The sequence below is a fragment of the Trabulsiella odontotermitis genome (assembly GCF_001188485.1).
Lineage (GTDB): Bacteria > Pseudomonadota > Gammaproteobacteria > Enterobacterales > Enterobacteriaceae > Trabulsiella > Trabulsiella odontotermitis_A.
In genome coordinates, this window is sequence record NZ_JNGH01000047.1 from 1 (window position 1) to 56,215 (window position 56,215).

The 56,215-nt window shown below is 55.9% G+C and carries 42 protein-coding genes and 9 pseudogenes; 35 read left to right on the forward strand and 16 right to left on the reverse strand.

The features are described 5' to 3' along the window. The 6 genes and pseudogenes from GM30_RS03340 to GM30_RS03365 form a co-directional block, all read left to right on the forward strand. Window positions 1-911, forward strand: a pseudogene (locus GM30_RS03340) (ATP-dependent helicase C-terminal domain-containing protein); the annotation flags it as partial. A 75-nt stretch (window positions 912-986) separates the two neighbouring features. Next, window positions 987-3,407: pseudogene (gene mrcB, locus GM30_RS03345) on the forward strand (bifunctional glycosyl transferase/transpeptidase). A gap of 222 nt (window positions 3,408-3,629) precedes the next feature. Further along, window positions 3,630-5,816, forward strand: coding sequence for a ferrichrome porin FhuA (gene fhuA / locus GM30_RS03350; RefSeq protein ID WP_049847489.1), 2,187 nt, complete (start codon window positions 3,630-3,632; stop codon window positions 5,814-5,816). A 48-nt stretch (window positions 5,817-5,864) separates the two neighbouring features. Next, window positions 5,865-6,575 carry an ATP-binding cassette domain-containing protein gene (locus GM30_RS03355; protein ID WP_049847490.1) on the forward strand — a complete coding sequence of 237 codons (711 nt, stop codon included), beginning with the start codon at window positions 5,865-5,867 and terminating at the stop codon, window positions 6,573-6,575. After that, on the forward strand, window positions 6,575-7,465 hold the full coding sequence (fhuD, locus tag GM30_RS03360) for a Fe(3+)-hydroxamate ABC transporter substrate-binding protein FhuD (RefSeq protein ID WP_049847491.1): 891 nt from the start codon (window positions 6,575-6,577) through the stop codon (window positions 7,463-7,465). The genes GM30_RS03355 and fhuD overlap by 1 nt, the downstream gene beginning before the upstream one ends. Beyond that, a pseudogene (locus GM30_RS03365) lies at window positions 7,462-9,037 on the forward strand (iron ABC transporter permease); the annotation flags it as partial. The gene fhuD and the pseudogene GM30_RS03365, both read left to right, overlap by 4 nt. A 102-nt stretch (window positions 9,038-9,139) precedes the next feature. On the opposite strand, the pseudogene hemL reads toward GM30_RS03365, so the two are convergent. Then, window positions 9,140-10,415 (reverse strand): annotated as a pseudogene (hemL, locus tag GM30_RS03370) (glutamate-1-semialdehyde 2,1-aminomutase). Between the two features lie 149 nt (window positions 10,416-10,564). Between hemL and clcA the strand changes: the two are divergent. Together clcA and erpA are read left to right on the forward strand one after the other, a co-directional pair. Beyond that, window positions 10,565-11,984, forward strand: a pseudogene (gene clcA, locus GM30_RS03375) (H(+)/Cl(-) exchange transporter ClcA). Window positions 11,985-12,065: 81 nt separating this feature from the next. Further along, complete coding sequence (erpA, locus tag GM30_RS03380) at window positions 12,066-12,413, forward strand: iron-sulfur cluster insertion protein ErpA (protein WP_049847492.1); 348 nt, start codon at window positions 12,066-12,068, stop codon at window positions 12,411-12,413. Window positions 12,414-12,451: 38 nt separating this feature from the next. Here the strand turns inward: erpA and GM30_RS03385 are convergent, their stop codons facing one another. From GM30_RS03385 to mtnN, 3 genes are read right to left on the reverse strand one after another with little or no spacing between them, the layout of a single operon-like run. Then, a complete protein-coding gene (locus GM30_RS03385; protein ID WP_049847493.1) occupies window positions 12,452-13,075 on the reverse strand; it encodes a TRIC cation channel family protein in 624 nt (207 codons plus the stop codon). Window positions 13,076-13,077: 2 nt separating this feature from the next. After that, window positions 13,078-13,890: a vitamin B12 ABC transporter substrate-binding protein BtuF gene (btuF, locus tag GM30_RS03390; RefSeq protein WP_049847494.1), complete on the reverse strand. Its 813-nt coding sequence runs from the start codon at window positions 13,888-13,890 to the stop codon at window positions 13,078-13,080. Beyond that, window positions 13,883-14,581, reverse strand: a complete 699-nt coding sequence (gene mtnN, locus GM30_RS03395) for a 5'-methylthioadenosine/S-adenosylhomocysteine nucleosidase (RefSeq protein WP_049847495.1) — start codon at window positions 14,579-14,581, stop codon at window positions 13,883-13,885. The genes btuF and mtnN overlap by 8 nt, the downstream gene beginning before the upstream one ends. 82 nt (window positions 14,582-14,663) lie before the next feature. Between mtnN and dgt the strand changes: the two genes are divergently transcribed. From dgt to GM30_RS03410, 3 genes and pseudogenes are all read left to right on the forward strand, one after another. Then, window positions 14,664-16,178, forward strand: a complete 1,515-nt coding sequence (gene dgt / locus GM30_RS03400; protein WP_049847496.1) for a dGTPase — start codon at window positions 14,664-14,666, stop codon at window positions 16,176-16,178. Between the two features lie 142 nt (window positions 16,179-16,320). Further along, window positions 16,321-17,763, forward strand: coding sequence for a serine endoprotease DegP (degP, locus tag GM30_RS03405; RefSeq protein ID WP_049847497.1), 1,443 nt, complete (start codon window positions 16,321-16,323; stop codon window positions 17,761-17,763). A gap of 153 nt (window positions 17,764-17,916) precedes the next feature. Then, a pseudogene (locus GM30_RS03410) lies at window positions 17,917-18,974 on the forward strand (sugar diacid recognition domain-containing protein). Window positions 18,975-19,019: 45 nt separating this feature from the next. On the opposite strand, the gene GM30_RS03415 reads toward GM30_RS03410, so the two are convergent. The 4 genes from GM30_RS03415 to map form a co-directional block, all read right to left on the reverse strand. Further along, window positions 19,020-19,409 carry a DUF3461 family protein gene (locus tag GM30_RS03415; protein ID WP_038155550.1) on the reverse strand — a complete coding sequence of 130 codons (390 nt, stop codon included), beginning with the start codon at window positions 19,407-19,409 and terminating at the stop codon, window positions 19,020-19,022. Window positions 19,410-19,516: 107 nt separating this feature from the next. Then, window positions 19,517-20,341, reverse strand: a complete 825-nt coding sequence (gene dapD, locus GM30_RS03420) for a 2,3,4,5-tetrahydropyridine-2,6-dicarboxylate N-succinyltransferase (RefSeq protein WP_038155548.1) — start codon at window positions 20,339-20,341, stop codon at window positions 19,517-19,519. Window positions 20,342-20,373: 32 nt separating this feature from the next. Beyond that, window positions 20,374-23,037: a bifunctional uridylyltransferase/uridylyl-removing protein GlnD gene (glnD, locus tag GM30_RS03425; protein WP_049847498.1), complete on the reverse strand. Its 2,664-nt coding sequence runs from the start codon at window positions 23,035-23,037 to the stop codon at window positions 20,374-20,376. A 60-nt stretch (window positions 23,038-23,097) separates the two neighbouring features. Continuing rightward, a complete protein-coding gene (gene map / locus GM30_RS03430) occupies window positions 23,098-23,892 on the reverse strand; it encodes a type I methionyl aminopeptidase (RefSeq protein ID WP_049847499.1) in 795 nt (264 codons plus the stop codon). Window positions 23,893-24,210: 318 nt separating this feature from the next. Between map and rpsB the strand changes: the two genes are divergently transcribed. The 20 genes and pseudogenes from rpsB (at window position 24,211) to tilS (ending at window position 47,309) form a co-directional block, all read left to right on the forward strand. Further along, on the forward strand, window positions 24,211-24,936 hold the full coding sequence (rpsB, locus tag GM30_RS03435; protein WP_049847500.1) for a 30S ribosomal protein S2: 726 nt from the start codon (window positions 24,211-24,213) through the stop codon (window positions 24,934-24,936). Window positions 24,937-25,064: 128 nt separating this feature from the next. Next, a complete protein-coding gene (tsf, locus tag GM30_RS03440; RefSeq protein ID WP_049847501.1) occupies window positions 25,065-25,916 on the forward strand; it encodes a translation elongation factor Ts in 852 nt (283 codons plus the stop codon). Window positions 25,917-26,061: 145 nt separating this feature from the next. Beyond that, window positions 26,062-26,787, forward strand: coding sequence for a UMP kinase (gene pyrH, locus GM30_RS03445; RefSeq protein WP_049847502.1), 726 nt, complete (start codon window positions 26,062-26,064; stop codon window positions 26,785-26,787). A gap of 155 nt (window positions 26,788-26,942) precedes the next feature. Beyond that, complete coding sequence (gene frr, locus GM30_RS03450; RefSeq protein ID WP_049847503.1) at window positions 26,943-27,500, forward strand: ribosome recycling factor; 558 nt, start codon at window positions 26,943-26,945, stop codon at window positions 27,498-27,500. 95 nt (window positions 27,501-27,595) lie between these two features. After that, window positions 27,596-28,792 (forward strand): 1-deoxy-D-xylulose-5-phosphate reductoisomerase, encoded by a 1,197-nt coding sequence (gene ispC, locus GM30_RS03455; RefSeq protein ID WP_049847504.1) that lies wholly within the window; start codon window positions 27,596-27,598, stop codon window positions 28,790-28,792. A 258-nt stretch (window positions 28,793-29,050) separates the two neighbouring features. Next, window positions 29,051-29,809, forward strand: coding sequence for a (2E,6E)-farnesyl-diphosphate-specific ditrans,polycis-undecaprenyl-diphosphate synthase (gene ispU / locus GM30_RS03460; protein ID WP_038155531.1), 759 nt, complete (start codon window positions 29,051-29,053; stop codon window positions 29,807-29,809). Between the two features lie 12 nt (window positions 29,810-29,821). Then, a pseudogene (gene cdsA, locus GM30_RS03465) lies at window positions 29,822-30,660 on the forward strand (phosphatidate cytidylyltransferase). Window positions 30,661-30,671: 11 nt separating this feature from the next. Next, on the forward strand, window positions 30,672-31,067 hold the full coding sequence (gene rseP, locus GM30_RS27530) for an RIP metalloprotease RseP (protein ID WP_274519035.1): 396 nt from the start codon (window positions 30,672-30,674) through the stop codon (window positions 31,065-31,067). After that, a complete protein-coding gene (gene rseP / locus GM30_RS03470) occupies window positions 30,967-32,022 on the forward strand; it encodes a sigma E protease regulator RseP (protein WP_274519036.1) in 1,056 nt (351 codons plus the stop codon). The genes rseP (GM30_RS27530) and rseP (GM30_RS03470) overlap by 101 nt, the downstream gene beginning before the upstream one ends. 31 nt (window positions 32,023-32,053) lie before the next feature. Further along, window positions 32,054-34,465, forward strand: a complete 2,412-nt coding sequence (gene bamA / locus GM30_RS03475; protein ID WP_049847505.1) for an outer membrane protein assembly factor BamA — start codon at window positions 32,054-32,056, stop codon at window positions 34,463-34,465. A gap of 121 nt (window positions 34,466-34,586) precedes the next feature. Beyond that, a complete protein-coding gene (skp, locus tag GM30_RS03480; protein WP_049847506.1) occupies window positions 34,587-35,081 on the forward strand; it encodes a molecular chaperone Skp in 495 nt (164 codons plus the stop codon). A gap of 3 nt (window positions 35,082-35,084) precedes the next feature. Then, complete coding sequence (gene lpxD, locus GM30_RS03485) at window positions 35,085-36,110, forward strand: UDP-3-O-(3-hydroxymyristoyl)glucosamine N-acyltransferase (protein ID WP_049847507.1); 1,026 nt, start codon at window positions 35,085-35,087, stop codon at window positions 36,108-36,110. Window positions 36,111-36,216: 106 nt separating this feature from the next. After that, window positions 36,217-36,672, forward strand: a complete 456-nt coding sequence (gene fabZ / locus GM30_RS03490) for a 3-hydroxyacyl-ACP dehydratase FabZ (RefSeq protein ID WP_007373234.1) — start codon at window positions 36,217-36,219, stop codon at window positions 36,670-36,672. Between the two features lie 3 nt (window positions 36,673-36,675). After that, window positions 36,676-37,464, forward strand: coding sequence for an acyl-ACP--UDP-N-acetylglucosamine O-acyltransferase (gene lpxA, locus GM30_RS03495; RefSeq protein WP_049847508.1), 789 nt, complete (start codon window positions 36,676-36,678; stop codon window positions 37,462-37,464). Then, entirely contained in the window at window positions 37,464-38,990 is a 1,527-nt protein-coding gene (gene lpxB, locus GM30_RS03500) for a lipid-A-disaccharide synthase (protein ID WP_072094022.1), read from the forward strand. The genes lpxA and lpxB overlap by 1 nt, the downstream gene beginning before the upstream one ends. A 32-nt stretch (window positions 38,991-39,022) precedes the next feature. After that, window positions 39,023-42,393 (forward strand): annotated as a pseudogene (gene dnaE, locus GM30_RS03505) (DNA polymerase III subunit alpha). Window positions 42,394-42,405: 12 nt separating this feature from the next. Beyond that, window positions 42,406-43,365, forward strand: coding sequence for an acetyl-CoA carboxylase carboxyl transferase subunit alpha (gene accA / locus GM30_RS03510; RefSeq protein ID WP_049847509.1), 960 nt, complete (start codon window positions 42,406-42,408; stop codon window positions 43,363-43,365). A 99-nt stretch (window positions 43,366-43,464) separates the two neighbouring features. Continuing rightward, a complete protein-coding gene (gene ldcC / locus GM30_RS03515; RefSeq protein WP_049847510.1) occupies window positions 43,465-45,603 on the forward strand; it encodes a lysine decarboxylase LdcC in 2,139 nt (712 codons plus the stop codon). A 60-nt stretch (window positions 45,604-45,663) separates the two neighbouring features. Continuing rightward, on the forward strand, window positions 45,664-46,053 hold the full coding sequence (locus tag GM30_RS03520) for a VOC family protein (protein ID WP_049847511.1): 390 nt from the start codon (window positions 45,664-45,666) through the stop codon (window positions 46,051-46,053). A gap of 64 nt (window positions 46,054-46,117) precedes the next feature. Beyond that, window positions 46,118-47,309 (forward strand): annotated as a pseudogene (tilS, locus tag GM30_RS03525) (tRNA lysidine(34) synthetase TilS). Between the two features lies 1 nt (window position 47,310). Here tilS and rof read toward each other — a convergent pair. Both rof and GM30_RS03535 read right to left on the reverse strand, forming a co-directional pair. Next, a complete protein-coding gene (gene rof / locus GM30_RS03530; protein ID WP_049847512.1) occupies window positions 47,311-47,571 on the reverse strand; it encodes a Rho-binding antiterminator in 261 nt (86 codons plus the stop codon). After that, complete coding sequence (locus GM30_RS03535) at window positions 47,558-47,758, reverse strand: YaeP family protein (RefSeq protein ID WP_049847513.1); 201 nt, start codon at window positions 47,756-47,758, stop codon at window positions 47,558-47,560. Before GM30_RS03535 ends, rof begins: the two co-directional genes overlap by 14 nt. A 197-nt stretch (window positions 47,759-47,955) precedes the next feature. Here GM30_RS03535 and GM30_RS03540 point away from each other — a divergent pair, with 197 nt between their 5' ends. The 3 genes from GM30_RS03540 to nlpE are packed head-to-tail and all read left to right on the forward strand — an operon-like array spanning window position 47,956 to window position 49,652. Then, window positions 47,956-48,501: a YaeQ family protein gene (locus tag GM30_RS03540; RefSeq protein ID WP_049847514.1), complete on the forward strand. Its 546-nt coding sequence runs from the start codon at window positions 47,956-47,958 to the stop codon at window positions 48,499-48,501. Continuing rightward, window positions 48,498-48,914, forward strand: a complete 417-nt coding sequence (arfB, locus tag GM30_RS03545; protein WP_049847515.1) for an alternative ribosome rescue aminoacyl-tRNA hydrolase ArfB — start codon at window positions 48,498-48,500, stop codon at window positions 48,912-48,914. Before GM30_RS03540 ends, arfB begins: the two co-directional genes overlap by 4 nt. Window positions 48,915-48,953: 39 nt before the next feature. After that, window positions 48,954-49,652, forward strand: a complete 699-nt coding sequence (gene nlpE / locus GM30_RS03550) for an envelope stress response activation lipoprotein NlpE (protein ID WP_049847516.1) — start codon at window positions 48,954-48,956, stop codon at window positions 49,650-49,652. A 38-nt stretch (window positions 49,653-49,690) separates the two neighbouring features. On the opposite strand, the gene proS is transcribed toward nlpE, so the two are convergent. The 6 genes from proS to metN all read right to left on the reverse strand — a co-directional run bounded on the left by proS (window position 49,691) and on the right by metN (window position 55,239). Next, window positions 49,691-51,388, reverse strand: a complete 1,698-nt coding sequence (gene proS / locus GM30_RS03555) for a proline--tRNA ligase (protein ID WP_049847517.1) — start codon at window positions 51,386-51,388, stop codon at window positions 49,691-49,693. 111 nt (window positions 51,389-51,499) lie between these two features. Continuing rightward, entirely contained in the window at window positions 51,500-52,207 is a 708-nt protein-coding gene (gene tsaA / locus GM30_RS03560) for a tRNA (N6-threonylcarbamoyladenosine(37)-N6)-methyltransferase TrmO (RefSeq protein WP_049847518.1), read from the reverse strand. Then, window positions 52,204-52,608, reverse strand: a complete 405-nt coding sequence (gene rcsF / locus GM30_RS03565; RefSeq protein ID WP_049847519.1) for an Rcs stress response system protein RcsF — start codon at window positions 52,606-52,608, stop codon at window positions 52,204-52,206. The genes tsaA and rcsF overlap by 4 nt, the downstream gene beginning before the upstream one ends. A gap of 108 nt (window positions 52,609-52,716) precedes the next feature. Next, window positions 52,717-53,532 (reverse strand): MetQ/NlpA family lipoprotein, encoded by an 816-nt coding sequence (locus GM30_RS03570; protein WP_049847520.1) that lies wholly within the window; start codon window positions 53,530-53,532, stop codon window positions 52,717-52,719. 29 nt (window positions 53,533-53,561) lie between these two features. After that, entirely contained in the window at window positions 53,562-54,215 is a 654-nt protein-coding gene (locus tag GM30_RS03575) for a methionine ABC transporter permease MetI (protein WP_049847521.1), read from the reverse strand. Next, window positions 54,208-55,239 carry a methionine ABC transporter ATP-binding protein MetN gene (metN, locus tag GM30_RS03580; RefSeq protein ID WP_049847523.1) on the reverse strand — a complete coding sequence of 344 codons (1,032 nt, stop codon included), beginning with the start codon at window positions 55,237-55,239 and terminating at the stop codon, window positions 54,208-54,210. The genes GM30_RS03575 and metN overlap by 8 nt, the downstream gene beginning before the upstream one ends. 187 nt (window positions 55,240-55,426) lie before the next feature. Here metN and gmhB point away from each other — a divergent pair, with 187 nt between their 5' ends. Next, entirely contained in the window at window positions 55,427-55,990 is a 564-nt protein-coding gene (gmhB, locus tag GM30_RS03585) for a D-glycero-beta-D-manno-heptose 1,7-bisphosphate 7-phosphatase (RefSeq protein ID WP_049847522.1), read from the forward strand. The last annotated feature ends 225 nt before the right edge of the window (window positions 55,991-56,215 follow it).

A 56,215-nucleotide genomic window follows, 5' to 3' on the forward strand; every position in this document is an offset into this window, starting at 1 on the left:
CCGCTGCTGGCGCGGGCGTTTGCCGACCGCATCGCCCGCCGACGCGGACAGGAAGGGCGCTACCAACTGGCGAACGGCATGGGCGCAATGCTGGACGCCGATGACGCGCTGGGCCGCCACGAGTGGCTGATTGCGCCGCTGCTGTTGCAGGGCAGCCACTCGCCGGACGCACGCATTCTGCAGGCGCTGCCGCTGGATATCGACACGTTAACCGCCCGCTGCCCGTGGCTGGTGGNNTTGGCGAGCTGGTGGTTAACGTTCAGCCGCTGGCAAAGCCGTCTGAAGAGGAACTGCATCAGGCGATGCTGAACGGTATTCGCGATAAAGGCCTGAATGTCCTGAACTGGACGCCGGAAGCGGAACAGCTACGCTTGCGTCTGCACTGTGCGGCAAAATGGCTGCCGGAACAGCCGTGGCCCGCGGTCGATGATGCGTCGTTACTGGCATCGCTGGAAAGCTGGCTGCTGCCGCAGATGCAGGGCGTGCACTCGCTGCGGGCGCTGAAAACGCTCAATCTTCACAACGCGTTACAAAACCTGTTGCCGTGGTCATTACGTCAACAACTGGATAGTGAGCTGCCAGCGCATTACACTGTGCCGACCGGAAGCCGGATTGCCATCCGCTATCACGACGAAAATCCCCCGGTGCTGGCGGTGCGGATGCAGGAGATGTTCGGCGAAGCGACAACGCCGACGATTGCTCAGGGGCGCGTCGCGCTGGTGCTTGAGCTGCTGTCGCCTGCTCAGCGGCCTTTGCAGATCACGCGCGATCTCAGCGCGTTCTGGCAGGGCGCATACCGTGATGTGCAGAAAGAGATGAAAGGGCGCTATCCGAAGCACGTATGGCCGGACGACCCTGCAAATGCGGCGCCAACCCGGCGAACGAAGAAATATTCATCGCCTGAAAATTGAGAGATTTCTTCTTTTACCCTCTGGTGAAAGACAAGAGAATCAGGCCATTACGCCTGAAAAATGCGGAGAGAAAGCATGGCGGGGAATGACCGCGAGCCGATAGGACGAAAGGGGAGACCCGCGCGTCCGGCAAAACAAAAGATAAGTCGTCGTCGACTCCGGGAAGAGGAGTATGACGACGAGTACGATGACTACGACGATGAGGATGAAGAGCCGATGCCGCGTAAGGGGAAAGGCAGAGGGCGTAAGCCTCGTGGTAAACGCGGCTGGTTCTGGCTGCTGGTGAAGATTGGTATCGTCCTGGCGGTGCTGATTGCCATTTACGGCGTCTATCTTGATCAAAAAATTCGTAGCCGTATCGACGGTAAAGTCTGGCAGCTGCCGGCGGCGGGGGNGAGCCCGACATGCCGGTCAGTAAAAGCGAGATGGTACGGCTGCTGACGGCCACTCAGTACCGCCAGGTCACCGCAATGACGCGCCCGGGCGAATTTACCGTGCAGGCGAACAGTATTGAGATGATCCGCCGTCCGTTTGATTTCCCGGACAGCAAAGAGGGGCAGGTGCGCGCGCGTCTGACCTTCGATGGCGATCACCTCGATACCATCACCAACATCGACAACAACCGCCAGTTCGGTTTCTTCCGTCTCGATCCGCGGCTCATCACCATGCTCTCATCGCCCAACGGCGAGCAGCGCCTGTTTGTGCCGCGCAACGGTTTCCCGGATCTGTTGGTGGATACGTTACTGGCGACCGAAGACCGCCATTTCTACGAGCATGACGGTATCAGCCTCTACTCTATCGGTCGTGCGGTGCTGGCTAACCTGACAGCGGGGCGGACGGTGCAGGGCGCCAGTACGCTGACGCAACAGCTGGTGAAAAACCTGTTCCTCTCCAGCGAGCGTTCTTACTGGCGTAAGGCGAACGAAGCCTACATGGCGCTGATCATGGACGCGCGTTACAGCAAGGATCGCATTCTTGAGCTGTACATGAACGAAGTGTATCTCGGTCAGAGCGGCGACAACGAAATCCGCGGCTTCCCGCTGGCGAGCCTTTATTACTTCGGTCGTCCGGTGGAAGAGCTGAGTCTCGATCAGCAGGCGCTGCTGGTGGGGATGGTAAAAGGCGCGTCGATCTACAACCCGTGGCGTAATCCTAAACTGGCGCTGGAGCGTCGTAACCTGGTGCTGCGTCTGCTGCAACAGCAGAACGTGATCGACCAGGAACTGTACGACATGCTGAGCGCTCGTCCGCTGGGCGTACAACCGCGCGGCGGCGTGATTTCACCGCAGCCTGCGTTTATGCAGATGGTGCGTCAGGAGCTGCAGGCGAAGCTGGGCGACAAGGTGAAAGATCTCTCCGGCGTGAAGATTTTCACCACCTTTGACCCGGTCGCGCAGGATGCGGCTGAAAAAGCGGCCACCGACGGGATCCCTGAGCTGAAGAAACAGCGCAAGCTGAGCGATCTGGAAACCGCGATGGTGGTGGTTGACCGCTTTAGCGGCGAAGTCCGGGCGATGGTCGGCGGCGCGGAACCGCAGTTTGCGGGCTACAACCGTGCCATGCAGGCGCGCCGTTCGATTGGTTCTCTGGCGAAACCTGCGACCTACCTGACTGCGCTGAGCCAGCCGAATCTCTATCGTCTGAACACCTGGATTGCCGATGCGCCGATCGCTATTCGTCTGTCGAACGGCCAGACCTGGTCGCCGCAGAACGATGATCACCGCTACAGCGGTCAGGTGATGCTGGTGGATGCGCTGACCCGTTCAATGAACGTGCCGACGGTGAATCTCGGGATGGCGCTGGGCCTGCCGGCGGTAACGGACACCTGGCAGAAACTGGGTGCGCCGAAAGATCAGCTTAACGCGGTGCCGGCCATGCTGCTGGGGGCGCTGAACCTGACGCCGGTGGAAGTGGCGCAGGCGTTCCAGACGATTGCCAGCGGCGGGAACCGCGCCAGCCTNNGTGCTGTATCAGAGCTATCCGCAGGCAGAGCGTGCGGTTCCGGCGCAGGCGGCGTACATGACGCTGTGGACCATGCAGCAGGTGGTGCAACGTGGTACGGGTCGCCAGCTGGGCGCGAAGTATCCGGGTCTGCATCTGGCAGGGAAAACCGGGACCACCAACAACAACGTTGATACCTGGTTTGCCGGTATCGACGGACGTGAAGTGGTGATCACCTGGGTGGGCCGCGACAACAACCAGCCGACGAAGCTGTACGGTGCCAGTGGTGCGATGTCGATTTACCAGCGCTATCTGGCGAATCAGTCGCCGATCCCGCTGAATCTGACGCCGCCGGAAGATATCGTCGATATGGGCGTGGATGACAACGGCTACTTTGTCTGCGGCGGTGGCGGCATGCGAACGCTGCCGGTCTGGACGACGAACCCGGACGCGCTGTGCCAGCAGAGTCAGGCGCAGCAGGAACAGCAGCCGGGCAATCCGTTTAACCAGTCGCAGCAGCAGCCTCAACAGCAGCCGCAACNTGGCGGTAACTAACGCCAGCACACACGCCCTCTCTCCACCGGGGAGGGGGCATTTCATGCTCCCCGAATTAACCTTCCGCTAACTCCCTAACAACGCTCCGGTTATTTTTTATACCCTTAAAACCCTCAGGGTCGCATTCCGCTTGCTATGCCAGCGTCGTTTCGCCTATTATGCAGCCGTCATAATAATAATTCTCGTTTACGTTATCATTCACTATTTCATCAGAGAAACGAAATGGCGCGTCCAAAAACTGCTCAGCCAAAGCCTGCCACGCTGCGTAAAATCGCAGTGGTAGTAGCCACAGCGGTTAGCGGCATGTCTGTATACGCACAGGCGGCTGAANAAACCATCACCGTTACCGCCGCACCTGCCGCCCAGGAAAGCGCCTGGGGCCCGGCCCCGACCATTGCAGCGAAACGCACCGCGACGGCAACCAAAACCGATACCCCAATTGAAAAAACGCCGCAGTCTGTTTCCGTGGTGACACGTGAAGAAATGGACATGAAACAGCCGGGAACGGTGAAAGAAGCGCTGGGCTACACGCCGGGTGTGTTCTCCACTCGCGGCAGTTCTTCTACCTATGATGTGGTTTCCATTCGTGGCTTCACTACGTCTACGACGGTGAACACCAACCAGTATCTCGATGGCATGAAACTTCAGGGCGATAACTACTCTGAAGTGTCGATGGACCCTTATTTCCTTGAGCGCGTGGAGTTGATGCGCGGCCCGGTATCGGTGCTGTACGGCAAAAGCAATCCGGGCGGTATCGTCTCGATGGTCAGCAAGCGTCCAACCACCGAACCGCTGCGTGAAATCCAGTTCAAAATGGGCACCGACAATCTGTGGCAGACGGGCTTCGACTTCAGCGATGCCATTGATGACGCAGGCGTGTGGTCTTATCGCCTGACCGGTCTTGGCCGCAGCCAGGACGCGCAGCAGGATGCGGTGAAATCTTCCCGCTACGCCATCGCGCCTTCCTTCAGCTGGCGCCCGGACGCGAAAACCGACTTTACCTTCCTGAGCAATTTCCAGAGCGATCCGGATGCAGGTTATTACGGCTGGTTGCCGCGTCAGGGCACTGTCGTGCCTTACTACGACGCTAACGGTAAAGCACATAAGCTGCCGACCGATTTCAACGAAGGCGAAAAAAATAACACGATGACTCGCCGCCAGCAGATGGTGGGTTACAGCTTCGCGCACGAGTTTAATGATACGTTTACCGTACGTCAGAACCTCCGTTACGCGCAGGTCCACACGCTGTACCGTTCTGTCTACGGCAACAGCTATGTCGCTCCGGCACAGATCGGTCGCGCATATGTGCGTTCTGATGAAGCCCTGAACAGCTTCACCGTGGATAACCAACTGCAGTCTACATTTGCCACCGGCACTGTGGATCATACGCTGCTGACCGGGGTCGATTACCTGCGCATGCGTAACGACATCGACGCTGACTACGGTTCGGCTAATCCCATTAGCATGCAGGATCCGCAATACGGTAACCCGAACGTTAACGTGAACTTCCCGTATGCAGTGGTGAACCGTCAGGAACAGACCGGCCTGTACGCACAGGATCAGGCTGAATGGAACAAATGGGTGCTGACGCTCGGCGGTCGCTATGACTTCGCGAAAACGTCGACGCTCACGCGTTCTACTAACACCACGGCGGAAGTTAACGATCAGCAGTTTACCTGGCGCGGTGGTCTGAATTACCTGTTTGATAACGGAATTTCTCCGTACATCAGCTACAGCGAATCATTTGAACCGGTCTCTGGGGCGACCAAAGAAGGCAAACCGTTCGATCCGTCACGCGGCAAGCAGTACGAAGCGGGCGTGAAATACGTCCCGAAAGATATGCCAGTGGTAGTTACGGCGGCGGTTTATCAACTGACGAAAAATCACAACCTGACGCCGGATCCTGAAAATACGCTTTTCAGCGTCCAGTCGGGTGAAATCCGTTCCCGTGGTTTTGAACTGGAAGCGAAAGCGGCACTGACGGCAAACATCGACGTCACTGCGGGCTACACGTTCACCGATGCGGAATATACACACGATACCGTTTATGGCGGCAAGCGCCCGGCGGAAATCCCGCGTAACATGGCGTCGCTGTGGGCGGATTACACCTTCCATGAAACCGCGCTGAGCGGTCTGACGGTCGGGGCAGGTGCGCGCTATATCGGCTCAACTTCCAGCTTCTACACCACGGGCGCTAACAACAACGAAGCGTTCAACGTCGCGGGCTACACGCTGGCTGATGCCACCATTAAGTACGATCTGGCGCGTTTTGGTCTGCCGGGCTCGTCGATAGGAGTGAATGTGACCAACCTGTTCGACCGCGAATACGTGTCCAGTTGCTATCGTGATTACGCATGCTACTGGGGCGCAGAGCGTCAGGTGGTTGCCACCGCAACGTTCCGTTTCTAAATCCTTTTCAGGCGCGGCGTGCCGCGCCTTTTTCACACGTTGGTCGCTATGCAGGAAAAAACTTCTCTTTCCGAAACTACCTTTTCGCTTAGCAACGTCTCTTTCCGCGTACCGGGCCGTACGCTGCTGCATCCCCTTTCTCTGACCTTCCCTGTGGGCAAAGTGACCGGGCTTATCGGTCATAACGGCTCAGGGAAATCGACACTGCTGAAAATGCTCGGTCGGCATCAACCGCCGTCGGAAGGGGAGATCCTGCTCGACGGACAGCCGCTGGAGAGCTGGAACAGCAAGTCATTCGCCCGTAAGGTCGCTTATCTGCCGCAGCAGTTGCCGCAGGCGGAAGGGATGACGGTGCGCGAACTGGTGGCGATTGGTCGTTATCCGTGGCACGGCGCGTTAGGGCGCTTTGGCGTGGCGGACAGAGAAAAAGTGGAAGAGGCGATTAGCCTGGTCGGCTTAAAGCCGCTGGCGCACCGCCTCGTGGACAGCCTCTCCGGCGGCGAACGTCAGCGGGCGGGGATCNCGCTGGTGCATCGCTTAAGCCAGCAGCGCGGCCTGACGGTGATCGCCGTGCTGCATGACATCAACATGGCGGCGCGATACTGCGATTTTCTGGTGGCACTGCGCGGCGGTGAAATGATTGCACAGGGGACGCCGGAAACGCTGATGTGCGGTGAAACGCTGGAGCAAATTTACGGTATTCCAATGGGCATCCTGCCGCACCCGGCGGGGGCAGCGCCGGTGAGTTTTGTCTATTGATGAACCGTTCACTATGCATTAGCCGCCGACGCTTGCTGACAGCCATGGCGCTGTCACCGCTGCTGTTGAAGATGAATAGCGCCCGTGCGGCATCCGTTGATCCGCACCGCATCGTGGCGCTTGAATGGCTGCCAGTTGAGCTGTTGCTGGCGCTTGGCGTCACGCCGTACGGTATCGCCGATATTCCCAACTATAAGCTGTGGGTGAACGAGCCCGCGTTACCTGATTCGGTGATTGACGTTGGATTACGCACCGAGCCCAATCTTGAACTGCTGACCGAAATGAAACCCTCGTACATGGTCTGGTCAGCAGGCTACGGCCCGTCGCCGGAGAAGCTGGCGAAAATCGCCCCCGGTCGCGGCTTTAACTTCAGCGACGGTAAAAATCCGCTGGGAATGGCGCGTAAATCACTGGTGGAAATGTCGCAGTTGCTGGGGCTGGAAACCAGGGCTCGCCAGCACCTTGATTACTTCGACCAGTTTGTCGCACAGTACAAACCGCGCTTCGCACAGCGTGGCCAGCGCCCGTTGCTGATGCTGACGCTGCTGGACGCCCGCCACGTGCTCGCCTTTGGCCCGAACTGCCTGTTCCAGCCGATCCTTGACGCGTACGGTATCGTGAACGCCTGGCAGGGCAACCCCAATTTCTGGGGAAGTGAAGTGGTGGGGATCGACCGGCTCGGCGGCTTTAAGGATGTGGACGTGCTGTGCTTTGACCACGGCAACGACCTTGAAATGCAAAAACTGATGGCGACGCCGCTGTGGCAGGCGATGCCGTTTGTCCGTCAGCAGCGCTTCCAGCGCGTTCCGGCGGTGTGGTTTTACGGCGCTACGCTGTCAGCGATGAATTTTGTCCGCGTACTGGATAACGCGCTGGGAGGGAAAGCATGAGATCGCGAATCGCACCTTTCCCGGCCACGCTGTTACTCGTTTTATTTATTGCCGCGTCGGCGCTGAGCTGGGTGAATTTCAACGTCGCGCTGCCACGGGCGCAGTGGGGCGAGGCGTTCTGGCAGCCGGACATCGACAACATCGCGCAGATGCTGTTCCACTACAGCCTGTTGCCGCGCGTAGCGGTGTCGCTACTGGTGGGCGCCGGGCTGGGCCTGGTGGGCGTGCTGTTCCAGCAGGTGCTGCGTAACCCGCTGGCGGAACCGACGACACTTGGCGTCGCGACGGGCGCGCAACTGGGGATCACCGTGACCACGCTGTGGGCATTACCGGGGGCGCTGACGGCGCAGTTCGCGGCGCTGGCCGGGGCATGTGTCGTTGGCGCGTTGGTGTTTGGCGTCTCCTGGGGCAAACGCCTGTCGCCGGTGACGCTGATTCTCGCCGGTCTGGTGGTCAGCATGTACTGCGGCGCGATGAATCAACTGCTGGCGATTTTCCATCATGATCAACTGCAAAGCGTGTTCCTGTGGGGCACCGGGACGCTGACGCAAACCGACTGGGGCGTGGTGCAACAGCTGTGGCCGCAACTGCTCGGCGGCGTGATGCTGACGTTGCTGCTGCTGCGCCCGCTGACCCTGATGGGGCTGGACGATGGTGTGGCGCGTAATCTTGGCCTCGCGCTGTCGCTGGCGCGTCTGGCGGCACTGGTGCTGGCAATTGTCATCAGCGCCTTGCTGGTGAACGCGGTGGGGATCATCGGTTTTATCGGCCTGTTTGCGCCGCTGCTGGCGAAAATGCTTGGTGCACGGCGGTTGCTGTCCCGCCTGATGCTGGCACCGCTGATTGGCGCGCTGATCCTCTGGCTCTCCGATCAAATCATTCTCTGGCTTTCCCGCGTGTGGATGGAAGTCTCAACCGGTTCTGTGACCGCGCTGATTGGCGCGCCGCTGCTGCTGTGGTTGCTGCCGCGTCTGCGCAGTATCAGCGCGCCAGCGATGGATGCCGGCGATCGCCGTCAGCGTGTGCTGGCCTGGTCTCTGACGGGGCTGGCTGTACTGCTGCTGGTGATGCTGGTCTCACTCTCTTTTGGCCGCGATTCTCAGGGCTGGCAGTGGGCGGGCAGCGAGCTACTGAATCAACTGATGGAATGGCGCGCACCGCGTATTCTGGCGGCGCTGATCGCCGGGATGATGCTGGCGGTGGCGGGCTGCATTATTCAGCGCCTGACCGGTAACCCGATGGCCAGCCCTGAAGTGCTGGGGATCTCCTCCGGCGCAGCGTTTGGCGTGGTGTTGATGCTGTTCTTTGTGCCGGGCGATGCGTTCGGCTGGCTGATGCCTGCCGGGAGTCTCGGCGCGGCGGCGACGTTACTGGTTATCCTGATCGCCGCCGGTGTTGATGATGTTACAGGCCAGCGGCGATCCACGGATGGCGCAGATCCTGACGTGGATTTCCGGTTCGACCTACAACGCGACGTATCCGCAGGTGGTTCGCACCGGGCTGATGATGGTTGTGCTGCTGGCGCTGGTGCCGTTTTGCCGTCGCTGGCTGACCATCTTACCGTTGGGCGGGGGNNCTGTCGACGTTTATCGGCGCGCCGTACTTTATCTATCTGCTGAGGAAGCAGAGCCGGTAAAAAATGCCGGGTGGCTGTGCGCTACCCGGCAGTTAACCTTACAGCTGTGCAAACACCCGGCGCGCCGCGTCGATGGTGTTATCGATATCTTCTTCGCTGTGCGCCACAGACATAAAGCCCGCTTCAAANNGGCGCCAGGTAAACGCCTTCGTCGAGCATCAGGTGGAAGAAGCGTTTAAAACGTTCCACGTCGCATTTCACCACATCCTGATAGCAGGTCACGGTGTTGGCGTCGGTAAAGAAAATGCCGAACATGCCGCCAACGTGGTTTACGACCAGCGGGATCCCCGCTTCTTTCGCCGCTTCCCGCAGGCCGTCCGCCAGTTGGGTGGTCAGCGCCGTGAGCGTGGAGTGGATGCCCGGCTGAGAGACCTCCGTCAGGCAGGCATAGCCCGCCGCCATCGCAATCGGGTTACCGGACAACGTGCCCGCCTGATACACCGGGCCGGTTGGTGCCAGCGCGTCCATTACGTCACGGCGTCCGCCAAATGCGCCGACAGGCATGCCGCCGCCGATGATTTTGCCGAGGCAGGTCAGATCCGGCACCACATCGTAATACGACTGCGCACCCGCGAGCGCCACGCGGAAACCGGTCATTACTTCGTCGATGATCAGCAGCGCGCCGAACTCGTCGCACAGCGCGCGCAGACCCGGCAGGAAATCCGGCTGCGGCGGAATACAGTTCATGTTGCCCGCGACCGGTTCTACGATGATGCAGGCGATATCCTGCGGATACTGTTCGAACGCCGCACGTACGGACGCGAGATCGTTATACGTGCAGGTCAGGGTATGTTTTGCAAAATCTGCTGGTACGCCCGGGGAATTCGGCTGGCCGAGGGTCAGCGCACCGGAACCGGCTTTTACCAGCAGGCAGTCGGCATGGCCGTGATAGCAGCCTTCAAATTTGATGATTTTATCGCGGCCGGTAAAACCCCGCGCCAGGCGGATGGCGCTCATGGTCGCCTCGGTGCCGGAGTTCACCATGCGCACCATGTCCATCGTCGGCACCAGTTCGGTGACCAGCGCGGCCATTTTCACTTCCATTTCCGTCGGTGCACCGAAGCTCAGACCGCGTTCGGCCGCTTCAATCACCACATTGCGGATCGCCGGGTGGTTGTGTCCGAGCACCATCGGCCCCCAGGAACCGACGTAATCGACATACGCTTTGCCGTCCACGTCGTACAGGTAAGCGCCATCGGCACGTTCAATAAACAGCGGAGTCCCGCCCACGCCGGTAAAGGCGCGCACCGGCGAATTCACGCCGCCGGGGATGAGTTCGCGCGCTGCGCTGTAGAGGTTTTCTGATTTGCTCATAGCCTGTTCCTGGTTCGTAGAAAGCGAAATGAGGACTATTCTAAGGTATTCCGCAAAGGTTATGAAAGTTTTGCCCAAATCAAAACAGGAAGTGATGTAGGATAAGTACAATACGTCCGCATTTTGTATGACTTATTAACGCCGAACGCATGAAACCTGAATCTCCCTCTTTTGAATCACAGCAATTGCTTCGTTTACGCCGCCGCCACGTGGTGCGTCGTCTGCTCAACCGTGACAAAACGCCGCTGGCGATTTTGCTGATGGCCGCCGTGGTTGGCTCTATCACCGGACTGGTGGGCGTCGCCTTTGAAAAAGCCGTTACGTGGGTACAGAACGGGCGACTCGGGACTCTGGCGCAGGTGGCGGATCACGGCTTTCTCGTCTGGCCGCTGGCCTTTGTTCTCTCGGCGCTACTGGCGATGGTGGGGTATTTTCTGGTGCGCCGTTTTGCGCCGGAAGCGGGTGGGTCGGGGATCCCGGAAATTGAAGGCGCGCTGGAAGAGCTGCGTCCGGTGCGCTGGTGGCGGGTACTACCGGTGAAATTTATCGGCGGGATGGGCACGCTCGGCGCAGGAATGGTGCTCGGCCGCGAAGGACCAACGGTGCAGATTGGCGGCAATATCGGCCGCATGGTGCTGGATCTGTTTCGCATGCGCAGCCCGGAAGCGCGCCATACGCTGCTGGCGACCGGGGCTGCGGCGGGGTTATCGGCGGCGTTTAACGCGCCGCTGGCGGGGATCCTGTTTATCATCGAAGAAATGCGCCCGCAGTTTCGCTATAACCTCATCTCCATTAAAGCGGTATTTACGGGCGTGATCATGTCGAGCATCGTGTTCCGTATTTTCAATGGCGAAGTGGCGATTATCGATGTGGGGCATCTGTCGAACGCGCCGGTGAACACGCTGTGGTTGTATCTGGTTTTGGGGATGATTTTTGGCGGCGTTGGCCCGCTCTTCAACGCGCTGGTGCTGCGGACGCAGGATATGTTTCAACGCCTGCACGGCGGGGAAATCAAAAAATGGGTGCTGATCGGCGGGGTGATTGGCGGGGCGTGCGGTGTGCTGGGGTTGATTCAACCGGCGGCGGCAGGCGGGGGTTTTTACCTGATCCCCATCGCGGCGGCGGGCAATTNACACCATCGGTGTGCTGCTGTTTATCTTCATCGCCCGCGTGTTGACGACGCTGCTCTGCTTCTCTTCCGGCGCACCGGGTGGCATTTTTGCGCCGATGCTGGCGCTGGGAACGCTGCTCGGCACCGCGTTCGGCATGGCGGCGGCGGTCAGTTTTCCGGCGTATCAGCTGGACGCGGGCACCTTCGCGATTGCCGGAATGGGGGCGCTGCTGGCTGCGTCGTTGCGCGCGCCGCTCACCGGGATCGTGCTGGTTCTGGAAATGACCGACAATTATCAGCTCATTTTGCCAATGATTATTACCTGTCTTGGCGCAACACTACTGGCACAATTTTTGGGCGGTAAACCGCTATACTCCACTATCCTCGCGCGTACCCTGGCAAAACAACAGGCAGAACAAGAGCGCAATACACAGCAGGTTGGTGGGGAGAATACTTGAACGAAATACTCGGGTATTAGATAATGGCTCAAAAGCTCAGGTTATAATTTAACCTGACTGCAGTATAACCGGGAGTAAGAAATGAGTGATGACGTAGCAGCGCTGCCGCTGCAGTTTACTGATGCCGCAGCTAACAAGGTAAAAAGCCTGATTGCGGACGAAGACAACCCGAACCTGAAACTGCGCGTGTACATCACTGGCGGTGGTTGCAGCGGGTTCCAGTACGGTTTTACCTTTGACGATCAAATCAACGAAGGCGATATGACCATTGAGAAGCAGGGCGTGGGTCTGGTTGTGGATCCGATGAGCCTGCAGTACCTGGTGGGCGGTTCTGTGGATTACACGGAAGGTCTGGAAGGTTCTCGCTTTATCGTCTCCAACCCGAACGCCACCAGCACCTGCGGGTGTGGTTCCTCGTTCAGCGTCTGATGCGGTTGGCCCGGTGTTTGCCGGGCCGACAAAACCGTTTACCGCCCGTTCTCATCCAGCGCAAACGTCGGCAGTTTCAGATGCCAGCGTATCGCCGCCAGACGAATCACCAGCGTTACTAACATCCCCAGCATCGCCGAATTTTCGAGTGACATCGCAAAGGTGTAATGCGCCGTCGCGTGTACAATACCGCCCGCAATACAGGCGGTGGCGTAGATTTCGGTGCGCAAAATCATCGGAATTTCACGTGCCAGCACATCACGGATGATCCCGCCGCCAACGCCCGTCACCACGCCCATGCAGATGGCGACTAACGGGCCACTGTCGGCAAGAAACGCTTTATTAACGCCAATGCCGACGAACACCGCCAGCCCGACGGCATCCAGCACCGGTAAAATCCATTTGGGCAACCGGCGCGGCTGACGCACCAGCAGGATTGTCAGCATGCTGGTGATCATCGCCACGACCAGATCGGTGGGGTCTTTCACCCAGAATACCGGGCCATTGGCCAGCGCCATATCACGAATGGTGCCGCCGCCGACGGCCGTCACCACGCCGAGCACCAGAACGCCAAACGGATCCATGCGAAGTTTGCCGGCGAGCAGAACGCCGGAGATAGCAAAAACGGCTGTACCTACGATATCCAGCCAATACACGAGCATCGTTATTTTCCTGCCTGATTCACCTGCGCAAGCGCAGAACAGAGTTGTTTTGCGGCGAGGATAATACGCGGGCTCGCGCGTTCAAACCAGTCACTATTCAGGGCAATAACCGGAATTTTGAGCTGGGTATGCCAGTAAGCCTCAATTTTCGGAATTTCACGCGCATTTCCACCGAACACAATGGCCTGCGGATCGCGGGACAGCACCTGCTCGCGGCTGACCTGCGGCCAGGGAACCCGACTTGCGGCAAAAATATTTTCTCCGCCGCAGAGTTCGAGGATCTCATTCTGAATGGAGTTTTTTCCGCTGGTAAACAGGGGATTCGCCCCGAACTGTAAAAAAACACGCGTTTTCGGCGCGCTGGCGTAGCGGGTTTTTAGTTCTTCGTAGTCGTGCTGTAAGGTGCGGACGGCCTGTTTCGCCTTTTCCGGCTGCGGACTCCACGCGGCCAGTTGTTGCAGCGCGTCGATGATATTGCTGACCGAATCGGTTTCAATCCACAACACGTGAATGCCCAACGCGCTCAACTGGTTAATCTGACGTTCGGCATTGCCCTCTTTCCACGCCAGCACAAGGTCCGGTTTCAGCGCCACGATGCGTTCAAGGTTGATACCCTGCCAGCTCGCCACCTGTTCGATGCCAGCGGCTTCGGGGGGATAGTCGGAAAAAGCACTGACCGCGACAGGTGTAATGCCTGCTGCGAAAGCCAGTTCGGTATTGGACGGGGAAAGCGAAATGACCCGCGGCGCGGCGAGCAGCCACGCCGGGGCAAGGAAGAACAGGGCAACGATGGCCCTGACGTATGCGTTAGCCACGCGCCAGCTTCTGCACCAGCGTTTCTACCATCAGGGTAGACTGTTTCGCCGCGACCGCGAGGAATTCGTCAAAGCTGAGGTGCGATTGCTGGTCAGCGACGTCGGAGATCGCGCGAACCACCACAAACGGCACCTTAAAGTTATGGCAGACGTGCGCAATGGCGGTCGCTTCCATCTCTACGGCAATCGCCTGCGGGAAGTTGTGGCGGATTTTCGCCAGGCCGACAGAGCCGTTAATAAACGCATCGCCGCTGACGATAAGCCCGCGTACCGCGTTCAGGTTCAGCTCTCTAATGCAGCTTTCTGCGGCGGCAATCAGTTTTTCATCCGCCTTAAAGCCTGCCGGGCAGCCTGGTAGCTGGCCATATTCGTAACCGAAAGCGGTGACGTCGGCGTCGTGATAGCGCGCTTCATCGGAGACGACGATATCGCCCACTTTCAGCGTTGACGCCAGACCGCCCGCAGAGCCGGTGTTAATAATGACATCGGGTTTGCAGTGCTCGAGTAACAGGGTCGCACCCATCGCCGCGGCGACTTTACCGATCCCGGATTTGAGCAGTGCGATCTCTGTGCCATTCAGCGTACCGGTGTAAATTTCGCTACCGCCGAGCGTAAGCGTTTTGCGGTTCTCGATGTTGTCACGCAGCAGCGTAACTTCTTCTTCCATTGCACCAATAATGCCGATTTTCATAGATTTACTCGCGATAAGTCATAATTAAAGGCATAGTTTATCATGCGCTCAGAAGATGCGCATTTCCGGACCGGGAGCGGGTATGGCTAAGATCGACTTTCGCAACAAAATTAACTGGCGTCGGCGTTATCGTTCACCCCAGGGCGAGAAAACCGAACACGAGATCCTGCGCATTTTCGAAAGCGACCGCGGGCGCATCATCAATTCGCCAGCGATTCGTCGATTGCAGCAAAAAACCCAGGTCTTCCCGCTGGAGCGAAATGCCGCGGTGCGCACGCGCCTGACCCATTCGCTGGAAGTGCAGCAGGTCGGGCGTTATATCGCCAAAGAGGTGCTGACGCGTCTGAAAGAGCAAAAGCTGCTGACCCCCTACGGGCTGGACGAACTGACCGGGCCGTTTGAGAGCATTGTCGAAATGGCCTGCCTGATGCATGACATTGGCAACCCGCCGTTCGGCCACTTTGGCGAAGCGGCGATCAACGACTGGTTCCGCCAGCGGCTGTTTCCGAGCGATGCCGCCAGTCAGCCGATGAGCGACGATCGCTGTCTGGTGCTGGGTTTACGGCTGCGGGAAGGCGAAGAAGCCTTGAACGAACAGCGCCGCAAGGTGCGCCAGGATCTGTGCCAGTTTGAAGGCAACGCGCAGGGCATTCGCCTGGTGCATACGTTGATGCGCATGAACCTGACCTGGGCGCAGGTGGGCTGCATTCTGAAGTACACCCGTCCGGCATGGTGGGTGGGGCCACCGCCGCAAACCCATAGCTATCTGATGAAAAAACCGGGTTATTACCTGTCAGAAGAGCCATACATTGCGCGGCTGCGTAAAGAACTTTCGCTGGCGCCTTACAGTCGTTTTCCGCTGACCTGGATAATGGAAGCTGCTGACGATATTTCTTATTGCGTCGCAGACCTTGAAGATGCGGTAGAAAAACGCATATTTAGTGTGGAGCAGCTTTATCAGCATCTTCATGATGCCTGGGGGCATCATGAAAAAGGATCGCTATTTTCTCAGGTCGTCGAAAATGCCTGGGACAAATCGCGTTCTAATTCCCTGAGCCGCAGTACCGAAGATCAGTTCTTTATGTATTTGCGGGTCAATACGCTGAATAAACTGGTGCCCTACGCCGCCCAGCGCTTTATTGATAATATCGCGCAGATTTTTGACGGCGAATTTAACCATGCGTTACTGGAGGACGACAGCGATTTTAGCCAACTGCTTGATCTCTATAAAAAGGTGGCAATGAAGCATGTGTTCTGCCACCCGGATGTCGAACAGCTGGAATTGCAGGGATACCGCGTCATTAGCGGCCTGCTGGAAATCTACAAGCCGCTGCTGGAATTATCTGAGCATGATTTTAGCGAGCTGGTGGCCAAAGAACGGCTGCGCCATTTGCCGATCGAGTCGCGGCTTTTTCAGAAACTGTCGACCCGCCACCGGCTGGCGTATATCGAAGCGGTAAATAAAATTCCGCGTGATTCGGCGGCGTTTGTGGTCATGGAATATTATTATCGCTGCCGCCTGATCCAGGACTATATCAGCGGCATGACAGATCTCTACGCGTGGGATGAATACCGTCGTCTTATGGCGGTGGAATAAGCGGTGAGTTTTGTAAAGACGACCAATAAATTTTTACTTTTTCCATAAACTTAATCCCGGAACTTCCCGTTATAAAGTGAATCTGATAGTGACGTACACAGCGTTTTAGCCCTATCTGAAATTGGAATTGAGATTGAGAAACATGAAAAAAACCACGTTAGCAATGAGTGCACTGGCTCTGAGTTTAAGCTTAGCGTTATCCCCGCTGTCGGCGACAGCAGCGGAAACGGCCTCAGCGGCAACGACGGCTCAGCAAATGCCGAGTCTGGCGCCGATGCTTGAAAAAGTAATGCCTTCAGTGGTGAGTATTAACGTTGAGGGTAGCACCACCGTTAATACGCCGCGGATGCCGCGCAACTTCCAGCAGTTCTTTGGTGAAGATTCCCCGTTCTGCCAGGACGGCTCCCCCTTCCAGAGCTCTCCGTTCTGCCAGGGTGGCCCCGGCGGCCCGGGTGCCGGTGGCAACGGCGGCGGCCAGCAGCAAAAATTCATGGCGCTGGGTTCCGGTGTGATTATTGATGCCGCGAAAGGCTATGTGGTCACCAATAACCACGTGGTCGACAATGCAACCTCAATTAAAGTCCAGTTGAGCGATGGCCGTAAGTTAGACGCCAAAGTGGTCGGCAAAGATCCGCGCTCCGACATCGCCCTGATCCAGGTTCAGGATCCGAAAAACCTGACGGCGATTAAACTTGCCGACTCCGATGCGCTGCGCGTCGGTGATTACACGGTGGCGATCGGTAACCCGTTTGGTCTCGGCGAAACCGTGACCTCCGGGATTGTGTCCGCGTTGGGCCGTAGTGGCCTGAACGTTGAAAACTACGAAAACTTTATCCAGACGGATGCCGCGATTAACCGCGGAAATTCTGGCGGCGCGCTGGTTAACCTCAACGGCGAGCTGATTGGTATCAACACTGCGATTCTGGCACCGGACGGCGGCAACATCGGTATCGGTTTTGCTATTCCGAGTAACATGGTGAAAAGCCTGACCGAACAGATGGTCAAGTTTGGCCAGGTGAAACGCGGCGAGCTGGGCATTATGGGTACCGAACTGAACTCTGAGCTGGCGAAAGCGATGAAAGTCGACGCGCAGCGCGGAGCGTTTGTCAGCCAGGTGATGCCGAACTCGTCCGCTGCGAAAGCGGGCATTAAAGCGGGCGACGTCATCACCTCGCTGGGCGGCAAACCGATCAGCAGCTTCGCCGCGCTGCGTGCGCAGGTAGGCTCAATGCCGGTCGGCAGCAAAGTCAGCCTGGGTCTGCTGCGTGACGGCAAACCGATGACGGTCTCGCTGGAGCTGCAGCAGAGTAGCCAGACGCAGGTCGAATCCAGCTCTATTTTCAGCGGCATTGAAGGCGCGGAAATGAGCAACAAAGGCCAGGATAAAGGCGTGGTGGTGAATGCAGTGAAAGCTGCGTCGCCGGCCGCGCAGATTGGCCTGAAGAAAGGCGATATCATCGTCGGTGCTAACCAGCAGCCGGTGAAGAACATTGCGGATCTGCGTAAGATCCTCGACAGCAAACCGTCTGTTCTGGCGCTGAACATCCAGCGCGGCGACAGCACGATTTACCTGCTGATGCAGTAATCCTCAAGGCCTCTCCCGTCCGGGAGAGGCCGCTTTCTTTTCAATTTGTGATTATTCCCACATCTCCATAGATCTGACTGCTGGTTTGTGCATCTGCACAATGTGGTAGCGTAGTATCTTCACTAAGCTGATGCTCTGCTGACAGGAGGGGATATGGCTGGCTGGCATCTTGATACCAAAATGGCGCAGGATATCGTGGCGCGAACCATGCGCATTATCGATACCAATATCAACGTGATGGATGCCCGTGGCCGGATCATCGGTAGTGGTGATCGTGAGCGCATTGGGGAATTGCACGAAGGCGCGTTGCTGGTGCTCTCACAGGGCCGGGTCGTGGATATCGATCACGCCGTCGCCCGCCATCTGCACGGTGTCCGTGAAGGGATCAACCTGCCGCTGCGTCTGGAAGGGGAGATCGTCGGTGTTATCGGCCTGACCGGGGNNTGCGTGAAGAACTGGTAATGAACCTGATCCAGGCTGAAGAGAACACCCCGGCATTGACGGAGTGGGCACAGCGTCTCGGTATTGACCTCAACCAGCCGCGCGTCGCCGCGGTAGTGGAAGTCGACAGTGGGCAGCTTGGCGTCGACAGTGCAATGGCAGAACTGCAACAGCTGCAAACGGCGCTGACCACACCCGAGCGCAATAATCTGATTGCGATTGTGTCGCTCACCGAAATGGTGGTGTTGAAACCGGCGCTGAACACCTTTGGCCGCTGGGACGCGGACGATCACCGTCGCCGCGTGGAGCAACTGATTTCCCGCATGAAAGAGAATGGCCAGTTGCGTTTTCGCGTGGCGCTGGGGAATTACTTTACCGGCCCGGGCAGCATTGCGCGCTCCTGGCGCACCGCGCGAACGACGATGATGGTGGGCAAACAGCGCATGCCCGACAGCCGCAGCTATTTTTATCAGGATCTGATGTTACCCGTGCTGCTCGACAGTCTGCGCGGCGGCTGGCAGGCGAATGAGCTTGCCCGCCCGCTGGTGCGCCTGAAAGCGATGGATAACAACGGGCTGCTACGCCGCACCCTGCAGGCGTGGTTTCGCCACAACGTACAACCGCTGGCGACCTCAAAGGCGCTGTTTATCCACCGCAATACGCTGGAATATCGCCTGAACCGCATTTCAGAGCTGACGGGGCTGGATTTGGGTAATTTTGACGACAGGCTACTGCTGTATATTGCTCTGCAGCTGGATGAACAGCGGTGATGAGCGTGCCGGGGGAGGGGACACCGCCACCCGGCAACAAACGACTTATTTGGTACGGGTCAGCTTTTCAAGATCGGCTTCGATTTCGTTGATCTTGTTGGTCACAACGCTTTCCAGGTGACGAAGGTCATCGAGGATCTTGCGCTTCAGATCGACTTCCGTACGATCGCGCAGGCAGATCTGATCAAGTTCATCAATCACATAGCGCAGATTAGGGCTGATTTCCTGCACCTCTTTGTAGCCCTGTCCAACGCCATCCGCCACGACGGTTTTCCGCTGGCGTGGATATTTGAACTTCACGCTTTTCGCGAAAAACTCGCCCTTATCCTTCTGGAAATAGATTTTCAGGATATCGTTGTTGGCTTCCTGCCGGAGGCTGTAACGATCGATTTCATCAGGATTGGTAATACCCAAACTTTTCAGATTGTCGTACATAGCGGTACCCCTAATTTCAATATAACTATTGAATAATTAATGAAAAAATCCGTTTCCGCCAGCGCGACGTGTAAAAAAAGCGGGGCAAGCCCGCTTTTCATCCGATATTAATCGATGGTGCGTAGCAACTCGTTAATACCGACTTTGCCGCGCGTTTTTGCGTCGACTTTTTTGACAATGACCGCGCAGTACAGGCTGTATTTGCCGTCTTTTGACGGCAGGTTGCCGGATACCACCACGGAGCCCGCCGGAACGCGACCGTAATGCACTTCACCGGTTTCACGATCGTAAATTTTGGTGCTCTGACCGATGTAGACGCCCATGGAGATCACCGCGCCTTCTTCGACGATTACGCCTTCGACGATTTCAGAACGCGCACCAATGAAGCAGTTGTCTTCAATGATAGTCGGGTTAGCCTGCAGCGGTTCCAGAACGCCGCCGATGCCTACGCCGCCGGACAGGTGAACGTTTTTACCAATTTGCGCGCAGGAGCCAACGGTTGCCCAGGTATCGACCATGGAGCCTTCGTCAACGTACGCGCCGATGTTCACATAAGACGGCATCAGCACGGTGTTGCGGGCGATGAACGCACCCTGGCGCACGGCCGCTGGCGGCACAACGCGGAAACCTTCTTTCTGGAAGCGCGCCTGATCGTAATCGGCGAATTTCATCGGCACTTTATCGAAGTAGCGGCTTTCCGCACCGTCGATAACCTGATTATCGTTAATACGGAAAGAGAGCAGAACCGCTTTCTTCAGCCACTGATGGGTCACCCATTGACCCTCGATTTTTTCGGCAACGCGCAGGGCGCCGGAATCCAGCAAGGAAATGACCTGGTTTACCGCTTCGCGGGTGACGGTATCCACGTTTGCCGGAGTGATCTCGGCACGGCGTTCAAAAGCGGACTCAATAACGTTCTGTAACTGCTGCATTGTTTCTCTTTCCATTCACTAAAAAAATAACGTTACCCTTTATCGTTTGGATTGAGGGCTGCTGTCAACCGCTGTTGCACTTCTTGCTGCAGCGCATTATTAAGGGCACGCCGGTCGGCGGTGGCGATTATAAATAAATCTTCTACTCGCTCACCAATTGTGGTGATCCTCGCCCCGTGAAGCGAAATGCCGAGGTCGGCAAACACCTGGCCAACGCGTGCCAGCAGTCCGGGTTGATCGAGGGCGATCAGCTCAAGGAAGGATTTTCTGTCAGTATGCGTCGGCAGGAAACTGACTTCGGTATCGACCGTAAAATGGCGCAGTTTTGCCGGTTTCCGCCGTGGCGTTGGCGGCTGCCAGGCGCGCTGGGTGATGGCCTGTTCCAGACCGTGACGAATCACGTCGTGGCGATCTGCCGACAGCGGGCTGCCGTCAGGCTCCAGCACGATAAAGGTATCCATCGCCATGCCGTCGCGGGTAGTGAAAATCTGCGCGTCGTGAACGCTGAGGTTGCGTCTGTCCAGCTCCGCACAAACGGCGGCAAAGAGATAGGGGCGGTCAGGGCTCCAGATAAAAATCTCCGTGCCGCCGCGGGTTGCCTGCGGGCTCAGCAGAATCAACGGTTTTGTCAGGTCATGCTGAAGCAGATGGCGCGCGTGCCAGGCGAGCTGGTTCGGCGTATGACGCACAAAGTAGTTGGCGCGGCAGCGCGCCCAGATCTGATGCAACGCTTCTTCGTCGATGTTGTCCATCCGCAGCAGCGCCAGCGCCTGTAACTGATGATGCCGCACGCGTTCGCGCATGTCCGGCATGCTTTGCATACCGCGGCGCAGCTGTTTTTCCGTGGCGAAATAGAGTTCGCGCAGCAGGCTCTGCTTCCAGCTGTTCCACAGGGTTTCGTTGGTGGCGCAGATATCGGCGACGGTCAGACAGACCAGAAAACGCAGGCGGTTTTCGGTTTGTACCGCTTCGGCGAATTGCTTGATGACCTCGGGATCCTGAATATCGCGACGCTGGGCGGTCACCGACATCAACAGATGGTGGCGTACCAGCCAGGCCACCAGCTGTGTTTCGCGGGAATTCAGGCCGTGCAGCTCGGCAAACTTGAGTACGTCCTGCGCGCCGAGAACGGAATGGTCGCCGCCGCGCCCTTTGGCGATATCGTGAAACAGCGCGGCGATGAGGATCAGTTCCGGGTGATTCAGCCGCGGCCAGAGTTCAACGCACAACGGATGCTGCGGGCGGGTCTCTTCGCGGGCAAAACTTTCCAGCTTCAGCAGGACGCGAATGGTGTGCTCATCGACGGTGTAGGCGTGAAACAAGTCAAACTGCATTTGCCCGACGATATACGACCACTGCGGCATATAGGCCCACAGCACGCTGTGGCGGTGCATCGGCAGCAGACCGCGGCGTACCGCGCCGGGGTGGCGCAGCATGCTGAGGAAAATCGACCGCGCCTCCGGGATGTAGCACAGCGGCTGTGCGAGATGGCGGCGCGCGTGACGCAAATGGCGCAGCGTGGTGGAGTAGATCCCGGTGATGGTGCTGTTGCGCACCATGATGTAGAACATTCGCAAAATGGCCTGCGGTTCGCGCATGAACAGCGTGTCGTCGCGCAGATCGATAAGCGTGCCGCGTAGCTGAAAATCGTCATCCAGTGGGCGCGGTTTTTCGTCCTCGGTCAGCGCCAGAATGGCTTCGTCAAACAGCTGCAGCAGCATCTGATTGAGTTCGCCGACGCGGCGGGTGACACGATAAAAATCCTTCATCATGTGCTCAACCGGCTCATTCCCTTCGCCGTGGTAGTTGAGCCGTTGCGCGACGCTGAGCTGACGATCGAACAGCAGGCGGTTATCGTAGCGGTTAAGTTCCAGATGGAGCGCAAAACGGATGCGCCACAGCAGATGCAGACACTCGTTCAGCTCATTACGCTCGGCTTCAGTCAGAAAACCGAAACCGACCATTTCGTCGAGCGAGGTGGCGCCAAAGTGACGGCGCGCGACCCACTGCAGGGTATGGATATCCCGCAATCCGCCAGGGCTGCTTTTGATATCCGGTTCGAGGTTGTAGCTGGTGCCGTGATAGCGCTGGTGGCGGTCGTTCTGCTCTTCTACTTTCGCGGCAAAGAATTTCTCGGAAGGCCAGAAGCCGTCGCTGAAAATGTGTTTTTGCAGTTCGAGAAACAGCGCGACATCGCCGATAAGCAGGCGGGTTTCAATCAGGTTAGTGGCGACGGTAAGGTCCGAAAGCCCTTCCAGCAGGCACTCTTCCAGCGTACGGACGCTGTGGCCGACTTCCAGCTTGATGTCCCACAGCAGCGTCAGCAGTTCGCCAATTTTTTGTGCTTCCTCGTCCGGCAGCTTTTTGCGGCTGAGTATCAGCAGGTCGATATCTGACAGCGGGTGCAGTTCGCCACGACCGTAGCCGCCCACCGCCACCAGCGCCACGTCGCTTATCTCGCCAAAACCGTAATGCAGCCACAGGCGTTGCAACAGCTGATCGATAAACACGGTGCGGGCATCAATCAGCTGCTCAGCGGAAATACCGTTGTCGAAGGCGTCGCCAAGCCAGCGCTGGAACGTTTCCAGTTGCGCCTTAATGGTGGCGCAGTTGAGAAATTCTTCGGGCCACGAGACCGGGTTCGCGGGCTGATCAGGCAAAACAGGCAGTGTGGTGTCAGGTAAAGAAGTGTTCATCGCGCCACCCATAAGAGAAAGCTATCACCCATAAAAAAGCCGGCTTTCGCCGGCTCTTCGTCATTCGTTGTGCGAGATTATCGCCGGGATGGTGTCATCCTTGCGTAGTGTCAGAATTTCGCAGCCGTTGTCCGTCACCACAATAGTATGCTCGTACTGTGCAGACAAGCTTCTGTCTTTGGTTTTCACCGTCCAGCCGTCTTTCATGGTGCGGATGCGGTAATCACCGGCGTTGACCATCGGTTCAATGGTGAAAGTCATGCCCTGTTTCAGCACCACGCCGCCGTCATCGGCATCATAGTGCAGTACCTGAGGCTCTTCGTGGAACCCGCGGCCAATACCGTGACCGCAGTATTCGCGCACCACGGAGAAGCCTTCCGCTTCGACAAATTTCTGAATAGCGGCGCCGAGGGTACGCAGGCGAATGCCCGGTTTCACCATTTTCAGGGCGAGGTACAGGCTTTCCTGCGTGACGCGGCACAGACGCTCGCCCAGAATCGTCGGTTTACCGACAATAAACATTTTTGAGGTGTCGCCGTGGTACTCGTCTTTAATGACGGTCACGTCGATGTTGACGATATCGCCGTCTTTCAGCAATTTTTCGTCATCCGGAATGCCATGGCATACCACTTCATTAATTGAGATGCACACGGATTTCGGGAAACCGTGATAGCCGAGGCAGGCTGAAATTGCATGCTGTTCGTTAACAATGTAGTCGTTGCAGATGCGATCCAGTTCGCCGGTGCTCACGCCCGGCTTAATAAACGGTTCGATCATCTCCAGCACATCCGCGGCCAGTTTGCCCGCGACGCGCATTTTTTCGATTTCTTCAGGGGTCTTGATTGAGATAGCCATGAATTCTGTCCATCAGGGCCGATTTATCGGCAATACTAATCTACGTGCTGCAATGGTATCAGCCTGGCGTACTTCCTGCCAAATTGAGAATCCTTTACCGCACACTGCGCCAACAATTATTGGTTTCCGGCAGTGATTTGTGGTATAAAGCGCGCCGGACTTCCGATCCATTTCAGATACACAGGCTGGACGGAAGCGATAAATCTCACTTTGTGTAACAACACACACGTATCGGCACATATTCCGGGGTGCCCTTCGGGGTCGGTAATATGGGATACGTGGAGGCATAACCCCAACTTTTATATAGAGGTTTTAAACATGGCAACTGTTTCCATGCGCGACATGCTCAAGGCTGGTGTTCACTTCGGTCACCAGACCCGTTACTGGAACCCGAAAATGAAGCCGTTCATCTTCGGTGCGCGTAACAAAGTTCACATCATCAACCTTGAGAAAACTGTACCGATGTTCAACGAAGCGCTGGCTGAGCTGAACAAGATCTCTTCTCGTAAAGGTAAAATCCTTTTCGTTGGTACCAAACGCGCTGCGAGCGAAGCGGTGAAAGAAGCGGCTAACAGCTGCGATCAGTTCTTCGTGAACCATCGCTGGCTGGGCGGTATGCTGACTAACTGGAAAACCGTTCGTCAGTCCATCAAACGTCTGAAAGATCTGGAAACTCAGTCTCAGGACGGTACTTTCGAAAAGCTGACCAAGAAAGAAGCGCTGATGCGCACTCGTGAGCTGGACAAGCTGGAAAACAGCCTGGGCGGTATCAAAGACATGGGCGGCCTGCCGGACGCACTGTTCGTTATCGACGCTGACCACGAGCACATCGCAATCAAAGAAGCAAACAACCTGGGTATTCCGGTATTTGCTATCGTTGATACTAACTCTGATCCGGACGGCGTTGATTTCGTTATCCCGGGTAACGACGATGCTATCCGTGCTGTCAGCCTGTACCTGGGCGCAGTCGCTGCGACCGTTCGTGAAGGCCGTTCTCAGGATCTGGCTTCTCAGGCGGAAGAAAGCTTCGTAGAAGCTGAATAATAAGGTTCAAGCCCTTATTTAACCAGGTAGTACTGAGTTTGGTTAGGGGCCTCTATATGGCCCCTTTTTCACTTTTATACCTGTTTGGCCGGGAGCCAGGCAGGTCTCAATCTCCCGAGGATTTTAGAATGGCTGAAATTACCGCTTCCCTGGTAAAAGAGCTGCGCGAACGTACTGGCGCAGGCATGATGGAATGTAAAAAAGCTCTGGTTGAAGCTAACGGCGACATCGAGCTGGCAATCGAGAACATGCGTAAATCCGGCGCTATCAAAGCGGCGAAAAAAGCAGGCAACGTGGCTGCTGACGGCGTGATCCTGACCAAAATCGAAGGCAACTACGGTGTGATTCTGGAAGTTAACTGCCAGACTGACTTCGTGGCTAAAGATGGTGGTTTCCAGGCGTTTGCTAACAAAGTTCTGGACGCTGCCACTGCAGGCAAAATCACTGACGTTGAAGTTCTGAAAGCACAGTTCGAAGAAGAGCGTGTTGCCCTGGTTGCTAAAATCGGTGAGAACATCAACATCCGTCGCGTATCTTCCCTGGAAGGCAACGTGCTGGGCAGCTACCTGCACGGCGCGCGTATCGGCGTTCTGGTTGCTGCAACTGGCGCTGACGAAGAACTGGTTAAACAGCTGGCAATGCACGTTGCTGCAAGCAAGCCGGAATTCGTTAAGCCGGAAGACGTGTCTGCTGACGTGGTAGAAAAAGAGTACCAGGTACAGCTGGACATCGCCATGCAGTCTGGCAAGCCGAAAGAAATCGCAGAGAAAATGGTTGAAGGCCGCATGAAGAAATTCACCGGCGAAGTTTCTCTGACTGGTCAGCCTTTCGTGATGGATCCGAGCAAAACCGTTGGACAGCTGCTGAAAGAGCACAACGCTGACGTGACTGGCTTCATCCGCTTTGAAGTGGGCGAAGGCATCGAGAAAGTTGAGACTGACTTCGCAGCAGAAGTTGCTGCAATGTCCAAGCAGTCTTAATCGCTGTAAAGGAGCCGCCTGAGGGCGGCTCTTCTTTGTACCCATCATGTGAAATTCAGTCAGCTCCGATTGGGTACGACTGTGAAGCAACGCATGATGTCGCCAGAAAAAACCATCCCATTCGTGACAGTCTCAGGAAAGAAACATGGCTACCAACGCAAAACCCGTCTACAAACGTATTCTGCTTAAGCTGAGTGGCGAAGCGCTGCAGGGCTCAGAAGGCTTCGGCATTGATGCAAGCATTCTCGACCGTATGGCGCAGGAAATTAAGGAACTGGTTGAACTGGGTATCCAGGTCGGTGTGGTGATTGGTGGCGGTAACTTATTCCGCGGCGCAGGCCTTGCGAAAGCGGGCATGAACCGCGTGGTGGGCGATCACATGGGGATGCTGGCGACCGTCATGAACGGTCTGGCAATGCGTGACGCGCTGCATCGCGCCTATGTGAATGCTCGTCTGATGTCTGCCATTCCGTTGAATGGCGTGTGTGATAACTACAGCTGGGCGGAAGCCATCAGCCTGCTGCGCAACAACCGTGTGGTGATCCTCTCCGCCGGTACCGGCAACCCGTTCTTCACCACCGATTCCGCTGCCTGCCTGCGCGGTATCGAGATCGAAGCGGATGTGGTGCTGAAAGCCACCAAGGTGGACGGCGTGTTTTCCGCCGATCCGATGAAGGATCCGACCGCCACGCTGTACGAACAGCTCACCTATCAGGATGTGCTGGAAAAAGAATTGAAAGTCATGGATCTGGCCGCCTTTACGCTGGCTCGTGACCACAACCTGCCGATTCGCGTCTTTAACATGAACAAGCCAGGCGCACTGCGTCGCGTTGTCATGGGCGAAAAAGAAGGCACTTTGATCACGGAATAATTTCCGTCGCGGCCAAATACAGGTAAGATTCCGCTTTAACAATGGCGGGTGATTTACCCGGTGGCATGATTTAAACGAGACTATACTTAGCACACTTTATTCTTCGCGGTGTGACTGTCTGGTCTGACTGAGACAAGTTTTCAAGGATTCGTAACGTGATTAGCGATATCAGAAAAGATGCCGAAGTACGCATGGACAAGTGCGTAGAAGCATTCAAAAACCAAATCAGCAAAATTCGCACGGGCCGTGCTTCTCCCAGCCTGCTGGATGGCATTGTCGTCGAATATTACGGTACGCCGACGCCGCTGCGTCAGCTGGCCAGCGTCACAGTAGAAGATACCCGCACGCTGAAAATCAACGTGTTCGATCGTTCTATGGGGCCGGCGGTTGAGAAAGCCATTATGGCGTCCGACCTGGGTCTGAACCCGAGCTCTGCGGGCAGCGACATCCGTGTTCCACTGCCGCCGCTGACCGAAGAACGTCGTAAAGATCTGATCAAAGTCGTGCGTGGCGAAGCGGAGCAGGGTCGTGTGGCCGTGCGTAACGTTCGCCGTGATGCGAACGACAAAGTAAAAGCACTGCTGAAAGATAAAGAGATCAGCGAAGATGACGATCGCCGCTCTCAGGATGACGTGCAGAAACTGACCGACGTGGCCATCAAGAAAATTGATACCGCGCTGGCAGAAAAAGAAGCAGAACTGATGCAGTTCTGATTTGCGCGGATAGCCGACAACGCCGTACAGGAGGCTTATAGCTTTGCTGGCGGCGTTTTGCTTTTTACCTCTTTTAAAATTCTTCCGGATCTTTCATGAAGCAATTAACCGTTCTTGGCTCTACTGGCTCCATTGGCTGTAACACACTGGATGTGGTACGTCATAACCGCGACCGTTTCGCCGTTACCGCGCTGGTCGCCGGTAAAAACGTTGACCGGATGGTCGAGCAATGCCTGGAGTTCACGCCGCGCTTTGCAGTGATGGATGATGAAGAGAGTGCGAAAGCGCTGAAAATCGCATTGCAGCAGCACGCTAGCCGGACGGAAGTGATGAGCGGTCAACAGGCGGCCAGCGATGTCGCCGCGCTGGATGATGTCGACCAGGTGATGGCGGCAATTGTCGGGGCGGCAGGACTGGTACCCACGCTTGCCGCAATCCATGCAGGCAAAGCGGTACTGCTGGCAAACAAGGAAGCGCTGGTCACCTGCGGGCGTTTGTTTATGGACGCGGTGAAACGCAGTGGCGCACAATTATTGCCTGTGGACAGTGAGCATAACGCGATTTTTCAGAGTTTACCGGAAACAATTCAGCAGAACCTGGGATACGCTGACCTGGAGCAGAATGGCGTTTCGTCGATTCTGCTTACCGGGTCTGGTGGCCCGTTTCGTGAGACCGCGTTGTCTGAGATGGCATCAATGACGCCGGATCAGGCATGCAAACATCCGAACTGGTCGATGGGGCGTAAAATCTCCGTCGATTCGGCCACCATGATGAACAAAGGTCTGGAATATATCGAAGCCCGTTGGCTGTTTAATGCTTCTGCCGCGCAGATGGAAGTGGTGCTGCATCCGCAATCGGTCATCCACTCGATGGTGCGTTATCTGGATGGCAGCGTGCTGGCGCAACTCGGAGAGCCAGACATGCGTACGCCGATCGCCCATACCATGGGCTGGCCTGCGCGCGTGGTCTCCGGCGCTAAACCACTCGATTTCTGCTCGCTGGGAACATTAAGTTTTGCCGCGCCTGATTACGATCGTTATCCGTGCCTGAAACTGGCGATGGACGCGTTTGAGAACGGGCAGGCGGCGACCACGACGCTGAATGCGGCGAATGAGATCACCGTCGCCGCCTTCCTTGCCGGACGCATTCGCTTTACCGATATCGCTGCATTAAATTTATCGGTACTGGAGATGATGTCGATGGCAGAACCGCAAAGTATTGATGAAGTGCTTGCGGTGGATGCTGGCGCGCGTGAACTGGCGCAAAAACAAGTGATGCGTTTCGCAAGCTGATGATAATCCGCCTGTGTTGAGTCGCGACATTTGTTAGCGCAGGGCTTCGGTGATATAGTCTGCGCCACCCTGTCGTAGCGATTTGATCGTTTGCGGGCGGGTGAGCCGTGATTTTCCACGGCTTTTTTTGCGTAAAGCTTTAGACTGTATCCCGTGGTTGGCCCTGGGTCGACGCGAAGCCAGCAGCGCAGTGATGGGCTGTCAGGGGCGGGTATTCCGTAGTACCGCTAATTCCTTTTCATGGATCATTAACGCGTTATGTTGTCTGCGAATCAACCAATAAGCGAAAAATTGCCCGCACATGGCTGTCATCATGTGGCGATAATCATGGACGGCAATGGGCGCTGGGCGAAGAGACAAGGGAAGATACGAGCCTTTGGTCATAAAGCGGGGGCGAAATCCGTTCGTCGCGCGGTCTCCTTTGCTGCAAATAATGGTATCAGCGCGTTAACCCTTTACGCATTCAGCAGTGAAAACTGGAATCGACCGGCGCAGGAAGTCAGCGCGTTGATGGAGCTGTTCGTCTGGGCGCTGGACAGCGAAGTAAAAAGTCTGAATCGCCACAATGTGCGTTTGCGTATTATTGGCGATACCAGCCGTTTCAATGCGCGTTTGCAGGAAAGAATTCGTAAAGCCGAAGCATTGACGCAGAATAATACAGGGTTAACACTCAATATTGCGGCAAATTACGGCGGTCGTTGGGATATTATTCAGGGAGTTCAGCATCTGGCTGAACAGGTTCAGGAAGGCGCACTCCGCCCCGATCAAATCACTGAAGATTTGCTGAGTCAGCAAATCTGCATGCACGAGCTGGCTCCCGTAGATTTAGTTATTAGGACAGGGGGAGAACATCGCATCAGTAACTTTCTGCTCTGGCAAATCGCCTACGCTGAACTTTACTTCACCGATGTTCTTTGGCCCGATTTCGATGAACAAGACTTTGAAGGTGCGTTGCATGCCTTTGCCAATCGTGAGCGTCGTTTCGGCGGCACCGAGCCAGGTGGCGAAAATGCCTGATGGGGGTCGCTTTTGCTGAAGTATCGCCTGATTTCTGCTTTCGTTTTAATTCCCGTTGTCATCGCGGCACTGTTCCTTTTGCCGCCCCTGGGGTTCGCCATTGTCACGCTCGTCGTCTCGATGCTGGCTGCGTGGGAATGGGGTCAGTTAAGCGGTTTCACGTCTCGCACCCAGCGAGTCTGGCTGGCGGTACTTTGCGGCCTGTTACTGGTGGTTATGCTGTTTTTACTGCCGGAATATCATCAAAATATCCATCAACCGTTGATTGAAGGCACGCTCTGGGCCTCGCTCGGCTGGTGGGTGGTGGCGCTGTTGCTGGTGTTGTCTTACCCCGGCTCTGCGGCATGGTGGCGCAACTCTAAAACCCTGCGTCTGATTTTTGGTTTACTGACTATCGTGCCGTTTTTCTGGGGCATGGTGGCGCTGCGCGCATGGCACTACGATGTAAACCACTACAGCGGCGCGCTGTGGCTGCTTTACGTTATGGTGCTGGTGTGGGGTGCGGACTCCGGTGCGTACATGTTCGGAAAACTGTTCGGCAAGCATAAGCTGGCACCGAAAGTCTCTCCGGGCAAAACGTGGCAAGGGTTTATCGGCGGGGGGTTTACAGCGGCGGCATGTGGGCTAATCTGGAAGTGGCTCCGGCGACCTTATTACTTTGTTCTGTTGTGGCGGCATTGGCCTCTGTTCTCGGCGATCTCACTGAGAGTATGTTTAAGCGGGAAGCGGGAATCAAAGACAGCGGTCATTTGATTCCAGGGCACGGCGGTATTCTGGATCGTATTGACAGCCTGACGGCGGCTGTTCCGGTCTTCGCCTGTCTGTTACTGTTAGTTTTCAGGACGATTTAACGGAAGGTTTTATGCTGAGCATTCTCTGGAATTTGGCTGCGTTTATCATTGCGCTGGGTGTGCTGATCACCGTGCATGAGTTTGGTCATTTCTGGGTTGCTCGCCGTTGCGGTGTTCGTGTTGAGCGTTTTTCCATCGGTTTCGGGAAAGCGCTGTGGCGCCGCGTCGACAAGCGCGGCACCGAATTTGTGATCGCTCTGATCCCCCTTGGCGGCTACGTCAAAATGCTGGATGAGCGCGTTGAACCGGTCACGCCGGAAATGCGCCATTACGCATTCAACAATAAAACAGTGGGGCAACGCGCCGCTGTTATCGCCGCCGGTCCGGTGGCCAATTTTCTCTTTGCTATTTTCGCTTACTGGCTGGGGGTTTTTCTTNGTGCCTGGCATTCGGCCCGTGGTTGGTGAAATAACACCCAATTCGATTGCTGCGGAAGCACAAATTGCACCTGGGACGGAACTTAAAGCCGTTGACGGTATCGAAACGCCTGATTGGGATGCGGTGCGTCTGGCGCTCGTCGCAAAAATTGGCGATTCTCAGACGACAATCACGGTTGCCCCTTTCGGAAGTCCCCAGCGCCAGGATAAAATCCTTGATCTTCGGCACTGGGCTTTTGAGCCGGATAAACAAGATCCGGTCACCGCGCTGGGGATCCATCCCCGCACGGCACAAATCGAGACTGTTCTGGCAGAAGTGCAGCCAGATTCCGCGGCAAGCAAAGCAGGTTTGCAAGCCGGCGACAGGATCGTTAAAGTCGGTGGTCAGCCGCTGACGCGATGGTTAACGTTTGTTACGCTGGTGCGTGATAATCCTGGTAAGCCATTGGCTCTTGAGATTGAACGGCAGGGCAGCGCCTTGTCATTAACATTGATACCCGACACAAAACGCGGTAGTGATGTGGCTCAGGGTTTTGCAGGGGTGGTGCCAAAAGTCACACCGCTGCCCGATGAGTTTAAGACAGTTCGGCAATATGGACCGTTTGACGCCATCCTTCAGGCCACGGATAAAACCTGGCAACTGATGACGTTAACGGTTCGGATGCTAGGAAAATTGATAACCGGTGACGTAAAACTGAACAACCTCAGTGGGCCGATCTCTATCGCCCAGGGGGCTGGGATGTCAGCGGAGTTTGGGTTGATTTACTATCTGATGTTTCTTGCACTCATCAGTGTGAATCTCGGCATCATCAACCTGTTCCCGCTGCCCGTACTCGATGGGGGTCATCTGCTCTTTTTAGCGATTGAAAAGCTGAAAGGCGGACCGGTATCCGAGCGAGTTCAAGACTTTAGTTATCGCATTGGCTCAATTCTGCTGGTGCTGTTAATGGGGCTTGCACTTTTCAATGATTTCTCTCGGCTCTAAGAGAGATGGTTAGGAAGAACGCATAATAACGATGGCGATGAAAAAGTTGCTTATAGCGTCGCTGCTGTTTAGCAGCGCGACCGTATACGGTGCTGACGGGTTCGTAGTGAAGGACATTCATTTCGAAGGCTTGCAGCGAGTCGCCGTTGGTGCGGCCCTTCTGAGTATGCCAGTGCGACCGGGCGATACGGTGACTGATGACGACATCAGTAACACCATTCGCGCCCTGTTCGCGACCGGAAACTTTGAGGACGTACGCGTTCTGCGGGATGGTGATACGCTGCTGGTGCAGGTCAAAGAGCGTCCCACTATTGCCAGCATCACTTTCTCCGGTAACAAGTCGGTGAAAGATGACATGCTGAAGCAGAACCTGGAAGCCTCCGGTGTTCGCGTTGGCGAATCCCTTGACCGCACAACCCTTTCCGACATCGAGAAGGGGCTGGAAGATTTTTACTACAGCGTAGGGAAATACAGCGCCAGCGTGAAAGCCGTGGTGACCCCGCTGCCGCGTAACCGCGTTGACCTCAAGCTGGTCTTCCAGGAAGGCGTCTCTGCCACAATCCAACAAATCAACATTGTGGGTAACCACGCGTTTACCACTGACGAACTGATCTCCAGCTTCCAGCTGCGTGATGAAGTGCCATGGTGGAACGTAGTGGGCGATCGTAAATATCAGAAACAGAAACTGGCGGGCGACCTTGAAACCCTGCGCAGCTACTATCTGGATCGCGGTTACGCACGCTTCAACATTGATTCGACGCAGGTCAGCCTGACGCCGGACAAAAAAGGCATCTATATTACCGTCAACATCACCGAAGGCGACCAGTACAAACTGTCTGGCGTGCAGGTGAGCGGTAATCTGGCGGGGCACTCCGCCGAGATCGAAAGCCTGACCAAAGTGGAGCCGGGTGAGCTCTACAACGGTACCAAAGTAACCAAAATGGAAGATGATATTAAAAAGCTTCTGGGTCGCTATGGTTACGCCTATCCGCGCGTACAGTCTCAGCCTGAAATCAACGACGCTGACAAAACCGTTAAGCTGCATGTGAACGTCGATGCCGGTAACCGTTACTACGTGCGTAAGATCCGCTTCGAAGGTAACGACACCTCGAAAGATGCCGTTCTGCGCCGCGAAATGCGCCAGATGGAAGGCGCGTGGCTGGGCAGCGATCTCGTTGATCAGGGTAAAGAGCGTCTGAACCGTCTGGGCTACTTCGAAACGGTTGATGTGGATACCCAGCGCGTATCGGGGAACCCGGATCAGGTCGATGTGGTTTACAAGGTGAAAGAGCGTAACACCGGTAGCTTCAACTTTGGTGTCGGTTACGGCACAGAAAGCGGCGTGAGCTTCCAGGTCGGCGTTCAGCAGGATAACTGGTTAGGTACCGGTTACTCTGTCGGCATCAATGGCACCAAAAACGACTATCAGACCTATTCCGAATTTTCTGTGACCAACCCGTATTTTACGGTTGATGGTGTGAGCCTCGGCGGTCGTATCTTCTACAATGATTTTAAAGCGGATGATGCTGACCTCTCCTCCTACACCAACAAGAGCTACGGTGTAGACGGAACGCTCGGTTTCCCGATTAACGAATATAACACGCTGCGCGCCGGGTTAGGTTACGTCCATAACGACCTGTCTAACATGGAACCGCAGGTGGCGATGAACCGTTATCTGACGTCAATCGGCCAGCCAGCCAGCGTAACGCAGGATGACAACGGCTTCTCGGCAGATGACTTCACCTTCAACTACGGTTGGACGTATAACAACCTCGACCGCGGGTTCTTCCCGACGAAAGGTAATCGCGTCAACCTGAACGGTAAAGTGACGGTCCCGGGCTCCGATAACGAGTTCTACAAAATGACGCTGGATACCGCCTCCTACTTCCCGATCGATGACGATCACAAATGGGTGGTGCTGGGTCGTACCCGCTGGGGCTATGGTGACGGTCTGGGCGGCAAAGAGATGCCGTTCTATGAAAACTTCTATGCCGGTGGTTCCAGCACCGTGCGTGGCTTCCAGTCGAATAACATCGGCCCGAAAGCCGCGTATTATGGCGCACCGGGTCTGGATGAATGTAACCAGAGCTCAGGTATTTGTAAGTCTGATGATGCGGTCGGTGGTAACGCCATGGGCGTCGCCAGCATGGAGTTAATTGTTCCGACGCCGTTCGTTAGCGATAAGTACGCGAACTCGATTCGTACATCCTTCTTCTGGGATGCGGGTTCTGTGTGGGATACCCATTGGGAGAACACCGCAGCAACGCGTGCAGCAGGTATTCCGGATTATAGCGATCCGAGTAATATCCGTATGTCAGCCGGTATCGCATTACAATGGATGTCTCCATTGGGGCCGTTGGTCTTCTCCTACGCCCAGCCGTTCAAGAAATACGACGGAGACAAAGCAGAACAGTTCCAGTTTAACATTGGTAAAACCTGGTAATTGTTCGGTGCAAAGGAATGCATATGCAGTGTAGCGATGACTCAGGTGAACACTTCGGTGGTCGCCAGGCCACGCAAAAGACGGTACCTCAGGGTACATATGGGATGGTAAGGAGTTAATTGTGAAAAAGTGGTTATTAGCTGCAGGTCTCGGTTTAGCAATGGCAACGTCTGCTCAGGCAGCGGACAAAATTGCGATTGTTAACATGGGTAGTCTGTTCCAGCAGGTTGCACAGAAAACAGGCGTTTCTGCTACGCTGGAAAACGAGTTCAAAGGCCGTGCCGGCGAACTGCAGCGTCAGGAATCCGATCTGCAATCCAAAATGCAGCGTTTGCAGCGCGATGGTTCTACCATGAAGGCCAGCGACCGCACCAAACTGGAAAAAGACATCATGTCTCAGCGTCAGACCTTCTCTCAGAAAGCCCAGGCTTTCGAGCAGGATCGTGCGCGTCGCTCTAACGAAGAGCGCGGTAAACTGGTCACCCGTATCCAGACTGCCGTGAAGAAAGTGGCTGACGATCAAAGCATCGACCTGGTTGTTGACGCGAATACCGTCGCTTACAACAGCAGCGATATCAAAGATATCACCGCTGATGTACTGAAACAGGTTAAATAAGTAATGCCTTCAATTCGACTGGCTGATTTAGCTCAGCAGTTGGATGCAGAATTACACGGTGATGGCGATCTCGTCATCACCGGCGTTGCGTCCATGCAATCTGCTAAAGCAGGTCACATTTCGTTCATGGTGAATCCTAAATACCGTGAACACCTGGCGCTTTGCCAGGCCTCTGCGATCGTGATGACGCAGGACGATCTTCCTTTTGCCAAAAGCGCGGCCCTGGTAGTGAAGAATCCCTACCTGACCTACGCTCGTATGGCACAAATTCTTGATACCACGCCGCAGCCAGCGCAGAACATCGCACCCAGTGCGGTGATCGACGCATCGGCAACGCTCGGCAACAACGTTTCTGTCGGGGCGAACGCGGTGATCGAATCCGGCGTCGTGCTTGGCGATAACGTTGTTATCGGCGCGGGCTGCTTCGTGGGTAAAAACACAAAAATCGGTGCGGGTTCCCGACTGTGGGCTAACGTTACCGTTTACCACGAGATTGAAATCGGCGAAAATTGCCTGATCCAGTCCAGCACCGTGATCGGCGCTGACGGCTTCGGTTACGCCAATGATCGCGGTAACTGGGTTAAGATCCCGCAACTCGGTCGCGTTCTTATTGGCGATCGTGTGGAGATTGGCGCCTGTACCACGATTGACCGTGGGGCGCTGGACGACACGGTGATCGGCAACGGTGTTATCATTGATAACCAGTGCCAGATTGCACACAACGTGGTTATTGGCGACAATACCGCGGTTGCAGGTGGCGTTATCATGGCGGGAAGCCTGAAAATTGGCCGTTACTGCATGATTGGCGGTGCCAGCGTGATTAACGGGCATATGGAAATTTGCGACAAGGTGACGGTCACCGGTATGGGCATGGTTATGCGTCCGATCACCGAACCTGGCGTCTATTCCTCCGGTATTCCGTTGCAACCGAACAAAGTGTGGCGCAAAACGGCAGCCCTGGTGATGAACATTGATGATATGAATAAGCGTCTTAAGAGTATTGAGCGCAAGGTCAATCAACAAGACTAAAAATTCATCATTCAGACCCTGCATTTCCCGGCCTGTCGGCATTCCTGTGATTGCGGCAGGCCGTGTTATTATTGCCATTCAGTATATTTTTGACAGGAAGAGTATTTTGACTACTGACACTCATACTCTGCACATTGAAGAGATTTTAGAGCTTCTGCCACACCGCTACCCGTTCTTACTGGTCGATCGCGTGTTGGATTTTGAAGAAGGTCGTTTTCTGCGCGCAGTGAAAAATGTTTCTGTAAACGAACCGTTTTTCCAGGGGCACTTCCCTGGTAAACCGATTTTTCCGGGCGTGCTGATCCTGGAAGCGATGGCGCAGGCCACCGGTATTCTGGCGTTTAAAAGCGTAGGCAAACTGGAACCTGGCGAGCTGTACTATTTCGCCGGGATCGACGAAGCACGCTTTAAACGCCCGGTTGTGCCTGGCGATCAAATGATCATGGAAGTGACCTTCGAGAAAACCCGTCGTGGCCTGACCCGCTTCAAGGGCGTTGCCCTCGTTGACGGGAAAGTGGTCTGCGAAGCGACGATGATGTGTGCGCGTAGCCGGGAGGCCTGATACGTGATTGATAAAACTGCCTTTGTTCATCCCACCGCCATTGTGGAAGAGGGTGCCGTTATCGGTGCCAACGCGCACATTGGTCCGTTTTGTATTGTTGGCCCGAATGTTGAAATCGGCGAGGGCACCGTACTGAAATCTCATGTTGTGGTTAACGGTCACACGACGATCGGTAAAGACAACGTGATCTATCAGTTCGCTTCCATCGGGGAAGTTAACCAGGATCTCAAATATGCTGGTGAACCGACGCGTGTGGAAATCGGCGACCGTAACCGCATCCGCGAAAGCGTGACTATTCATCGCGGCACAGTACAGGGCGGTGGACTGACGAAGGTGGGCAGCGATAACCTGCTGATGGTTAATGCCCACGTGGCACATGACTGCACGCTCGGCAACCGCTGCATTCTCGCCAACAACGCAACGCTGGCGGGGCACGTATCGATTGATGACTTCGCGATTATCGGCGGTATGACGGCCATCCATCAGTTCTGCATCATTGGTGCGCATGTGATGGTTGGCGGCTGTTCTGGCGTTGCCCAGGACGTACCGCCGTACGTGATTGCGCAGGGCAACCACGCCACGCCTTTCGGCGTTAACATCGAAGGGCTGAAGCGTCGCGGCTTTAGTCGTGAGGCGATTACGGCGATCCGTAACGCGTACAAACAGCTGTACCGTAGCGGTAAAACGCTGGAAGAAGCCAAACCAGAGATTGAAGCCCTGGCCGAACAGTATCCGGAAGTCAAAGCGTTCACCGAGTTCTTCGAACGTTCGACGCGCGGACTGATTCGTTAATGGCGGAACAGCGTCCTCTGACAATTGCCCTGGTCGCCGGAGAAACCTCCGGCGATATCCTTGGCGCAGGTCTCATCCGTGCTCTGAAAGCGCGGGTTCCCAACGCACGTTTTGTCGGTGTGGCGGGGCCATTGATGCAGGCGGAAGGTTGTGAAGCCTGGTATGAAATGGAAGAGCTGGCGGTGATGGGCGTTGTCGAGGTGCTGGGGCGTCTGCGTCGTCTGCTGCACATTCGCGCCGATCTCACCCAACGTTTTACCGAACTTAAACCCGATGTTTTCGTCGGTATTGATGCGCCTGACTTCAACATTACCCTCGAGGGCAATCTGAAAAAGCAGGGGATCAAAACCATTCATTACGTCAGCCCGTCCGTCTGGGCCTGGCGACAAAAACGCGTTTTCAAAATCGGCAGATCCACCCACCTGGTGCTCGCGTTCCTGCCTTTCGAAAAAGCGTTTTATGACCGTTTCAACGTCCCGTGCCGGTTTATCGGCCACACCATGGCCGATGCCATGCCGCTGGATCCCGATAAAAACGCGGCGCGCGATGTGTTAGGTATTCCGCATGACGCCCATTGTCTCGCCTTGCTGCCCGGCAGCCGTGGCGCAGAAGTGGAAATGCTCAGCGCGGATTTCCTGAAAACGGCGCAGATCCTGCGCAATCATTATCCCGATCTTGAAGTCGTGGTGCCGCTGGTTAACGCGAAGCGCCGTGAACAGTTTGAGCGCATCAAAGCGGAAGTCGCTCCCGATCTTCGCGTGCACTTGCTTGATGGTAAAGGGCGCGAAGCGATGGTCGCCAGCGATGCCGCCCTGCTGGCGTCCGGCACGGCGGCGCTGGAGTGTATGCTGGCGAAATGCCCGATGGTCGTCGGTTATCGCATGAAGCCGTTGACATTCTGGCTGGCGAAGCGGTTAGTGAAAACGGACTACGTTTCACTGCCGAACCTGCTCGCCGGACGTGAACTGGTGAAAGAGCTGCTGCAGGACGACTGCCAGCCGCAGGCGCTGGCTGACGCGCTGCTGCCGTTGCTGGCTAACGGTCCGATTGTGGGCCTCAACGACTCGAAAAAACTCTCTGAAAAGCGCCGCCTTGCGCTGTTTGACGAAATCACTGAGAAAGCCCTGTGCTGGAGCCTTGGCCGCGCAGAGCCGCATGAAATCGACGAACTGAATATTTTGCATGCCACCATGCTGGCGATGCAGCGCGCCGTTGCTGGCTTAAAAATCGCACCGGAATATGTGCTGATTGATGGCAACCGCTGCCCGGCGCTGCCCATGCCGTCGATGGCGGTGGTCAAAGGCGACAGCCGGGTCCAGGAAATCAGCGCCGCGTCGATTCTGGCGAAAGTGACGCGTGATGCGGAAATGACGGCACTGGATCTCAACTTTCCCCAGTATGGCTTTGCGCAGCATAAAGGGTATCCTACCGCTTTCCACCTGGAGAAGCTGGCCGAGCACGGTGCGACCGAGCATCATCGACGCAGTTTTGCTCCGGTAAAACGTGCGCTGGGTCTTGTGTCCTGACCGGGCGCTATTAAGCAACGCGGAATCTGAAGATGGCTGAACCACGTTTCGTACACCTGCGGGTGCACAGTGACTACTCCATGATCGATGGGCTGGCGAAGACCGGGCCGCTGGTGAAAAAGGCGGCCGCGATTGGCATGCCTGCGCTGGCGATCACCGATTTCACCAACCTGTGCGGGCTGGTGAAGTTCTACGGAGCGGGACACGGCGCCGGCATGAAGCCGATAGTCGGCGCTGATTTTCACGTCCAGAGCGATCTACTGGGCGATGAACTCACTGAACTGACGGTACTTGCCGCCAATAATACCGGCTACCAGAACCTGACGCTGCTGATTTCCCGCGCCCACCTCGAACACAACGAAGGGTTGATTTTACTGTCCGGCGCGCGGATGGGCGACGTCGGTCGTAGCCTGTTGCGCGGCAACATGGCGCTGGTCGAACAGTGCGTGTCGTTTTATGAAGAACATTTTCGCGATCGCTACTACCTGGAGTTGATCCGTACTGGCCGTGCGGATGAAGAAAACTACCTGCATGCGGCCGTCGCACTGGCCGAAGAGCGCGGTCTGCCGGTCGTCGCCACTAACGACGTGCGTTTTATCGACGCGGGTGATTTCGACGCCCATGAAATTCGCGTCGCGATCCACGATGGCTTCACGCTCGACGATCCGAAGCGCCCCCGCAACTATTCTGCACAACAGTACATGCGTACTGAAGATGAGATGTGCGAACTGTTCGCGGACATCCCGGAAGCGCTGGAAAACACCGTTGAGATCGCGAAACGCTGCAACGTGACCGTGCGTCTGGGCGAGTACTTCCTGCCGCAATTCCCCACCGGGGAGATGACCACAGAAGATTTCCTCGTCGCCAAATCGAAAGAGGGGCTGGAAGAGCGTCTTGAATTCCTCTTCCCCGATCCCGCTGTGCGGGCGGAAAAACGTCCGGAATACGATGCGCGTCTGGATATCGAACTTCAGGTGATCAACCAGATGGGGTTCCCTGGCTACTTCCTCATCGTCATGGAGTTTATCCAGTGGTCGAAGGATAACGGTGTCCCGGTTGGCCCCGGACGAGGCTCCGGTGCGGGCTCGCTGGTGGCCTACGCGCTGAAAATTACCGACCTCGATCCTCTCGAATTCGATCTGCTGTTCGAACGTTTCCTTAACCCGGAACGTGTCTCCATGCCTGACTTTGACGTCGATTTCTGCATGGAAAAACGTGACCAGGTGATCGAGCACGTGGCGGATATGTACGGCCGCGACGCGGTATCCCAGATCATCACCTTCGGTACCATGGCGGCGAAAGCGGTGATCCGCGACGTGGGCCGCGTGCTGGGCCACCCGTATGGCTTTGTCGATCGCATCTCCAAACTTGTGCCGCCCGATCCGGGTATGACGCTGGCGAAAGCGTTTGAAGCCGAACCGCAACTGCCGGAAATCTACGAGGCAGATGAAGAGGTTAAAGCGCTGATCGACATGGCGCGTAAGCTGGAAGGCGTCACGCGTAACGCCGGTAAACACGCCGGTGGCGTGGTGATCGCGCCGACTAAAATCACCGATTTTGCCCCGCTGTACTGTGATGAAGCCGGTCAGCACCCGGTGACCCAGTTTGATAAAAACGACGTGGAATATGCCGGGCTGGTCAAATTCGACTTCCTTGGTCTGCGTACGCTCACCATCATCAACTGGGCGCTGGAGATGATTAACGCCCGCCGTGAAAAAAACGGCGAGCCGCCGCTGGATATCGCGGCCATCCCGCTGGATGACAAGAAAAGCTTCGACATGCTGCAGCGCTCGGAAACCACGGCGGTATTCCAGCTTGAATCGCGCGGCATGAAAGATCTGATCAAGCGTCTGCAGCCTGACTGCTTCGAAGATATGATCGCGCTGGTGGCCCTGTTCCGTCCGGGGCCGCTGCAGTCGGGCATGGTAGATAACTTTATTGACCGTAAGCACGGGCGCGAAGAGATTTCCTACCCGGACGTTCAGTGGCAGCACGAAAGCCTGAAACCGGTGCTGGAGCCGACTTATGGCATCATTCTGTATCAGGAACAGGTGATGCAGATTGCCCAGGTGCTTTCCGGCTATACGCTGGGCGGCGCAGATATGCTGCGTCGTGCGATGGGTAAGAAAAAGCCAGAAGAGATGGCCAAGCAGCGCGGCACTTTCGAAGAAGGTGCGAAGAAAAACGGCGTTGATGGCGAACTGGCGATGAAAATCTTCGACCTGGTGGAAAAATTCGCCGGTTACGGATTTAACAAATCACACTCCGCCGCCTACGCGCTGGTCTCTTACCAGACGCTGTGGTTGAAAGCGCACTACCCGGCCGAGTTTATGGCGGGGGGGGGCTTAAAATCCTGCCGCCGGATATCAACTCCGGCCTGTACCATTTCCACGTCAACGATGACGGCGAAATCGTCTACGGCATTGGTGCGATTAAAGGCGTTGGCGAAGGTCCGATCGAAGCGATCCTTGAGGCGCGTAACGAGGGCGGTTACTTCCGCGAGCTGTTTGATCTCTGCGCGCGTACCGACACCAAAAAACTCAACCGCCGGGTGCTGGAAAAACTGATCATGTCCGGGGCGTTTGACAGGCTTGGTCCGCACCGCGCGGCATTGATGAATTCGCTCAGCGATGCGCTGAAAGCGGCGGATCAGCATGCCAGGGCCGAAGCCATTGGTCAGGCAGATATGTTCGGCGTGCTGGCGGAAGAGCCGGAGCAAATAGAACAGTCCTACGCCAGCTGTCAGCCCTGGCCGGAACAAATTGTTCTGGATGGCGAGCGTGAAACGTTAGGTTTATACCTGACGGGGCACCCGATCACCCAGTACCTGAAAGAAATTGAGCGCTATGTTGGAGGCTATCGGCTAAAAGACATGCATCCGACCGAACGTGGGAAGGTCACCACGGCGGCGGGGCTCGTGATTGCTGCGAGGGTCATGGTCACCAAACGCGGCAATCGTATCGGCATCTGTACGCTGGATGACCGTTCCGGGCGGCTTGAAGTGATGTTGTTCACGGACGCCCTGGATAAATACCAGCAATTGCTGGAAAAAGACCGCATACTTATCGTCAGCGGACAGGTCAGCTTTGATGACTTCAGCGGGGGGCTTAAAATGACCGCCCGCGAAGTGATGGACATTGACGAAGCCCGGGAAAAATATGCACGCGGGCTTGCTATCTCGCTGACGGACAGGCAAATTGATGACCAGCTTTTAAACCGTCTCCGCCAGTCTCTGGAACCCCACCGTTCGGGGACCATTCCAGTGCATCTCTACTATCAGAGAGCGGATGCACGCGCGCGGTTGCGCTTTGGCGCGACCTGGCGTGTCTCTCCGAGCGATCGTTTACTCAACGATCTGCGTAGCCTCATCGGCCCGGAGCAGGTGGAACTGGAGTTTGACTAATACAGGAATACTATGAGTCTGAATTTCCTTGATTTCGAACAGCCGATCGCCGAGCTGGAAGCGAAAATCGATTCCCTGACAGCGGTAAGCCGTCAGGATGAGAAACTGGATATTAACATCGACGAAGAAGTGCATCGTCTGCGTGAAAAAAGCGTAGAACTGACGCGCAAAATCTTCGCCGATCTTGGTGCATGGCAGGTCGCTCAGTTGGCGCGCCATCCACAACGCCCATATACCCTGGATTATGTCCGCCTGGCGTTCGATGAATTCGACGAACTGGCCGGTGACCGCGCTTACGCTGACGACAAAGCGATTGTCGGCGGGATTGCGCGTCTGGACGGGCGTCCGGTGATGATCATTGGTCATCAGAAAGGTCGTGAAACCAAAGAGAAGATTCGTCGTAACTTTGGTATGCCGGCGCCGGAAGGCTACCGCAAAGCCTTGCGCCTGATGCAAATGGCAGAACGCTTTAACATGCCGATCATCACCTTCATCGATACCCCGGGTGCTTACCCTGGCGTGGGTGCGGAAGAGCGTGGTCAGTCTGAAGCGATCGCCCGCAACCTGCGTGAAATGTCGCGCCTGAAAGTGCCGACCATCTGTACCGTTATTGGTGAAGGTGGTTCCGGCGGCGCGCTGGCGATCGGCGTGGGTGACAAAGTTAACATGCTGCAGTACAGCACCTATTCGGTTATCTCGCCGGAAGGCTGTGCGTCAATTCTGTGGAAGAGCGCCGATAAGGCACCGCTGGCCGCAGAAGCGATGGGCATTATCGCCCCGCGCCTGAAAGAGCTGAAACTGATCGATTCCATCATTCCGGAACCGCTGGGTGGCGCGCACCGTAACCCGGAAGCGATCGCCGCAAGCCTGAAAGCGCAACTGCTGGCGGATCTCGCCGATCTCGACGTGCTGAGCAAAGACGATCTGCTCAATCGCCGATACCAGCGCCTGATGAGCTACGGTTACGCATAACCGACAGCGCCTTCTGAAAAGCCGCACTCGTATGCGGCTTTTTTTATGTCTGCGGTTTAGCCAGGCTATGATTAGCTAAAGGTTTTCCAGGAGGAACGCGTGAATATAATTGCCATTATGGGGCCTCACGGGGTCTACCACAAAGACGAGCCCATCAAGGAACTGGAAGCGGCGCTGGCACGACAGGGATTTAAAACCATCTGGCCGCAAAACAGCGCCGATCTCATTAAGTTCATCGAGCATAACCCCCGTATTTGTGGCGTGATTTTCGACTGGGACGAATACAGCGTCGATCTCTGCAGCGAGATAAACCAGCTCAATGAATATCTCCCGCTGTATGCGTTTATTGATACCCACTCAACGATGGACGTTTCCGTCCACGACATGCGCATGGCGCTGTGGTTCTTTGAATATGCGCTGGGGCAGGCGGAAGACATCGCCACCCGCATTCATCAGTACACCGGGGAATACCTCGATAACATCACACCGCCATTTACCCGCGCGCTGTTCACCTACGTGAAAGAAGGCAAATATACGTTCTGTACGCCGGGCCACATGGGCGGTACGGCCTATCAGAAAAGCCCGGTGGGCTGTCTGTTTTATGACTTTTTCGGCGGAAATACGCTGAAAGCGGACGTGTCGATTTCGGTGACGGAACTGGGTTCGCTGCTCGATCACACCGGCCCGCATCTGGAAGCGGAAGAGTATATCGCCCGCACCTTTGGTGCCGAGCAGAGCTACATGGTGACCAATGGCACCTCTACCTCGAACAAAATCATCGGCATGTATGCCGCGCCCGCGGGCAGCACGTTGCTGATTGACCGCAACTGCCACAAATCATTAGCGCATCTGTTGATGATGAGCGACGTGGTGCCGCTGTGGTTAAAACCGACGCGTAACGCGCTGGGGATCCTGGGCGGCATTCCACGGCGTGAATTCACCCACGACAGCCTCGCGCAGAAGGTGGCGACAACGCCGCAGGCGCAGTGGCCGGTACATGCGGTGATCACCAATTCGACCTATGACGGCCTGCTGTACAACACCACCTGGATCAAGCAGACGCTGGACGTGCCTTCCATTCATTTCGATTCGGCCTGGGTGCCCTATACGCATTTTCACCCGATCTATCAGGGAAAGAGCGGCATGAGCGGCGATCGCGTGCCGGGCAAAGTGATCTACGAAACGCAGTCGACCCACAAAATGCTTGCCGCGCTGTCGCAGGCCTCGCTGATCCACATCAAAGGGGATTACGACGAGGAGACGTTTAACGAAGCGTTTATGATGCATACCTCCACGTCGCCGAGCTATCCCATTGTCGCGTCAATTGAAACGGCGGCGGCGATGCTGCGCGGGAATCCCGGCAAACGGCTGATCCATCGCTCGGTTGAGCGCGCGCTGCACTTTCGCAAAGAGGTGCAACGGCTACGTGAAGAGTCGGAGGGCTGGTTCTTTGATATCTGGCAGCCGGAAGCGGTGGATCAAGCTGAATGCTGGCCAGTGGCGCCGGGTGAAGACTGGCACGGTTTCGCTGATGCCGACGCGGATCATATGTTTCTCGATCCGGTCAAAGTGACCATTCTCACGCCGGGCATGGATGAGCAGGGCAATATGGGCGACGAGGGGATCCCGGCGGCGCTGGTGGCGAAATTCCTCGACGAGCGCGGTGTGGTGGTGGAAAAAACCGGGCCGTACAATCTGCTGTTTCTGTTCAGCATCGGCATCGATAAAACCCGGGCGATGGGGTTACTGCGCGGGCTGACGGAGTTTAAACGCGCTTACGATCTCAATTTGCGCGTCAAAAATATGCTACCTGATCTCTATGCGGAGGATCCCGATTTTTACCGCAACATGCGCATTCAGGATCTGGCCCAGGGCATCCACAAACTGATCCGCCAGCATCAGCTTTCGCACCTGATGCTGCGCGCGTTTGACGTGCTGCCACAAATGGTGATGACGCCGCATCAGGCATGGCAGCGGCAGATCAAAGGCGAGGTGGAAACCATCGAGCTGGAGCATCTGGTAGGCCGGGTGTCGGCAAACATGATCCTGCCGTATCCGCCAGGCGTGCCGCTGCTGATGCCGGGCGAGATGATCACCGAAGAGAGCCGGTCGGTGCTCGATTTCCTGCTGATGCTGTGCTCGATAGGGCACCACTATCCTGGATTCGAAACCGACATTCACGGCGCGCGGCGCGGTGAGGACGGCGTTTATCGGGTACGAGTCTTAAAAAACGACTGAAGGGTTGCATGCAGCGGCCGCGGGCGGGTAACGTGCAGGGATACTTAAAGGAGGATTTCCATGCTGGGTTTAAAACAGGTTCACCACATTGCCATCATTGCGTCGGATTACGCAAAGAGCAAAGCCTTCTACTGCGACATTCTCGGTTTTACGCTGCAGAGTGAAGCCTATCGTGAAGCGCGCGACTCCTGGAAAGGCGATCTGGCGCTGAACGGGCACTATGTGATTGAACTGTTCTCCTTTCCGTTTCCGCCTGCGCGCCCGAGCCGCCCGGAGGCCTGCGGGTTGCGTCATCTGGCGTTCAGCGTAGACGATATTGACCAGGCGGTTGCCCACCTCGAAAGCAAAGGTGTGCGCTGCGAAGCGATTCGCGTCGATCCCTTTACCGATAAGCGCTTTACCTTTTTCAACGATCCTGACGGCCTGCCGCTGGAGCTCTACCAGCAATAACGCTTGTCATCACAGACTTAGCCCGGTAACGTGCCGGGTTAGGCTTCTTTATCGCAAGACCATCATGACAACCCCGGCAATCGCTCAACTTCTTTCCCCCTGGCGTCGCTTTCTGGTCGCGTTCAGCGGCGGCCTTGACTCTACCGTGCTGCTGCATCAACTGATGTGCTGGCGGCAGGAGAACCCCGACATCCAACTGCGCGCGATTCATATCCATCATGGACTCAGCGCCAACGCTGATGAGTGGGTGGCCCATTGCCAGCAGCTGTGTCAGCAATGGGCCGTCCCGCTGGAGGTGGTCCGCGTCACGCTGGTGGATGAAGGTAAGGGAACGGAAGCGCACGCGCGGCTGGCGCGTTACACCGCTTTTCGCGACGCGCTGACGCCTGAAGAGGTGCTGGTGACGGCGCAACATCTGAACGATCAATGTGAAACTTTTCTGCTGGCGCTAAAACGCGGCAGCGGACCGGCGGGGTTGTCGGCAATGCCTGCTGCCGCGGATTTCGCCGGAACGAAACTTCTGCGCCCTTTGCTGAATACCTCCCGCGCATCGCTGTTGCAGTGGGCGCAGGATCATGCGCTGAGCTGGATCGAAGACGAATCCAATCAGGATGATACCTACGACCGCAATTTTCTGCGTCTGCACGTTGTTCCGACGCTTGCCGCCCGCTGGCCGCATTTTGCCGATGCGGTGGCGCGCAGTGCGGAACTGTGCGGCGAACAGGAACAACTGCTGGATGAGCTGCTGACTGACGAGCTGAAGACGATGACGGACAGCGACGGGACGCTCGCCCTCGCCCCACTGGAGAAGGTCAGNGCGCGTGAAGACGCGAACCCCTGTCTGCGGTTTGGTGATTATGAAATCCGGCGTTTTCAGCAACGGCTCTGGTGGCTGAAATCCCATGCCAGTCAGGCAGAAACTGTGATTGCCTGGCCATCGCCGTTTTCGTTACTCAGGCTGCCGGATAACCTCGGCGAGCTACGGCTGACGCCCGGCGGGATCATTCGTGCTCCGGCGGATAACGACATCGTCAGCGTGCGGTTTAAAGCGCCGGGCATGTTGCGGATTGTTGGCCGAAACGGGAGCCGTAAACTGAAAAAAATCTGGCAGGAACTGGGCGTTGCGCCGTGGCTGCGCGATACAACGCCGCTGCTGTTTTATGGTGAGACGTTAATTGCGGCGGGGGGGGCGGNAAGAGGGGAAAGGCGTACAGCTGGAATGGATAAAAAACGGGCAGTTGCCTGCCCGTTCCTGAATTACGACTCGCTGACCACGACGGTGCCGATTTCCGGATGACTGAAGCTGGCGATTTTATCAAGACGTAGCTCCCGGGTTTCACCGGAGACGTCTACTACCAGATACTCCACGTTTTTACGTGACAGCAAGTCATTGGCCTTCGCTTTCAGCACTTCACCATCTTTCAGCTCCAGCGTCAGGATCAAATGATGCTGGCAGGCGAGTTCGAGATTGTCATAGTCATCACAGTTGATGGGTTGATAAGTATCATTCATTGACATAATCGCTCACCAGTAAGTTCGCAGCGGCATAGGCTGCCTTTTCCCTGACCGACTCTGAAATGGCATAATCGGATGCAACATCATTCAATGCCCTCAGCACACAACCCAGCGCATCTGGGATATACCCTAAGTCTCCGCTGGCAATTTCCGCATATCGCGCGCGTATTAACTCACAATACTTTTCCACATGCCCTCCTGTCAGCGTTCTGACTCAACCGTGGGATGCAAGTTTAAGCCTACGAAGATAAACTCTGTTTAGCAAGGTGACTATACCATACCCATCAAAGCAATATCAGCAGGATGAGCGTTAACTCAGGCAATTCGTGACAGCCTTTTGTCACGGATTTCGCTACAATAAACGCCAATTTTTGCAGGAGTTACCTCATGGCGCTGAAAGCGACAATTTATAAGGCGATAGTGAATGTTGCCGACCTCGACCGCAATCAGTTTCTGGATGCCAACCTGACGCTGGCGCGTCACCCCTCGGAAACCGAAGAGCGCATGATGCTGCGCCTGCTAGCGTGGCTCAAATATGCCGATGAGCGGTTGCAGTTTACGCGCGGCTTAAGTGCGGATGACGAGCCAGAACTGTGGCTGCTCAACGATCACCTTGCCATTGATTTATGGATTGAGCTCGGGCTGCCGGACGAGCGTCGCATCAAAAAAGCGTGCTCCCGTTCGCAGCAGGTTGCGCTGTTTACTTACAACAGCCGCGCCGCGGAAGTCTGGTGGCAGCAGAATCAGGCGAAGATGGCCTCGTTTGATAATCTGTCGATCTGGTATCTCGACGACGCGCAGCTAGCGCAGCTGAGCGCCTTTGCTGCGCGCACCATGACGCTACAGGCAACGCTGCAGGATGGCGCGATCTGGCTGTCAGACGATCAGAATAATCTGGAAATTCACTTAACCCCCTGGCAACAGCCGGCATGATCAGTCTGTCGCGGAACGTTTCCATCCCGGATGATGAGGTGGTCATTACGGCGATCCGCGCGCAGGGCGCGGGCGGACAGCACGTTAACAAAGCCTCAACGGCAATCCATTTGCGCTTTGACATTCGGGCCTCAAGCCTGCCAGAGTATTACAAGGAACGCCTGCTGGCCGCCAGTCATCACCTGATTTCTGAAGACGGGGTGATGGTGATTAAGGCGCAGGAGTATCGCAGCCAGGAGATGAACCGGGAAGCCGCGCTGGCTCGCCTGGTGAGCGTCATAAAAGAATTAACCGCCGTGCAGAAACATCGTAAATCTACCCGACCTACAAAAGCGTCAAAAGAACGCAGACTGGCCTCGAAGGCGCAGAAGTCCTCGGTAAAAGCGCTGCGCGGCAAAGTTCGTCATCCTTAAGCATGACGACGGAAGACCATTGAGAATAAGGAATTCAAGGTGAAAAAAGCGATATTAACAGTAGCGGCCGCATGCACGCTCTTTGCACTTATCGGATGTAATAACCGTGCTGAAGTGGATACGGTAGTGGCACCGCAGTCGGAAGCGCTAACGCCGATGCAGCAGAGCTGGCGTGGGGTTTTACCTTGTGCGGATTGTGAAGGGATCGAAACGTCGCTGTTTCTGGAAAAAGACGGCACCTGGGTAATGAACGAACGTTACCAGGGCGTACAGCACGAACCGTCGTCGTTTGCCTCTTATGGTACCTGGGCGCGCACGGCGGATAAGCTGGTGCTGACCAACAGCGAAGGGGAGAAATTCTACTACCGTGCGAAGGGCGATAAACTGGAAATGCTCGACCGCGACGGTAACCCCATCGAATCGACGCTGAATTATACGCTCGAACCGGTAAAGGCAAGCCTGCCGACCACGCCAATGGCGATGCGTGGAATGTATTTTTATATGGCTGACGCCGCCATCTTCACCGATTGTGCCACCGGTCAGCGCGTCGCGGTCGCCAGTAATGCCCAGCTGGAGCGCGATTATGCCGTTGCACGTGGCACCGACACCAAACCGGTGTTGCTGGTGGTCGAAGGGCATTTCACTCTCGAGCCAAACCCGGATACCGGCGAAATGACGAAAACCCTGATGGCCGATAAGGGAACAACGTTTATCCCCGGCAAAGACTGTAACGAGTGATAAAAAAGCCTCGCAATCGCGAGGCTTTTTTTGTGGGCTTAACCCTTAATGGCGTTGACCAGGTAGCTGAGAATATCGCCGGTCTTTATCAGCTGTTTCTCGCCTGAACGACGGTATTTATATTCGATATCGTCGTTATCGAGGTTACGGTCGCCAATCACGATGGTGTGCGGAATACCAATCAGTTCCATATCGGCAAACATCACGCCCGGACGCTCTTTACGGTCGTCCATCAGCACTTCAATGCCCTCCGCGCGCAGCGCGTTGTACAGTTTTTCCGCCAGCTCCTGTACGCGGTAGGATTTGTGCATGTTCATCGGCAGAATCGCCACCTGGAACGGCGCGATGGCGTCCGGCCAGACGATACCGCGTTCGTCGTTGTTCTGCTCAATGGCTGCCGCAACCACACGCGTCATCGTCAGGATCTGGTTACGACCGTCTTCACCCTGCACGGCAGCATTCAGCGCCTGAGAGTATTTGGTGCCGAGCTGGAAGATATGGCCCACTTCGATACCGCGTTTGATCAGCAGCGTGCCCTGGCCGTCCGGGCTCGGATCGCCGGCAACAACGTTACGAATATCCGCCACTTCCGGCGTTGCGACATCGCGATCCCAGTTAATGCCGAAATAATGTTTGCCGTCGATATTCGCGCCAGCGCCGAAATCGCTCATCGCGGCGACGGTACGATCGATCACTACCGGTACCGGCATATTCACCGGGCCAAGCGAACCCGGACCGGCATTCACTACCGCGCGGATTTCCGCTTCGGTTGCGAATGTCAGCGGGCTGGCGACCTGCGGCAGTTTCTCTGCTTTGACTTCGTTCAGTTCGTGATCGCCACGCACCAGCAGCGCAATCAGCGGGTATTCGCTGCCTTCGACGGTTTTCACCAGCAGCGTTTTGACGGTTTTCTCAATCGGCAGGTTGAACTGTTCAACCAGCTCGGCGATAGTTTTCGCGTTCGGCGTATCAACCAGCGTCATTTCCTGCGTTGCCGCAGCGCGCGGGGTTGTTGGCGCGAGGGCCTCAGCGAATTCGATGTTGGCGGCGAAATCGGAGCTGTCGGAGAAAATCACATCATCTTCACCGCTTTGGGCCAGGACCTGGAATTCATGAGACGCGCTACCCCCGATGGAGCCGGTGTCCGCCTGCACGGCACGGAAATCCAGCCCCATACGGGTGAAGATTTTGCTGTAGGCGACGTACATCGCATCGTAGGTTTCCTGCAGGGATTCCTGCGAGGTATGGAACGAATACGCGTCCTTCATCAGAAATTCGCGCGAACGCATAACGCCAAAGCGCGGGCGCACTTCGTCACGGAACTTCGTCTGGATCTGGAAGAAGTTCAGCGGCAGTTGTTTGTAAGAGTTCAGCTCGTTACGGATCAGGTCGGTGATCACTTCTTCGTGGGTCGGGCCGAGGACAAACGGACGATCGCCGCGATCAACAAAACGCAGCAGCTCCGGGCCGTACTGCTCCCAACGACCGCTCTCCTGCCACAGGTCAGCTGGCTGAACCACTGGCATGGACACCTCAATCGCACCAGCGTTGTTCATCTCTTCACGCACGATGTTTTCGACTTTTTTCAGGACGCGCAGGCCGGTCGGCAGCCAGGTGTATAACCCGGAGGCCAGCTTGCGGATCATCCCGGCGCGCAGCATCAGCTGATGGCTGATGACTTCGGCGTCGGCAGGTGTCTCCTTCAGAGTGGAGAGCAGATATTGGCTAGTACGCATGTTGTTACGATTCCATTTGGACGATTGGAACAGGCTCAGAACGAACCTGATTCAAAAAAAGTGGTTTAGTTTACCAGTGTGGCAAAGATGCCAAAAGAGAGGAAAATAAAATTAGCGTGGTTCCAGGGCAAAGACTTCAAATCCCTGGTGGTTTACGCGCCAGCGAACGTTGAAATCCAGCAGCCAGACGGCATAGGTTTTCCCGCTTTCTTCCTCTTTTCGATAGGCTGGACGCGGATCCTGGGCCAGCACATCGCAAATGAACGTTTTAAGCTGTGGATACCGCTTTTCGAGTTGCTGCAACTGTGCTTCAACGTCCTCGGTAAAGCTGACGGACATCTCCGCCTGCGGCGCCTGTTGCGCGTAGCTGGCGGTGGCATCCGGCAGCGCTTCAGCAAACGGCAGATAGGGTTTAATGTCGACAACTGGCGTGCCGTCTACCAGATCCAGACTGCCCAGTTGCAGGATCACCTGATCTTTCTGGCAGTGAATACCTTTCAGCTCAACCAACGACATGCCGATAGGGTTCGGGCGGAAGGTGGAACGGGTGGCAAAAACGCCCATTCTGGCATTACCGCCAAGACGCGGCGGCCTGACGGTGGGACGCCAGCCACCGTCCATCGTCTGATGAAAAACAAACAGTACCCACAAATGGCTGAAGTCTTCAAGACCACGAACGGCCTCGGCCTGATTGTAGGGGGGAAGCAAATGAAGTTCGCCGCCCTGGCTTTTCACCAGCCCAGGCTGGCGGGGAACGGCAAACTTCTCTTTGTAGGGAGAGTGAATGACGCCTATTTGCGCAAACTGAAACGCACTCATTTCGCCGAAACGTTGAGGGCAGAACCGATGCATACCGCCTGACGATAGCACCCCGGCGTACCACTGGTGACTTCGCAGCTGTGCAGCAGAACCGCGTTCGCTCTCATTTTAGAGGCGTTAATCTGCATACGCTTGCGCGCCGTAGGGATGTTTGGCGGAGAGTCCTGATTGGATGCCTGACAGGATTCGCCGGAGACCTCACCCAGTTCGCGGAACGGTTTACCGACCAGATCTTCCGCTTTGGTGTAGATTTTCACCGGCACAGGGCGCGGTGCTTTAGGTTTGACGGTTTCCGTCTTAGGTGGCGTTGCGGTGCTTTGTACAGGTTCGACAGGAGATCTGCTTAGCATGGAACAGCCGCTTAACATGAGTGCCAGTAAACAGATCGGTAAAGCACGCATAATATTTCCTCAATGAATGGTAAACCAGACAGTTATTGAATCAGGTGCGGGTCAAAATGACAAGACGGGCATGAGCCCGTCCTGAATGATATTAAGTAGGGAAAGAGATTACCAGCCTTTCACCGCACCGCCATTAAAGATTTTGTTGGCCGCTTCAGCCACTTCGTCAGACTGATACGCTTCAACGAATTTCTTCACGTTTTCGGCGTCTTTATTGTCTTCACGGGAAACGATCAGGTTTACGTACGGAGACTCTTTATCTTCGACAAAGATACCGTCTTTCGCTGGCGTCAGGTTGATCTGGCTGGCGTAAGTGGTGTTGATAACGGCCAGCGCAATCTGCGCATCGTCCAGAGAACGCGGCAGCTGCGGCGCTTCCAGCTCAACAATCTTCAGGTTTTTCGGGTTCTGCTCGATATCCAGCACGGTTGGCAGCAGGCCCACACCCTCTTTCAGTTTGATCAGGCCAACTTTCTGTAGCAGCAGCAGGGAACGGCCGAGGTTGGTCGGATCGTTCGGTACAGCAACCTGTGAACCCGGCTGCAGTTCGTCCAGCGTTTTGATTTTTTTGGAATAACCTGCGATCGGGTAAACGAAGGTGTTTCCGACCGGTACCAGCTTGTAGCCGCGATCTTTGATCTGCTGATCCAGGTACGGTTTGTGCTGGAAGGCGTTCGCATCAATGTCGCCTTTGCTCAGCGCTTCGTTCGGCAGTACATAGTCGTTGAAGGTCACCAGCTCAACGTCCAGGCCGTATTTCTCTTTTGCCACTTTCTGCGCAACTTCAGCAACCTGCTGCTCAGCGCCCACAATGATACCTACTTTAATGTGGTTCGGATCTTTTTCATCCTGACCGCAACCCACGAGAGCCAGAGAACCAATCAGGGCACCCACAGCCGCGAAAGTCTTCAAATTGAACGCCATGTTATTTCCTTTGTATGTTGTGTATTACGTTATTTGTGAGTCACAGTCCGGACGATACGATCGCCACAGAATTGAATTAAATAGACCAGAACGACTAACAATACCAGTACCGTATTCATCACCGTCGCGTTATAACCGATATAGCCGTACTGATAGCCAATCTGGCCGAGACCACCAGCGCCGACGGCACCGCCCATCGCCGAATAGCCCACCAGTGTGATGAGGGTAATCGTCGCCGCATTGACCAGACCCGGTAGCGCTTCCGGCAGCAACACTTTGCGGACGATTTGCATCGGCGTGGCACCCATGGCACGGGAGGCTTCAATCAACCCGGTGGGGATTTCCAGTAATGCGTTTTCCACCATACGGGCGATAAATGGCGCGGCACCGACGGTCAGTGGCACAATCGCCGCCTGCAGACCGATAGACGTGCCGACAATCACGCGGGTGAAGGGGATCATCCACACCAGCAAAATAATAAAAGGAATTGAACGGAAGATGTTTACCAGCGCCGACACGGTGCGGTAAAGCTTCGCGTTTTCAACGATCTGCCCCGGACGGGTGACATACAGCAGCACGCCTACCGGCAGACCGAGAACAAAACCAAACAAGCCGGAAACAAAGGTCATCGCCAGCGTTTCCCAGACGCCACGAGCCAGTAACCACATCATTGCCTCAGACATAACCCAGCACCTCTACTTTTACATGGTGTTGCTGCAGCCAGGCTATTGCGGCTTGCGCATCTTCTTGTGTTCCGTGCATTTCTGTCAGCATGATGCCGAACTTAACGCCGCCCGCGTAATCCATCTGCGCGCTGATAATGTTGTTGTTCACGTTAAAACGACGTGCGGTTTCGGAGAGCAGCGGGGCGTCAACGGACTGACCGGTAAACTCCATACGCAGCATCGGCACGCTGTCCGCCTGCGGGAAATCCTTCAGGCGTGCAAGATAATCTTCCGGGATATCCAGATGCAGCGTGGACTGGATGAACTGCTGCGCCAGTGGGGTTTTCGGATGGGAGAATACTTCGCTCACCGTATCCTGCTCAATCAACTGACCGTTGCTGATGACGGCAACGCAATCGCAGATGCGTTTTACCACGTCCATCTCATGCGTAATCAACAGGATGGTCAGACCGAGACGACGGTTGATATCTTTCAGCAGTTCCAGAATGGAGCGCGTTGTCGCCGGGTCGAGCGCGCTGGTGGCTTCATCGCACAGCAGCACTTTGGGATTGCTGGCCAGCGCACGCGCAATGGCGACGCGCTGCTTTTGACCGCCGGACAGGTTTGCCGGATAGCTGTCGTGTTTATCACTCAGACCCACCAGATCCAGCAGCTCAGTAACGCGGCGCTTCACCTCTTCTTTCGGGGTGTTATCAAGTTCCAGCGGCAGAGCCACGTTGCCGAAAACGGTACGCGAGGCGAGCAGGTTAAAGTGCTGGAAAATCATGCCAATCTGGCGGCGGGCTTTGGTCAACGCGCTTTCTGAGAGCGTCGTCAGTTCCTGGCCGTCAACCAGTACGCTACCCTGCGTCGGGCGCTCGAGCAGATTCACACAGCGAATCAATGTACTTTTGCCCGCACCGGAGGCACCGATGACGCCATAAATTTGCCCGGCAGGGACATGCAGGCTGACATCATTGAGAGCCTGAATCGTACGGTTCCCCTGCTGGAACACTTTGGTGATATTCGAAAGTTTAATCATTAGGTATTTATTATCGTTTAAATGGTAGCCGTGGCATTTTTTACTGCCGGACGCGCACAAAGGCCGTCAATGAAATGGATGTTAAGGCATCCAGACGTCTAAATCAATCCGGCTTTCAATAATGAGCACTTTCTTGCATGACGAAACATGCGATACTAGCGGCACAGGCTATATTCAGGAGCTCATCGTGGCAAAGTCAGTACCCGCAGTTTTTCTCGATCGTGATGGCACAATTAATGTTGATCACGGTTATGTGCATGAAATCGATGATTTTGAGTTTATTGATGGCGTGATTGATGCCCTGCGTGAACTCAAAGAGATGGGTTTTGCTCTGGTACTGGTGACCAACCAGTCAGGGATTGCGCGCGGCAAATTCACCGAAGCGCAGTTTGAAACACTCACAGAGTGGATGGACTGGTCGCTGGCCGACCGCGGGGTCGATCTGGACGGTATCTATTATTGCCCGCACCATCCGCAAGGCAGCGTAGAGGCATTCCGCCAGGTCTGTGATTGCCGTAAACCGCACCCGGGGATGCTTATCTCTGCGCGGGATTATCTGCACATCGATATGGCTGCTTCTTATATGGTGGGCGATAAGCTGGAAGATATGCAGGCAGCGACCGCCGCAGAAGTCGGCACCAAAGTGCTGGTGCGTACCGGTAAGCCGGTGACTGAAGAGGCTGAAAATGCCGCGGATTGGGTGATTAATAGTCTTGCCGATCTGCCTGCCGCTATCAAAAAGCAGAAATAATCAGCGTTATGATGAAAAGATGAGCGGTTGAAATAAAAATGAATTTTTCCGCTTGTCATTCCTCGCAGGCCCCCTATAATGCGCCTCCATCGACACGGCGCTGATGACAAACATCACACAGCGACGGTGAGTCGAAAGAGAAAAATCCTGAGAAATTAGGGTTGACTCTGAAAGAGGAAAGCGTAATATACGCCACCTCGCGACAGTGCGCTGTAAGCCGCGTCG

Coding starts and splice junctions, on each gene's coding strand:
- fhuD (WP_049847491.1), top strand. CDS start 6,575: ATGAACCGTTCACTATGCATTAGCCGCCGACGCTTGCTGACAGCCATG.
- erpA (WP_049847492.1), top strand. CDS start 12,066: ATGAGTGATGACGTAGCAGCGCTGCCGCTGCAGTTTACTGATGCCGCA.
- GM30_RS03385 (WP_049847493.1), bottom strand. CDS start 13,075: ATGCTCGTGTATTGGCTGGATATCGTAGGTACAGCCGTTTTTGCTATC.
- mtnN (WP_049847495.1), bottom strand. CDS start 14,581: ATGAAAATCGGCATTATTGGTGCAATGGAAGAAGAAGTTACGCTGCTG.
- dgt (WP_049847496.1), top strand. CDS start 14,664: ATGGCTAAGATCGACTTTCGCAACAAAATTAACTGGCGTCGGCGTTAT.
- degP (WP_049847497.1), top strand. CDS start 16,321: ATGAAAAAAACCACGTTAGCAATGAGTGCACTGGCTCTGAGTTTAAGC.
- GM30_RS03415 (WP_038155550.1), bottom strand. CDS start 19,409: ATGTACGACAATCTGAAAAGTTTGGGTATTACCAATCCTGATGAAATC.
- dapD (WP_038155548.1), bottom strand. CDS start 20,341: ATGCAGCAGTTACAGAACGTTATTGAGTCCGCTTTTGAACGCCGTGCC.
- glnD (WP_049847498.1), bottom strand. CDS start 23,037: ATGAACACTTCTTTACCTGACACCACACTGCCTGTTTTGCCTGATCAG.
- map (WP_049847499.1), bottom strand. CDS start 23,892: ATGGCTATCTCAATCAAGACCCCTGAAGAAATCGAAAAAATGCGCGTC.
- rpsB (WP_049847500.1), top strand. CDS start 24,211: ATGGCAACTGTTTCCATGCGCGACATGCTCAAGGCTGGTGTTCACTTC.
- tsf (WP_049847501.1), top strand. CDS start 25,065: ATGGCTGAAATTACCGCTTCCCTGGTAAAAGAGCTGCGCGAACGTACT.
- pyrH (WP_049847502.1), top strand. CDS start 26,062: ATGGCTACCAACGCAAAACCCGTCTACAAACGTATTCTGCTTAAGCTG.
- ispC (WP_049847504.1), top strand. CDS start 27,596: ATGAAGCAATTAACCGTTCTTGGCTCTACTGGCTCCATTGGCTGTAAC.
- ispU (WP_038155531.1), top strand. CDS start 29,051: ATGTTGTCTGCGAATCAACCAATAAGCGAAAAATTGCCCGCACATGGC.
- bamA (WP_049847505.1), top strand. CDS start 32,054: ATGGCGATGAAAAAGTTGCTTATAGCGTCGCTGCTGTTTAGCAGCGCG.
- lpxD (WP_049847507.1), top strand. CDS start 35,085: ATGCCTTCAATTCGACTGGCTGATTTAGCTCAGCAGTTGGATGCAGAA.
- lpxB (WP_072094022.1), top strand. CDS start 37,464: ATGGCGGAACAGCGTCCTCTGACAATTGCCCTGGTCGCCGGAGAAACC.
- accA (WP_049847509.1), top strand. CDS start 42,406: ATGAGTCTGAATTTCCTTGATTTCGAACAGCCGATCGCCGAGCTGGAA.
- GM30_RS03520 (WP_049847511.1), top strand. CDS start 45,664: ATGCTGGGTTTAAAACAGGTTCACCACATTGCCATCATTGCGTCGGAT.
- rof (WP_049847512.1), bottom strand. CDS start 47,571: ATGTCAATGAATGATACTTATCAACCCATCAACTGTGATGACTATGAC.
- GM30_RS03540 (WP_049847514.1), top strand. CDS start 47,956: ATGGCGCTGAAAGCGACAATTTATAAGGCGATAGTGAATGTTGCCGAC.
- arfB (WP_049847515.1), top strand. CDS start 48,498: ATGATCAGTCTGTCGCGGAACGTTTCCATCCCGGATGATGAGGTGGTC.
- proS (WP_049847517.1), bottom strand. CDS start 51,388: ATGCGTACTAGCCAATATCTGCTCTCCACTCTGAAGGAGACACCTGCC.
- tsaA (WP_049847518.1), bottom strand. CDS start 52,207: ATGAGTGCGTTTCAGTTTGCGCAAATAGGCGTCATTCACTCTCCCTAC.
- rcsF (WP_049847519.1), bottom strand. CDS start 52,608: ATGCGTGCTTTACCGATCTGTTTACTGGCACTCATGTTAAGCGGCTGT.
- GM30_RS03570 (WP_049847520.1), bottom strand. CDS start 53,532: ATGGCGTTCAATTTGAAGACTTTCGCGGCTGTGGGTGCCCTGATTGGT.
- GM30_RS03575 (WP_049847521.1), bottom strand. CDS start 54,215: ATGTCTGAGGCAATGATGTGGTTACTGGCTCGTGGCGTCTGGGAAACG.
- metN (WP_049847523.1), bottom strand. CDS start 55,239: ATGATTAAACTTTCGAATATCACCAAAGTGTTCCAGCAGGGGAACCGT.